The 57,671-nt window shown below is 57.6% G+C and carries 51 protein-coding genes and 5 tRNA genes; 40 read left to right on the top strand and 16 right to left on the bottom strand.

Going from position 1 to position 57,671, the window contains the following annotated elements; translation table 11 throughout:
- Positions 1-126 precede the first annotated feature (126 nt).
- A tRNA-Trp gene (locus QLG03_RS16110) sits at positions 127-202 on the top strand.
- A gap of 108 nt (positions 203-310) precedes the next feature.
- Here the strand turns inward: QLG03_RS16110 and hdfR are convergent.
- Positions 311-1,132 (bottom strand): HTH-type transcriptional regulator HdfR, encoded by an 822-nt coding sequence (gene hdfR, locus QLG03_RS16115; protein ID WP_023291542.1) that lies wholly within the window; start codon positions 1,130-1,132, stop codon positions 311-313.
- A 118-nt stretch (positions 1,133-1,250) separates the two neighbouring features.
- Between hdfR and QLG03_RS16120 the strand changes: the two genes are divergently transcribed.
- On the top strand, positions 1,251-1,589 hold the full coding sequence (locus tag QLG03_RS16120; RefSeq protein WP_004886877.1) for a DUF413 domain-containing protein: 339 nt from the start codon (positions 1,251-1,253) through the stop codon (positions 1,587-1,589).
- A 24-nt stretch (positions 1,590-1,613) separates the two neighbouring features.
- Here the strand turns inward: QLG03_RS16120 and QLG03_RS16125 are convergent, their stop codons facing one another.
- Complete coding sequence (locus tag QLG03_RS16125) at positions 1,614-3,134, bottom strand: YifB family Mg chelatase-like AAA ATPase (protein ID WP_032454493.1); 1,521 nt, start codon at positions 3,132-3,134, stop codon at positions 1,614-1,616.
- 354 nt (positions 3,135-3,488) lie between these two features.
- Between QLG03_RS16125 and ilvL the strand changes: the two genes are divergently transcribed.
- From ilvL to ilvA, 6 genes are all read left to right on the top strand, one after another.
- Entirely contained in the window at positions 3,489-3,587 is a 99-nt protein-coding gene (gene ilvL, locus QLG03_RS16130; RefSeq protein ID WP_001311244.1) for an ilv operon leader peptide, read from the top strand.
- Positions 3,588-3,727: 140 nt separating this feature from the next.
- Entirely contained in the window at positions 3,728-5,374 is a 1,647-nt protein-coding gene (ilvG, locus tag QLG03_RS16135) for an acetolactate synthase 2 catalytic subunit (RefSeq protein WP_255989720.1), read from the top strand.
- Positions 5,371-5,628 carry an acetolactate synthase 2 small subunit gene (gene ilvM, locus QLG03_RS16140; protein ID WP_004886870.1) on the top strand — a complete coding sequence of 86 codons (258 nt, stop codon included), beginning with the start codon at positions 5,371-5,373 and terminating at the stop codon, positions 5,626-5,628. Before ilvG ends, ilvM begins: the two co-directional genes overlap by 4 nt.
- A gap of 16 nt (positions 5,629-5,644) precedes the next feature.
- Entirely contained in the window at positions 5,645-6,574 is a 930-nt protein-coding gene (gene ilvE, locus QLG03_RS16145) for a branched-chain-amino-acid transaminase (protein WP_002883171.1), read from the top strand.
- A gap of 60 nt (positions 6,575-6,634) precedes the next feature.
- Positions 6,635-8,485 carry a dihydroxy-acid dehydratase gene (ilvD, locus tag QLG03_RS16150; RefSeq protein ID WP_023291545.1) on the top strand — a complete coding sequence of 617 codons (1,851 nt, stop codon included), beginning with the start codon at positions 6,635-6,637 and terminating at the stop codon, positions 8,483-8,485.
- Between the two features lie 2 nt (positions 8,486-8,487).
- Complete coding sequence (gene ilvA / locus QLG03_RS16155) at positions 8,488-10,032, top strand: threonine ammonia-lyase, biosynthetic (protein WP_017899412.1); 1,545 nt, start codon at positions 8,488-8,490, stop codon at positions 10,030-10,032.
- On the opposite strand, the gene ilvY is transcribed toward ilvA, so the two are convergent.
- Positions 10,029-10,919: an HTH-type transcriptional activator IlvY gene (gene ilvY, locus QLG03_RS16160; protein ID WP_012543253.1), complete on the bottom strand. Its 891-nt coding sequence runs from the start codon at positions 10,917-10,919 to the stop codon at positions 10,029-10,031. The two genes, ilvA and ilvY, sit on opposite strands and share 4 nt — an antisense overlap.
- A gap of 152 nt (positions 10,920-11,071) precedes the next feature.
- Here ilvY and ilvC point away from each other — a divergent pair, with 152 nt between their 5' ends.
- Entirely contained in the window at positions 11,072-12,547 is a 1,476-nt protein-coding gene (gene ilvC / locus QLG03_RS16165; RefSeq protein ID WP_023291546.1) for a ketol-acid reductoisomerase, read from the top strand.
- Between the two features lie 203 nt (positions 12,548-12,750).
- Here ilvC and ppiC (QLG03_RS16170) read toward each other — a convergent pair whose 3' ends face one another.
- Together ppiC (QLG03_RS16170) and ppiC (QLG03_RS16175) are read right to left on the bottom strand one after the other, a co-directional pair.
- Positions 12,751-13,032 (bottom strand): peptidylprolyl isomerase PpiC, encoded by a 282-nt coding sequence (ppiC, locus tag QLG03_RS16170; protein ID WP_004886861.1) that lies wholly within the window; start codon positions 13,030-13,032, stop codon positions 12,751-12,753.
- 50 nt (positions 13,033-13,082) lie between these two features.
- On the bottom strand, positions 13,083-13,364 hold the full coding sequence (gene ppiC, locus QLG03_RS16175; RefSeq protein WP_032454495.1) for a peptidylprolyl isomerase PpiC: 282 nt from the start codon (positions 13,362-13,364) through the stop codon (positions 13,083-13,085).
- 112 nt (positions 13,365-13,476) lie between these two features.
- Between ppiC (QLG03_RS16175) and rep the strand changes: the two genes are divergently transcribed.
- Positions 13,477-15,501: a DNA helicase Rep gene (gene rep, locus QLG03_RS16180; RefSeq protein ID WP_004886858.1), complete on the top strand. Its 2,025-nt coding sequence runs from the start codon at positions 13,477-13,479 to the stop codon at positions 15,499-15,501.
- 51 nt (positions 15,502-15,552) lie between these two features.
- Here the strand turns inward: rep and gppA are convergent, their stop codons facing one another.
- Both gppA and rhlB read right to left on the bottom strand, forming a co-directional pair.
- Positions 15,553-17,043, bottom strand: a complete 1,491-nt coding sequence (gene gppA / locus QLG03_RS16185; RefSeq protein ID WP_023291549.1) for a guanosine-5'-triphosphate,3'-diphosphate diphosphatase — start codon at positions 17,041-17,043, stop codon at positions 15,553-15,555.
- A 117-nt stretch (positions 17,044-17,160) separates the two neighbouring features.
- A complete protein-coding gene (gene rhlB / locus QLG03_RS16190; protein WP_023291550.1) occupies positions 17,161-18,426 on the bottom strand; it encodes an ATP-dependent RNA helicase RhlB in 1,266 nt (421 codons plus the stop codon).
- Between the two features lie 342 nt (positions 18,427-18,768).
- Here rhlB and trxA point away from each other — a divergent pair, with 342 nt between their 5' ends.
- From trxA to QLG03_RS16285, 19 genes are all read left to right on the top strand, one after another.
- On the top strand, positions 18,769-19,098 hold the full coding sequence (trxA, locus tag QLG03_RS16195; protein WP_002883224.1) for a thioredoxin TrxA: 330 nt from the start codon (positions 18,769-18,771) through the stop codon (positions 19,096-19,098).
- A gap of 331 nt (positions 19,099-19,429) precedes the next feature.
- Entirely contained in the window at positions 19,430-20,689 is a 1,260-nt protein-coding gene (rho, locus tag QLG03_RS16200; protein ID WP_002883293.1) for a transcription termination factor Rho, read from the top strand.
- Positions 20,690-20,929: 240 nt separating this feature from the next.
- Positions 20,930-22,033 (top strand): UDP-N-acetylglucosamine--undecaprenyl-phosphate N-acetylglucosaminephosphotransferase, encoded by a 1,104-nt coding sequence (wecA, locus tag QLG03_RS16205; RefSeq protein WP_004886849.1) that lies wholly within the window; start codon positions 20,930-20,932, stop codon positions 22,031-22,033.
- A gap of 13 nt (positions 22,034-22,046) precedes the next feature.
- Positions 22,047-23,093, top strand: coding sequence for an ECA polysaccharide chain length modulation protein (gene wzzE / locus QLG03_RS16210; protein ID WP_032429045.1), 1,047 nt, complete (start codon positions 22,047-22,049; stop codon positions 23,091-23,093).
- A 56-nt stretch (positions 23,094-23,149) separates the two neighbouring features.
- Positions 23,150-24,280 (top strand): UDP-N-acetylglucosamine 2-epimerase (non-hydrolyzing), encoded by a 1,131-nt coding sequence (gene wecB, locus QLG03_RS16215; protein WP_072414132.1) that lies wholly within the window; start codon positions 23,150-23,152, stop codon positions 24,278-24,280.
- The gene (wecC, locus tag QLG03_RS16220; protein ID WP_255989719.1) at positions 24,277-25,539 is read left to right on the top strand and encodes a UDP-N-acetyl-D-mannosamine dehydrogenase; all 1,263 of its coding nucleotides are present in this window, start codon (positions 24,277-24,279) and stop codon (positions 25,537-25,539) included. The genes wecB and wecC overlap by 4 nt, the downstream gene beginning before the upstream one ends.
- A complete protein-coding gene (gene rffG, locus QLG03_RS16225; RefSeq protein WP_044521750.1) occupies positions 25,536-26,603 on the top strand; it encodes a dTDP-glucose 4,6-dehydratase in 1,068 nt (355 codons plus the stop codon). The genes wecC and rffG overlap by 4 nt, the downstream gene beginning before the upstream one ends.
- An 18-nt stretch (positions 26,604-26,621) precedes the next feature.
- The gene (rfbA, locus tag QLG03_RS16230) at positions 26,622-27,503 is read left to right on the top strand and encodes a glucose-1-phosphate thymidylyltransferase RfbA (RefSeq protein WP_023291555.1); all 882 of its coding nucleotides are present in this window, start codon (positions 26,622-26,624) and stop codon (positions 27,501-27,503) included.
- On the top strand, positions 27,481-28,155 hold the full coding sequence (gene rffC / locus QLG03_RS16235) for a dTDP-4-amino-4,6-dideoxy-D-galactose acyltransferase (protein WP_023291556.1): 675 nt from the start codon (positions 27,481-27,483) through the stop codon (positions 28,153-28,155). Before rfbA ends, rffC begins: the two co-directional genes overlap by 23 nt.
- 4 nt (positions 28,156-28,159) lie before the next feature.
- Complete coding sequence (gene rffA, locus QLG03_RS16240; RefSeq protein WP_044521751.1) at positions 28,160-29,290, top strand: dTDP-4-amino-4,6-dideoxygalactose transaminase; 1,131 nt, start codon at positions 28,160-28,162, stop codon at positions 29,288-29,290.
- Between the two features lies 1 nt (position 29,291).
- The gene (wzxE, locus tag QLG03_RS16245; RefSeq protein WP_032454508.1) at positions 29,292-30,542 is read left to right on the top strand and encodes a lipid III flippase WzxE; all 1,251 of its coding nucleotides are present in this window, start codon (positions 29,292-29,294) and stop codon (positions 30,540-30,542) included.
- Positions 30,539-31,615, top strand: a complete 1,077-nt coding sequence (locus tag QLG03_RS16250; protein WP_255989718.1) for a TDP-N-acetylfucosamine:lipid II N-acetylfucosaminyltransferase — start codon at positions 30,539-30,541, stop codon at positions 31,613-31,615. The genes wzxE and QLG03_RS16250 overlap by 4 nt, the downstream gene beginning before the upstream one ends.
- Positions 31,612-32,958, top strand: coding sequence for an ECA oligosaccharide polymerase (gene wzyE, locus QLG03_RS16255; RefSeq protein ID WP_032454510.1), 1,347 nt, complete (start codon positions 31,612-31,614; stop codon positions 32,956-32,958). The genes QLG03_RS16250 and wzyE overlap by 4 nt, the downstream gene beginning before the upstream one ends.
- A gap of 11 nt (positions 32,959-32,969) precedes the next feature.
- Positions 32,970-33,710 (top strand): lipopolysaccharide N-acetylmannosaminouronosyltransferase, encoded by a 741-nt coding sequence (gene wecG / locus QLG03_RS16260; protein ID WP_023291561.1) that lies wholly within the window; start codon positions 32,970-32,972, stop codon positions 33,708-33,710.
- 206 nt (positions 33,711-33,916) lie between these two features.
- Positions 33,917-35,302, top strand: a complete 1,386-nt coding sequence (locus QLG03_RS16265) for an amino acid permease (RefSeq protein WP_117136957.1) — start codon at positions 33,917-33,919, stop codon at positions 35,300-35,302.
- A 102-nt stretch (positions 35,303-35,404) separates the two neighbouring features.
- Positions 35,405-35,481 (top strand) — tRNA-Arg (locus QLG03_RS16270).
- Between the two features lie 55 nt (positions 35,482-35,536).
- A tRNA-His gene (locus QLG03_RS16275) sits at positions 35,537-35,612 on the top strand.
- 23 nt (positions 35,613-35,635) lie between these two features.
- A tRNA-Leu gene (locus QLG03_RS16280) sits at positions 35,636-35,722 on the top strand.
- A gap of 42 nt (positions 35,723-35,764) precedes the next feature.
- Positions 35,765-35,841 (top strand) — tRNA-Pro (locus QLG03_RS16285).
- A 462-nt stretch (positions 35,842-36,303) separates the two neighbouring features.
- Here the strand turns inward: QLG03_RS16285 and hemY are convergent.
- Genes hemY through hemC form a run of 4 tightly spaced genes read right to left on the bottom strand, consistent with a single transcriptional unit; the run spans position 36,304 to position 40,385 of the window.
- Positions 36,304-37,500 (bottom strand): protoheme IX biogenesis protein HemY, encoded by a 1,197-nt coding sequence (gene hemY, locus QLG03_RS16290; protein ID WP_255989717.1) that lies wholly within the window; start codon positions 37,498-37,500, stop codon positions 36,304-36,306.
- 3 nt (positions 37,501-37,503) lie between these two features.
- Positions 37,504-38,685, bottom strand: coding sequence for a uroporphyrinogen-III C-methyltransferase (hemX, locus tag QLG03_RS16295; RefSeq protein WP_032454512.1), 1,182 nt, complete (start codon positions 38,683-38,685; stop codon positions 37,504-37,506).
- Positions 38,686-38,706: 21 nt separating this feature from the next.
- Positions 38,707-39,447, bottom strand: a complete 741-nt coding sequence (hemD, locus tag QLG03_RS16300) for a uroporphyrinogen-III synthase (protein ID WP_023291564.1) — start codon at positions 39,445-39,447, stop codon at positions 38,707-38,709.
- The gene (gene hemC, locus QLG03_RS16305) at positions 39,444-40,385 is read right to left on the bottom strand and encodes a hydroxymethylbilane synthase (RefSeq protein WP_032454513.1); all 942 of its coding nucleotides are present in this window, start codon (positions 40,383-40,385) and stop codon (positions 39,444-39,446) included. The genes hemD and hemC overlap by 4 nt, the downstream gene beginning before the upstream one ends.
- A gap of 358 nt (positions 40,386-40,743) precedes the next feature.
- On the opposite strand from hemC, the gene cyaA reads away from it, so the two are divergent.
- Positions 40,744-43,296, top strand: a complete 2,553-nt coding sequence (gene cyaA, locus QLG03_RS16310) for a class I adenylate cyclase (RefSeq protein ID WP_002883383.1) — start codon at positions 40,744-40,746, stop codon at positions 43,294-43,296.
- A gap of 133 nt (positions 43,297-43,429) precedes the next feature.
- Here cyaA and cyaY read toward each other — a convergent pair whose 3' ends face one another.
- Positions 43,430-43,750 carry an iron donor protein CyaY gene (gene cyaY / locus QLG03_RS16315; RefSeq protein WP_023291566.1) on the bottom strand — a complete coding sequence of 107 codons (321 nt, stop codon included), beginning with the start codon at positions 43,748-43,750 and terminating at the stop codon, positions 43,430-43,432.
- Positions 43,751-43,888: 138 nt separating this feature from the next.
- On the opposite strand from cyaY, the gene QLG03_RS16320 reads away from it, so the two are divergent.
- From QLG03_RS16320 to corA, 7 genes are all read left to right on the top strand, one after another.
- The gene (locus tag QLG03_RS16320) at positions 43,889-44,092 is read left to right on the top strand and encodes a lipoprotein (RefSeq protein ID WP_004886794.1); all 204 of its coding nucleotides are present in this window, start codon (positions 43,889-43,891) and stop codon (positions 44,090-44,092) included.
- A gap of 35 nt (positions 44,093-44,127) precedes the next feature.
- Positions 44,128-44,952 (top strand): diaminopimelate epimerase, encoded by an 825-nt coding sequence (gene dapF / locus QLG03_RS16325; protein WP_002883394.1) that lies wholly within the window; start codon positions 44,128-44,130, stop codon positions 44,950-44,952.
- Positions 44,949-45,656: a DUF484 domain-containing protein gene (locus QLG03_RS16330; RefSeq protein WP_044521756.1), complete on the top strand. Its 708-nt coding sequence runs from the start codon at positions 44,949-44,951 to the stop codon at positions 45,654-45,656. The genes dapF and QLG03_RS16330 overlap by 4 nt, the downstream gene beginning before the upstream one ends.
- A complete protein-coding gene (xerC, locus tag QLG03_RS16335; protein WP_044521758.1) occupies positions 45,653-46,555 on the top strand; it encodes a tyrosine recombinase XerC in 903 nt (300 codons plus the stop codon). Before QLG03_RS16330 ends, xerC begins: the two co-directional genes overlap by 4 nt.
- On the top strand, positions 46,555-47,271 hold the full coding sequence (gene yigB, locus QLG03_RS16340) for a 5-amino-6-(5-phospho-D-ribitylamino)uracil phosphatase YigB (protein ID WP_023291569.1): 717 nt from the start codon (positions 46,555-46,557) through the stop codon (positions 47,269-47,271). The genes xerC and yigB overlap by 1 nt, the downstream gene beginning before the upstream one ends.
- Positions 47,272-47,334: 63 nt before the next feature.
- Complete coding sequence (gene uvrD, locus QLG03_RS16345) at positions 47,335-49,497, top strand: DNA helicase II (RefSeq protein ID WP_004886784.1); 2,163 nt, start codon at positions 47,335-47,337, stop codon at positions 49,495-49,497.
- A 355-nt stretch (positions 49,498-49,852) separates the two neighbouring features.
- On the top strand, positions 49,853-50,803 hold the full coding sequence (gene corA, locus QLG03_RS16350; RefSeq protein WP_002883400.1) for a magnesium/cobalt transporter CorA: 951 nt from the start codon (positions 49,853-49,855) through the stop codon (positions 50,801-50,803).
- A gap of 84 nt (positions 50,804-50,887) precedes the next feature.
- On the opposite strand, the gene rarD is transcribed toward corA, so the two are convergent.
- Positions 50,888-51,784 (bottom strand): EamA family transporter RarD, encoded by an 897-nt coding sequence (gene rarD, locus QLG03_RS16355; RefSeq protein WP_023291570.1) that lies wholly within the window; start codon positions 51,782-51,784, stop codon positions 50,888-50,890.
- Between the two features lie 48 nt (positions 51,785-51,832).
- Positions 51,833-52,297 carry an acyl-CoA thioesterase YigI gene (gene yigI / locus QLG03_RS16360; protein ID WP_002883404.1) on the bottom strand — a complete coding sequence of 155 codons (465 nt, stop codon included), beginning with the start codon at positions 52,295-52,297 and terminating at the stop codon, positions 51,833-51,835.
- A 152-nt stretch (positions 52,298-52,449) separates the two neighbouring features.
- Here yigI and pldA point away from each other — a divergent pair, with 152 nt between their 5' ends.
- From pldA to rhtC, 3 genes are all read left to right on the top strand, one after another.
- Positions 52,450-53,310 (top strand): phospholipase A, encoded by an 861-nt coding sequence (gene pldA / locus QLG03_RS16365; RefSeq protein WP_004886777.1) that lies wholly within the window; start codon positions 52,450-52,452, stop codon positions 53,308-53,310.
- 67 nt (positions 53,311-53,377) lie between these two features.
- Positions 53,378-55,204 (top strand): ATP-dependent DNA helicase RecQ, encoded by a 1,827-nt coding sequence (recQ, locus tag QLG03_RS16370; protein ID WP_255989710.1) that lies wholly within the window; start codon positions 53,378-53,380, stop codon positions 55,202-55,204.
- 61 nt (positions 55,205-55,265) lie between these two features.
- Complete coding sequence (rhtC, locus tag QLG03_RS16375) at positions 55,266-55,886, top strand: threonine export protein RhtC (protein WP_048336567.1); 621 nt, start codon at positions 55,266-55,268, stop codon at positions 55,884-55,886.
- A 44-nt stretch (positions 55,887-55,930) separates the two neighbouring features.
- Here rhtC and QLG03_RS16380 read toward each other — a convergent pair whose 3' ends face one another.
- Both QLG03_RS16380 and rhtB read right to left on the bottom strand, forming a co-directional pair.
- Positions 55,931-56,863 carry an Rpn family recombination-promoting nuclease/putative transposase gene (locus tag QLG03_RS16380; protein ID WP_023291573.1) on the bottom strand — a complete coding sequence of 311 codons (933 nt, stop codon included), beginning with the start codon at positions 56,861-56,863 and terminating at the stop codon, positions 55,931-55,933.
- Positions 56,864-57,025: 162 nt separating this feature from the next.
- Complete coding sequence (gene rhtB / locus QLG03_RS16385) at positions 57,026-57,646, bottom strand: homoserine/homoserine lactone efflux protein (protein ID WP_002883411.1); 621 nt, start codon at positions 57,644-57,646, stop codon at positions 57,026-57,028.
- Between the last annotated feature and the right edge of the window lie 25 nt (positions 57,647-57,671).

Here is a 57,671-nt window from a genome sequence, read left to right on the forward strand (position 1 = left end):
CGGTAGTTCAGTCGGTTAGAATACCTGCCTGTCACGCAGGGGGTCGCGGGTTCGAGTCCCGTCCGTTCCGCCACTTATTTAACATTAAGCCTGCTCAGATAGCAGGCTTAGTGGTAAGAAAGCTTTAGGGGCGTAGTTCAATTGGTAGAGCACCGGTCTCCAAAACCGGGTGTTGGGAGTTCGAGTCTCTCCGCCCCTGCCATTTATAAGAATCCTTTGCTCAGGCAAAGGATTTTTTTTATCTCTACTCTCCATCTGCAATATCCCTGTTCAAAATACCTTGCTTCTCTCCGTCCATGGAGAGTACCGCTTATTCCAGGATAGGACTTTTCAGGATCTCGTGGATCTGCGCCTGCTTATCGCTATTTTGTAACCAGATCGCATAGAGTGGGCGGGAAAGCGTAGCGCTGTCCATGACCGTATGTAACCCATGTTTCTCTTTCGCCCAGCGAACAGGTAGCCAACAGCAGCCGTTCAGGCGTGATAATTGCTGGTAGATCAATTCAGCTGAAGAGGTAGTGAGCAGCGGAACATCATCGCTTCCTATCAGACCCACTTCGTTTTGCTGAAAATCAGGCCCCCATTCAAGGCGCAAGTAATTCAATTCATTTCTGTTTTTTGCAGGCGATGCGCAATACAAGGCAAGGGTAAAATTACCCAACAGCTGGCTGCTTAATTCATCCATCTTCGGCGATTCGGTGGTGATCAGCAGATCCAACTGGCGTTCGTGAAGCTGTTTAACCAGCGACTGCCGCTGTGCGATACGCGCTTCAAACTGGAGATTGTAAGGTGCGCTGTAGAGGGTGCCGAGCCAGCCGTTAAGCATGCATTCCCACAGCGAGGCGCTGGCCCCGATGGAGAATTCATTATGTCGCGAAGAGTGTGCGACCTCCTTGCGCGCAGCCTGCCAGGTATTCATTAACGTTTCGGCGTAAGGCAGGAGCTTTTCTCCGGCCGTCGTCAGGCGAATGTTATTACGATGTCGGGTGAACAGGTTCACACCAAGTTGATTTTCCAGCTGACGAATACGAAAGCTGACCGCTGACTGCGTCAGGTAAAGCGCCTCTGCTGCTCGCCCAAAGTGACGAGTTCTGCTCACTTCCAGGAAAGTCTTGAGCAATTCCGTATCCACACCGTTCTCCACAAAATTATTTGTCGTGATGATTTAAATGTTTTGTTTGACGCTCTGTCAAGCGTAACTAATACTCCGCGCCATAAATAGCTCGGCCAAAGAATCAGGAGCGTGTAGGATGGCGGAAAGCTTTACGACGACTAATCGTTTTTTCGACAATAAAAATTATCCACGCGGGTTCTCCCGTCACGGTGATTTCACCATCAAAGAGGCGCAACTGCTGGAACGTCATGGTTATGCCTTTAACGAACTGGAACTGGGTAAACGCGAACCTGTTACCGATGATGAAAAACAGTTTGTCTCGGTGTGCCGTGGTGAGCGTGAGCCGGTAACGGAAGCAGAACGCGTATGGATTAAGTATATGGCGCGCATCAAGCGGCCGAAGCGTTTCCATACCCTTTCCGGCGGCAAACCGCAGATGGAAGGCGCTGACGATTACACCGAAAGCGATGACTAAGAAAAAAGGGCGTAAGCCCTTTTTTTACGCCATCATTTTCTGCAGATGGTTTAGCATCCGGTCTATCGCCCGATAGCTGAGCGCCTCCTGCAAATGACGGCGTTCAATCTCTTCAGCCTCTGCCAGATCGGCAATGGTTCTCGCCACCTTTAACAGACGCTGCCAGGCTCGAATAGAGAGCCCCAACTGCGTTAGCGTCTGTTCCAGCCAGACAGCGTCCTCCCGCCGTAAGTGGCAGCAGCTCTTCATTTCACGATTCTCAAGATGAGCATTGAGCTTATTTTGCCTGAGCATTTGCCGTTCGCGCGCCGCCAGCACCCGCTGCCGGACCGTTGCGCTAGACTCTTCGCCCTGCGTGCCCTGGCTCAGTATCCCTGGCGGCGGCAGCGGGATCTCTAAGGAGAGATCGAAGCGGTCAAGGAAGGGGCCTGACAGACGTCCCAGATAACGTAATGTCTGCTCAGGCGATGTACGATTATGTTTGCCCTGATAATGCCCTGTCGGGCTTGGGTTCATCGCCGCGATAAGCTGAAAGCGCGCCGGATAGTCAATTTTGGCGCGCGAGCGTGATATGTGGATCTTGCCTGACTCAATGGGTTCGCGCAGCGCATCCAGTACACGCCGCTCAAACTCAGGCAGTTCATCAAGAAACAGCACGCCATTATGGGCCAGGGAAATCTCACCGGGGACCGGTATTGAGCCGCCGCCCACCATCGCTGCCAGCGAGGCGCTATGGTGAGGCGCGCGAAACGGCCTCTGACGCCACCGGGTCTTCGCGGTATGCAGATTGACCAGGCTCTGAATGGCGGTGCTCTCCAGTGCTTCCTGATTGCTTAATGGCGGCAGGAGACCGGGTAACCGGCTGGCAAGCATGGTTTTCCCGGTGCCGGGCGGGCCTATCAGGAGCAGGTTGTGACCCCCGGCGGCCACAATCTCCAGCGCTCGTTTTCCCTGCTGCTGGCCGATAACATCGCGCAAATCTTCGCCGCGTTCATCAACAATGGGTGCCTCGGCAAGAGGCGGTGAAAGCGATGTCTGCCCCGCGAGAAAAGCGCACACCTCCTGCAGATGGTCGGCGACCAGGCAATCGCTGCCGCCGATCAGGCCGACCTCAGCCGCATTATCAGCGGAGACGACGATACGCCGGCCGGCTTTGATGGCCTCCATTGCGCTGGGGATCGCCCCTGGAACGCCACGTAACCCACCTGTGAGGGCGAGTTCGCCCACAAACTCATAGTGATTCAGTCGCGTCGTATTGAGCTGCTCTGAGGCGACGAGAAGCGCGAGAGCGATAGGCAGATCGTATCGTCCGCCCTCTTTAGGTAGATCCGCTGGCGCCAGGTTAATGGTTATTTTCTTGGCAGGGAAAGCGTAGCCGCTGTTGATCAGGGCGCTACGGACCCGGTCACGGGCCTCTTTCACGGTAGTCTCCGGCAGTCCGACCATAGTCAGGCCGGGCAGACCGTTGCTGAGATGAACCTCGACAGTAATCAATGGCGCTTCGATACCGAGCGCCGCGCGAGTATAGACGATGGCGAGCGACATAAAACCTCCTGGACCAGGCAGGATTATGGCTGACCTGTGGTAAAACGGGAGCGGTAATAGTCAGAAGTTAGGACCATACATCCATACTTTTCGCGCTATATCGTTACATTTAGCCGAAAATGGAATTTCGCTCGCAAAAGAGAGTGGCGTGGGAAAGGCACGCGCAAAAGCGCGCGGCAGGCGAGAGAAAACTGAATTTTTTTCATTTCTGATTTTTTTCATATAAAACAATTATTTTTGCTGAAACTGTTAGGCTGCTCAGCAACGGAGATATAAAAAAATCTTGTGTTTTATGTGATATCTGTGGTACCTCTTTAGGTATTCCTTCGAACAAGAAGCCAGAAAGTACAGAAAATGACAGCCCTTCTACGAGTGATTAGCTTGGTCGTGATTAGCGTGGTGGTGATTATTATCCCACCGTGCGGGGCTGCACTTGGACGAGGAAAGGCTTAATAATCAAGCCTTAACGAACTAAGACCCCCGCACCGAAAGGTCCGGGGGTTTTTTTATAACTGAAATAACCTAAGCGAGGAGCAGATGATGACTTTTAGCATAAAATTCTGTTTCTCCCGATTTATGACGGGGAACTAACTATGAATGGCGCGCAGTGGGTGGTACATGCTTTGCGGACACAGGGGGTCGACACCGTTTTTGGCTATCCGGGTGGCGCAATTATGCCGGTTTACGATGCACTGTATGACGGCGGCGTGGAGCACCTGCTGTGCCGGCATGAGCAAGGGGCAGCCATGGCGGCCATTGGTTATGCGCGAGCAACCGGTAAAACCGGAGTGTGTATCGCGACCTCCGGCCCGGGCGCGACCAATCTGATCACCGGCCTGGCGGACGCTTTGCTTGACTCCATCCCCATTGTCGCCATCACCGGCCAGGTGGCCGCACCCTTCATTGGCACGGATGCGTTTCAGGAAGTAGACGTTCTCGGTTTGTCACTGGCCTGTACTAAGCACAGTTTCCTCGTGCAGTCTCTGGACGAGCTGCCGCGGGTCATTGCTGAAGCTTTCCAGGTGGCAAACTCAGGCCGTCCAGGCCCGGTGCTGGTTGATATCCCTAAGGATATTCAGATGGCGCAGGGCGATCTCGATCCCCATTTCTCTACGGTCGCCGATGAGATGGCATTTCCGCAGGCGGAAGTGGCTCAGGCTCTGCAGATGCTGGCTCAATCGCAGCAACCGATGCTGTATGTTGGCGGCGGGGTCGGCATGGCGCAGGCGGTACCGGCGCTGCGTGAATTTCTCGCCGTAACCCGGATGCCGGCGACCTGCACTCTGAAAGGGCTGGGCGTGGTGGACGCCGATTACCCGTATTATCTCGGCATGCTGGGAATGCACGGCACCAAGGCGGCCAACCTGGCGGTACAGGAGTGCGATCTGCTGATTGCCGTCGGCGCGCGCTTTGACGATCGCGTGACCGGCAAGCTCAACACCTTCGCGCCGCATGCCAAAGTGATCCATATGGACATCGATCCGGCGGAGCTGAACAAGCTGCGCCAGGCGCACATCGGTCTGACCGGCGACCTGAACCGCTTGCTGCCGGCGCTGCAGCAGCCGTTAGCTATCGATGGCTGGCGCGAGCGGAGTGCCGCGCTGCGTGCCGATCACGCCTGGCGTTACGATCATCCCGGTGAGGCAATCTACGCGCCGCTGTTGCTGAAACAGCTTTCCGACCGCAAGCCGGCGGACAGCGTGGTGACAACCGACGTTGGTCAGCATCAGATGTGGTCGGCTCAGCATATGACCTATACCCGCCCGGAAAACTTCATCACCTCCAGCGGCTTAGGCACCATGGGCTTTGGCCTGCCGGCCGCCGTTGGCGCCCAGGTGGCGCGCCCTAACGATACAGTGATCTGTATCTCCGGTGACGGCTCCTTCATGATGAATGTGCAGGAGCTGGGCACCGTTAAACGCAAGCAGTTACCGCTTAAGATCGTATTACTCGACAACCAGCGGTTAGGGATGGTTCGACAATGGCAGCAGCTGTTTTTCCAGGAACGTTATAGCGAAACCACTCTGACTGATAACCCTGATTTCCTCACGCTGGCCAGCGCCTTCGGTATTGCTGGCCAACACATCACCCGTAAAGACCAGGTTGAAGCGGCACTCGACACCATGCTTTCGAGCCAGGGGCCATACCTGCTTCATGTCTCAATCGACGAACTTGAGAATGTCTGGCCGTTGGTGCCGCCCGGCGCCAGTAACTCTGAAATGCTGGAGAAATTATCATGATGCAACATCAGGTCGCTTTACAGGCACGTTTCAACCCGGAAACCTTAGAGCGCGTGCTGCGCGTTGTCCGCCACCGTGGTTTCCAAATCTGCGCAATGAACATGGAAACCGCGGCGGACGCACAGAACATAAATATCGAATTGACCGTTGCCAGCCCGCGGCCCGTCGAATTACTGTTTAGTCAATTAAGCAAACTGGTCGACGTTGCCTGCGTCGAGATCCAGCAACCCACATCACAACAAATCCGCGCCTGAGCGCAAAGGAAGAAAAATGACGACGAAAAAAGCTGATTACATCTGGTTCAATGGCGAGATGGTTCCGTGGGGCGAAGCGAAAGTTCATGTGATGTCCCATGCGCTGCACTATGGCACCTCGGTATTCGAGGGCATCCGTTGCTATGACTCGCACAAAGGCCCGGTGGTGTTCCGTCATCGCGAACATATGCAGCGTCTGCATGATTCAGCCAAAATTTATCGTTTTCCGGTCTCCCAGAGCGTCGACGAACTGATGGAAGCCTGCCGCGAAGTCATTCGCACCAATAATCTGACCAGCGCTTATATCCGCCCGCTGGTGTTTGTTGGCGATGTCGGCATGGGGGTAAACCCGCCTCCGGGTTACAACACTGACGTGATCATCGCGGCGTTCCCGTGGGGAGCCTACCTCGGCGCAGAAGCGCTGGAGCAGGGGATCGATGCAATGGTCTCTTCCTGGAACCGCGCGGCGCCGAACACCATCCCGACGGCGGCGAAAGCCGGCGGCAACTATCTCTCCTCGCTGCTGGTTGGCAGCGAAGCGCGTCGCCATGGCTACCAGGAGGGTATCGCCCTCGATGTTAACGGCTATATCTCGGAAGGCGCAGGCGAAAACCTGTTTGAAGTGAAGGACGGCGTGCTGTTCACCCCGCCGTTTACCTCTTCCGCGCTGCCGGGCATTACCCGCGACGCCATCATCAAGCTGGCGAAAGATCTCGGTATTGAAGTCCGCGAGCAGGTATTGTCCCGTGAATCCCTGTACCTGGCGGATGAAGTCTTCATGTCCGGCACCGCGGCGGAAATCACCCCGGTACGCAGCGTGGATGGCATCCAGGTCGGCGCAGGCCGTCGCGGTCCGGTCACCAAACGCATTCAGGAAGCCTTCTTTGGCCTCTTCACCGGTGAAACAGAAGACAAATGGGGCTGGTTGGATCCGGTAAGTAAGTAATTAAAAATGGGACGGCACGCACCGTCCCATTTAATAAACACAGATGGGAGTAAAAAGAGCATGCCTAAGTACCGTTCCGCCACCACCACACATGGCCGCAATATGGCGGGCGCCCGCGCGTTGTGGCGCGCAACCGGGATGACCGATGCCGATTTCGGCAAACCGATTATCGCCGTCGTTAACTCCTTTACCCAGTTTGTTCCCGGGCACGTGCACCTGCGCGACCTCGGCAAACTGGTTGCCGAGCAGATTGAAGCCGCCGGTGGCGTGGCCAAAGAATTCAACACCATCGCAGTGGATGATGGGATCGCCATGGGCCACGGGGGTATGCTCTATTCACTGCCATCCCGCGAGCTGATCGCCGACTCGGTGGAGTACATGGTTAACGCCCACTGTGCGGATGCGATGGTCTGTATCTCCAACTGCGACAAAATCACCCCGGGGATGTTGATGGCTTCCCTGCGCCTGAACATTCCGGTGATCTTTGTGTCCGGCGGCCCAATGGAAGCCGGGAAAACCAAGCTGTCAGATAAAATCATCAAGCTCGACCTGGTGGATGCGATGATCCAGGGGGCGGATCCGAAAGTGTCCGACGAGCAGAGTAATCAGGTGGAACGCTCCGCCTGTCCGACCTGCGGCTCCTGTTCCGGGATGTTTACCGCCAACTCCATGAACTGCCTGACCGAAGCGCTGGGCCTGTCGCAGCCGGGTAACGGCTCTCTGCTGGCGACCCATGCCGATCGTAAGGAGCTGTTCCTTAACGCCGGGAAACGTATCGTTGAGCTGACCAAACGCTATTACGAGCAGGATGACGCTTCCGCGCTGCCGCGCAATATCGCCAGCAAGGCGGCCTTTGAGAACGCCATGACGCTGGATATCGCCATGGGCGGTTCCACCAACACCGTTCTGCACCTGCTGGCGGCGGCGCAGGAAGCTGAAATCGATTTCACCATGAGCGATATCGATAAGCTCTCCCGCAAAGTGCCGCAGCTGTGTAAGGTGGCGCCGAGCACGCAGAAATACCATATGGAAGATGTGCATCGCGCCGGCGGCGTGCTGGGCATTCTGGGCGAGCTGGACCGCGCCGGGCTGCTGAATCGCGAGGTTAAAAACGTCCTCGGCCTGACGCTGCCGCAGACCCTGGAACAGTACGATGTGATGGTGACTCAGGACGATGCGGTGAAAAAGATGTTCCGCGCCGGCCCGGCGGGCATCCGTACCACCCAGGCGTTCTCGCAAGACTGCCGCTGGGATACGCTGGATGACGATCGCGCCGAAGGCTGTATCCGTTCTCTGGAACACGCTTACAGCAAGGACGGCGGCCTGGCGGTGCTGTACGGCAATTTCGCGGAAAACGGTTGTATCGTGAAAACCGCCGGCGTGGACGACAGCATCCTGAAATTTACCGGTCCGGCGAAAGTATATGAGAGCCAGGACGATGCGGTTGAGGCCATCCTCGGCGGCAAAGTCGTTGAAGGCGACGTCGTGGTGATCCGCTACGAAGGGCCGAAAGGCGGGCCGGGGATGCAGGAGATGCTTTACCCCACCAGCTTCCTGAAGTCGATGGGGCTGGGCAAAGCCTGCGCGCTGATCACCGATGGCCGTTTCTCCGGCGGCACCTCAGGGCTCTCTATCGGTCACGTCTCACCGGAAGCGGCGAGCGGCGGCAACATTGCGCTCATTGAAGATGGCGACATGATCGCGATTGATATTCCAAACCGCAGTATCCAGCTGCAGCTGAGCGATGCGGAAATTGCGGCGCGTCGTGAAGCCCAGGAAGCGCGTGGCGACCAGGCGTGGACGCCGAAGCATCGCCAGCGTCAGGTCTCCTTTGCCCTTCGCGCCTACGCCAGCCTGGCGACCAGCGCTGACAAAGGCGCGGTTCGCGATAAATCGAAACTGGGTGGCTAATCATGGCGGATTCACAACCCCTCTCCGGCGCCCCCGAGGGCGCCGAATACCTGAGAGCAGTGCTGCGCGCGCCGGTTTATGAAGCGGTGCAGAAAACGCCGCTGCAAAAAATGGACAAACTCTCTTCTCGCCTGGATAACGTTATTCTGGTGAAGCGCGAAGATCGCCAACCGGTACACAGCTTTAAGCTGCGCGGCGCCTACGCGATGATGTCCAGCCTGACCGCGGAACAGAAATCCCACGGGGTGATCACCGCCTCGGCGGGCAATCATGCCCAGGGCGTGGCGTTCTCCGCATCGCGGCTGGGCGTTAAGGCGCTGATCGTGATGCCGGTAGCGACCGCCGACATCAAAGTGGATGCCGTTCGCGGCTTTGGCGGCGAAGTGCTGCTGCATGGCGCCAATTTTGACGAAGCGAAGGCGAGAGCGATCGAGCTGGCGCAGCAGCAGGGTTTTACCTGGGTGCCGCCGTTCGATCACCCGATGGTCATCGCCGGTCAGGGAACCCTGGCGCTGGAGCTGCTGCAGCAGGATGCCCACATTGACCGCGTGTTCGTCCCGGTGGGCGGCGGCGGCCTGGCGGCAGGCGTGGCGGTGTTGATCAAGCAACTGATGCCGCAGATTAAAGTGATAGCGGTGGAAGCGGAAGATTCGGCCTGCCTGAAGGCGGCGCTGGATGCCGGTCATCCGGTGGATCTGCCGCGCGTCGGCTTGTTTGCCGAAGGCGTGGCGGTCAAACGCATCGGCGATGAAACCTTCCGTCTGTGCCAGGAGTATCTGGACGACATCATCACCGTCGACAGCGACGCTATTTGCGCGGCGATGAAGGATTTGTTCGAAGATGTGCGGGCGGTGGCAGAGCCTTCCGGCGCCCTGGCGCTGGCGGGGATGAAGAAATATGTCGCCCAGCACAATATTCGCGGCGAGCGACTGGCTCACATTCTGTCCGGGGCCAACGTCAACTTCCACGGTCTGCGCTACGTGTCTGAACGCTGCGAGCTCGGGGAACAGCGCGAAGCGCTGCTGGCGGTGACGATCCCGGAAGAGAAAGGCAGCTTTCTGAAGTTTTGCCAGCTGCTGGGGGGGCGTTCGGTGACCGAGTTCAACTACCGCTTTGCCGATGCCAAAGACGCCTGCATCTTTGTGGGGGTGCGTCTGAGTCGTGGGCTGGAGGAGCGGAAAGAGATCCTCCAGTTACTGAATGATGGCGGCTACAGCGTCGTTGACCTTTCCGATGACGAAATGGCCAAGCTCCATGTGCGCTATATGGTTGGCGGCCGACCGTCCAAAGCGCTGCAGGAGCGGCTGTTCAGCTTCGAATTTCCAGAGTCCCCGGGGGCGCTGCTGAAGTTCCTGCACACCCTTGGCACCCACTGGAATATTTCGCTGTTTCACTACCGTAGCCACGGTACCGACTATGGTCGGGTTTTGGCGGCCTTCGAGCTGGGCGAGCACGAGCCGGACTTTGAAACTCGTCTCAATGAGCTGGGCTATGAATGTCACGATGAGACCCATAACCCGGCATTCCGCTTTTTCCTCGCGGGCTAGTGGTTCGGCAGGATTTTCCAGAAAGCATCAATAAGCGGCTCATGCAGCCGCTTTTTTTGTGCGCAAACGCCGAGCTCGAATGGGGTTTGCTCATCGCTGCGCTCCAGAATCATCACCCTGTTGCGTACCGGCTCCGGACTGTTCTCCAGCACCACCTCCGGCAGCAGCGCCACGCCGCATCCCAGGGCGACCATCGACACCATCGCTTCGTGGCCCCCGACGGTGGCGTAGATCGACGGATTGCTGATTTTATGCCGTCGAAACCACAGCTCGATACGCCGACGTACCGGCCCCTGATCAGCCATGATAAACGGCACTGTCGACCAGTCCGGACGCTCGACGGTCACCTGGTTGCGCACCGGGCAGGGAAGGGCCGGGGCAATTAACACCACGGCGAGGTTCTCCAGCATCGAAAACGCCACCGACCCTGGCAGGGTCTCCGGCTTACCGGCAATCGCCAGGTCGGCTTCGCCGGTGACCACCTTTTCCATGGCGTCGGCGGCGTCGCCGGTCGACAGCTTGATCTCTACCGAGGGATGCGCGGCGCGAAAGCGGTCGAGGATCGGCGGCAGATGGCTATAGGCGGCGGTGACAGAGCAGAAGATGTGAAGCTCGCCGGAGAGCGAAGGGCCCTGCTGATCGATGGCGTGGCGAAGCTGCTGATACTGCAGTAAAGTCTGCTGGGCAAAGGTGCGTAACTCTTCCCCGGCTTCGGTCAGGGTCACCGTGCGATTATCTCGCACGAACAGCGGCTGGCCGAGGTCCTCTTCCAGGCGCTGGATCTGGCGCGAAAGCGTCGACGGGCTGACGTGCATGGCCCGCGCGCTGCGGCCAAAATGGCGGCTTTCCGCCAGATGCAGAAAGGTTTTCAGATCGCGTAAATCCACGGCGCGTACTCCCCGGTTTTGTATTTCATAAAATGCAACGTGACGTTGTGAATATATCAATTTCCGCAATAAAATTCCTGTCATATAGTAAGTTCATTCTCGCAAAAGCGAACCGAACAATAAGCACGACACAACATCACGGAGTTACAGACATGGCTAACTACTTTAATACACTGAACCTGCGCCAGCAGCTGGCACAGCTGGGCAAATGCCGCTTTATGGCGCGCGACGAATTCGCCGATGGCGCAAGCTACCTTCAGGGTAAAAAAGTGGTCATCGTCGGCTGCGGCGCGCAGGGTCTGAACCAGGGTCTGAACATGCGTGACTCCGGCCTGGATATCTCCTATGCGCTGCGCAAAGAAGCGATCGCCGAGAAGCGCGCCTCCTGGCGTAAAGCGACCGAAAACGGTTTTAAAGTCGGCACTTATGAAGAGCTGATCCCACAGGCGGACCTGGTGGTTAACCTGACCCCGGACAAGCAGCACTCTGACGTTGTGCGCTCCGTACAGCCGCTGATGAAAGACGGCGCGGCGCTGGGCTACTCCCACGGCTTCAACATCGTGGAAGTGGGCGAGCAGATCCGTAAAGACATCACCGTGGTGATGGTGGCGCCGAAGTGCCCGGGTACCGAAGTGCGTGAAGAGTACAAACGCGGTTTCGGCGTACCGACGCTTATCGCGGTACACCCGGAAAATGACCCGAAAGGCGAAGGCATGGCCATTGCGAAAGCATGGGCAGCGGCGACCGGCGGCCACCGTGCGGGCGTCCTGGAGTCTTCCTTCGTGGCAGAAGTGAAATCTGACCTGATGGGCGAGCAGACCATCCTCTGCGGCATGCTGCAGGCGGGTTCTCTGCTGTGCTTCGACAAGCTGGTGGCGGAAGGTACCGATCCGGCGTATGCAGAAAAACTGATTCAGTTCGGCTGGGAAACCATCACCGAAGCGCTGAAGCAGGGCGGCATCACCCTGATGATGGATCGCCTTTCTAACCCGGCGAAACTGCGCGCTTATGCGCTCTCCGAGCAGCTGAAAGAGATTATGGCGCCGCTGTTCCAGAAACACATGGACGACATCATTTCCGGCGAATTCTCCTCCGGTATGATGGCGGACTGGGCGAACGACGATAAGAAACTGCTGACCTGGCGTGAAGAGACGGGTAAAACCGCGTTCGAAACCGCGCCGCAGTATGAAGGTAAAATCGGCGAGCAGGAGTACTTCGATAAAGGCGTTCTGATGATTGCGATGGTGAAAGCAGGCGTTGAGCTGGCGTTCGAAACCATGGTCGATTCCGGCATCATCGAAGAGTCCGCTTACTACGAATCACTGCACGAGCTGCCGCTGATCGCCAACACCATCGCCCGTAAGCGTCTGTACGAGATGAACGTGGTTATCTCCGATACCGCTGAATATGGTAACTACCTGTTCTCTTACGCTTGCGTACCGCTGCTGAAAGAGTTCATGACCACCCTGCAGACTGGCGACCTGGGTACGGCGATTGCCGAAGGCGCGGTAGACAACGCCCAGCTGCGTGATGTCAACGAAGCCATCCGCAGCCACCAGATCGAGAAAGTGGGTCACAAACTGCGTGGCTATATGACCGATATGAAGCGTATTGCGGTTGCCGGCTAATTCCTCGCCGTCTTTCGACTGGCCGATGCGTTGGCTACGGTACGTACACCCCAGTCACATAGTTATCTATGTTCCTGGGGATGTACTTCCTGGCCGCCTTCCGGCAAGCCGAAATCCATAGAAGAATGAATTTGTTTAGTAGGCCTGATAAGCGAAGCGCCATCAGGCAAAAACCCGGAGATTAAGATCCCCGGGTTTTTTTATTATTTCCGGTACAGGACTTTGATGATGTGGTAGCCGAACTGGGTATGCAGCGGTCCGGTTGGTTCCAGCACTGGACAGGAGAAGACCACTTTATCGAACGCCGGGACCATCTGGCCCTGGCGGAATTCACCTAAATCACCGCCGCGTTTGCCTGATGGGCAAATAGAGTGTTTCTTTGCCAGCTTACCGAAGTCGGCGCCGTTTTTAATCTGCTCCAGAAGATCCAGAGCCAGTTTCTCTTCTTTAACAAGAATATGCAGTGCTGCTGCTGTTTTTGCCATGATCGTGCCTTGAATAGGTTGAGATAAATCGGGGCGCAATATACCACGCGTCAGCGGCGATAAAGCACCTTAATGATATGGTAGCCAAACTTGGTTTTTACCGGACCGTAGGGCTTGAGAAGCGGGCAGCTAAAGACCGCCTGATCGAATGGGCCAACCATCGCGCCTTGCTGAAACTCGCCCAGGTCGCCGCCGTTGCGCCCCGACGGACATTGGGAATAGCGCTTCGCCAGATGATCGAAGCTGACGCCCCGCTCCAGTTTGGCGAGGATCTCCTGGGCCAGTTTTTCTTCTTTGACCAGGATATGCAGGGCTGCTGCGGTCTTTTTCATGGTTCTGCTCTATGGGTTAATCGCGATTTCTTCACTTTACCATCAGTCGGTAAATCTCGGCTCCGCTTTCTGCTACAATCCCCACCCCGTTCGAAGATTGAGCAAGACTCCCATGCGTTTAAACCCTGGCCAACAACAAGCCGTCGAATTTGTAACCGGACCGTGCCTGGTGCTGGCGGGCGCCGGCTCCGGTAAGACCCGCGTGATCACCAATAAAATCGCCCACCTGATCCGCGGCTGCGGCTATCAGGCGCGCCATATCGCGGCCGTGACCTTTACCAACAAAGCCGCGCGCGAGATGAAAGAGCGCGTTGGGCAAACGCTGGGGCGCAAAGAGGCGCGCGGGCTGATGATTTCCACCTTCCACACCCTGGGGCTGGATATCATCAAGCGGGAATACGCCGCGCTGGGCATGAAGTCTAACTTCTCCTTATTCGACGATACCGACCAGGTGGCGTTGCTCAAAGAGCTGACCGAAGGGTTGATCGAAGATGACAAAGTGGTGCTCCAGCAGTTGATCTCGACGATCTCCAACTGGAAAAACGATCTGAAAACCCCGGCCCAGGCCGCCGCGGGTGCGAAAGGCGAACGGGACCGCATCTTCGCCCACTGCTATGGGCTGTATGATGCGCATATGAAGGCCTGCAATGTCCTCGATTTTGACGATCTGATCCTGCTGCCAACGCTGCTGCTGCAGCGCAACGAGGAGGTGCGCGAACGCTGGCAGAATAAGATCCGCTACCTGCTGGTGGATGAGTATCAGGATACCAACACCAGCCAGTATGAGCTGGTGAAGCTGCTGGTGGGCCAGCGGGCGCGTTTTACCGTGGTAGGCGACGATGACCAGTCGATCTACTCGTGGCGCGGCGCGCGGCCACAGAACCTGGTGCTGCTCAGCCAGGACTTCCCGGCGCTGCAGGTTATCAAGCTTGAGCAGAACTATCGCTCCTCCGGGCGTATTCTGAAAGCCGCTAACATTCTGATCGCCAACAACCCGCACGTTTTTGAAAAGCGTCTGTTCTCCGAACTGGGATACGGCGCTGAGCTGAAAGTGCTCTCCGCCAACAATGAAGATCATGAAGCGGAGCGCGTGGCCGGGGAACTGATCGCCCACCACTTTATCAATAAAACCAATTACAAAGACTACGCGATCCTTTATCGCGGCAATCACCAGTCGCGGGTCTTTGAAAAGATGCTGATGCAGAACCGCATCCCGTACAAAATCTCCGGCGGCACGTCGTTCTTCTCGCGCCCGGAAATTAAAGATCTGCTGGCCTATCTGCGCGTGCTGACCAACCCGGACGACGACAGCGCCTTCCTGCGTATCGTCAACACGCCGAAGCGCGAGATCGGCCCCGCGACGCTGCAAAAGCTCGGTGAGTGGGCGATGGGCCGCAACAAAGGATTGTTCACCGCCAGCTTTGATATGGGTCTTAGCCAGACGCTGACCGGGCGCGGCTATGAATCACTCACCCGCTTCACCCACTGGCTGCGCGAGATCCAGCAACTGGCCGAACGCGAGCCGGTCAACGCCGTGCGCGACTTGATCCGCGGGATTGATTACGAATCCTGGTTGTATGAAACCTCGCCCAGCCCGAAAGCCGCGGAAATGCGCATGAAAAACGTCAACCAGCTGTTCACCTGGATGACCGAGATGCTGGAAGGCAGCGAAATCGATGAGCCAATGACCCTGACGCAGGTGGTCACCCGCTTTACGCTGCGCGACATGATGGAGCGCGGCGAATCGGATGAAGAGCTGGATCAGGTGCAGCTGATGACCCTCCATGCCTCAAAAGGGCTGGAGTTCCCGTATGTTTACCTGGTGGGCATGGAGGAGGGATTGCTCCCGCACCAGAGCAGCATTGATGAAGATAACGTCGATGAAGAGCGCCGGTTAGCCTACGTGGGCATCACCCGTGCGCAGAAAGAGCTGACCTTTACGCTCTGTAAGGAGCGCCGGCAGTATGGTGAGGTGGTGCGCCCGGAACCGAGCCGTTTCCTGCTCGAGCTACCCCAGGACGATCTGATTTGGGAGCAGGCGCGCAAAGTGATTACCGCTGAAGAGCGAATGCATAAAGGACAGGCTAACGTGGCGAACATTCGCGCCATGCTGGCAAAAGCTAAAGAGAAAGGATAGCGATAAGCAGGCCGGGTAAGGCGAAGCCGCCGCCCGGCAATGTTCAGCGTATTACTTCACCTCAAGCATCCAGTGCACATAGCTTTGCCACTGGCATTCCTGTTCGATCAGCTCAGCCCCAAGCGGGTGATTATCCAGCCAGTTTTCCGGCAGCGTCAGGGACAGTTTTTCATCATCGGCCACCAGATTGATGGCGGGCAGCAAATCGTCACGCCGCCGGCTGGCAAAGAGGATCGCCAGTCGCAGCAGGCGACAAAGATGTTCGGCAACCCGCGGCGGGACGGCGTTCTGCTGATGAAGCGATGAGAGGTCGATGGCGTTAGTCTGGTTAAGCAGCAGCGTCGCAATCAGCTTCTTCTGCGCTGGGGTAAAGCCGGGCAGGTCGAGATTATTGACCAGATAGGCCGCGTGCTGCGGCGCGCGCTTAAAATCCACACTCAGGCCAATCTCATGCAACGCACAGGCGCTGAGGAGCAAATCGCGGCTCAGCGGATCCAGTTCCCAGCAGCCGTCCAGCTGGCTGAGCAGGTGGCTGGCGAGACCAGCGACGCGCTGGGCCTGTTCGGTGTCGATCATAAAACGACGCTGAATATTACGCAGAGTGCGGCTGCGGATGTCCTGTTCAACGGAGAGATGCAGCATGCCATACACCAGCCCTTCCCGTAATGCGCCGCCCGCGAGGGTCATACACTGAATATTCAGTTCGCTGAAGATAGCGATAAGGATCGCCAGCCCGCTCGGAAACACCAGCGCTCGCTCAAGGGTTAAGCCTTCGATCTCCAGCTCTTCCAGACGTCCGCACTGGATGGCGCGCTGTTTAAGCTGCTGGAGTTTGGTCAGGGTGATCCGCTCATCCATCCCCTGCGCCATCATAATTTCCTGCAGAGCCTGAACGGTGCCGGAGGCGCCAACGCACACTTTCCATCCGTGATAGCGCAGCACATCGGCGATGGGCAGTAGCACCTCACGCGCGGCCGCCTCGGCAAGATCGAAATTCTCTTTCGTCAGGCTGCGGTCGGCGAAATAGCGTTCAAGCCAGGTCACACAGCCCATCGACAGGCTAAATAGCGAGGTCGTTTGCGCGCCGGTGCCGGTCACCAGTTCGGTGCTGGCGCCGCCGATATCGACCACCAGACGCTGATCGGCGCCGCCGGTGGTGTGGGCGACACCCTGATAAATCAGGCGCGCTTCTTCTTCACCGCTAATGACCTGTACCGGACTGCCGAGGATCTCCTGCGCTTTCGCCAGAAATTCGCCGGCATTAACGGCAAGACGCAGCGTGGCGGTGGCCACGACGCGGATTTGCGCCGGCGGAATATCCTGCAGGCGTTCGGCAAACAGGCGTAAGCACTGCCAGCCGCGCTCCATCGCTTCTGCGGAGAGCGTGTTGTCGCTATTCAGGCCGGCGGCCAGACGAACTTTGCGCTTAATGCGGCTCAGCGTCTGGATACTGCCAGCCACCTCGCGCACCACCAACATATGGAAACTGTTGGAGCCCAAATCAATGGCGGCATACAGCGAGGTGGAGCTCATGCTCTTCATCGTTCAGAAGGCTCCCTCGTCGACGGGGCGCTTGTGCCCAATCCGTGTAACTGAGCGGGTTGCCGGGGAAACGCGCCCTGGCAGATTCTGAATGATTGAGCGTATAGCATAGAGTTCTTAACCTGAACGACGACGATTGCGCGGTGGACCGCTGCGGCGCGGGCCGTTGCCTGGACGCGCACGGGTCAGTCGCAGCGGCTTAGGCAGGTCGGTCATCAGCGCGTCCGGGTTGTACTTGCTGACCGGAATTGAGTGACCAATATAGGTTTCGATAGCCGGCAGGTTCAGCGCATACTCTTCGCAGGCGAGGCTGATGGAGTGACCGCTGGCGCCAGCGCGACCGGTACGGCCAATGCGGTGAACGTAATCTTCGCAGTCGTCCGGCAGATCGTAGTTAAAGACGTGGGTCACGGCCGGAATGTGCAAGCCACGAGCGGCAACGTCAGTCGCGACCAGAATATCAAGGTCGCCGCGGGTAAATTCTTCGAGAATCCGCAGACGTTTTTTCTGCGCCACGTCGCCGGTCAGCAGACCTACGCGATGGCCGTCGGCGGCGAGATGGCCCCAGATATCTTCACAACGATGCTTGGTATTGGCGAAGACGATGGCGCGATCGGGCCACTCTTCTTCCAGCAGCGTCTGCAGCAGGCGCATTTTTTCTTCGTTGGACGGGTAGAAGAGCTCTTCTTTAATACGGTGGCCCGTTTTCTGTTCCGGCTCGACTTCAACGTACTCGGCGTTGTTCATTTGTTCGAACGCCAGTTCGCGTACGCGATAAGAAAGCGTCGCGGAGAACAGCATGTTCAGACGCTGAGTGGCCGGCGGCATGCGGCGGAACAGCCAGCGGATATCTTTAATAAAGCCGAGATCGTACATGCGATCGGCTTCGTCCAGCACGACGACCTGAATGGCGCCGAGGTTAATGTGGTTTTGCTTCGCGTAATCGATCAGACGACCGGTGGTACCGATCAGAATATCGACGCCGCTTTCCAGCACTTTCAGCTGCTTATCGTAGCCGTCGCCGCCGTAAGCCAGACCCAGCTTCAGACCGGTGGCCTGCGCCAGCGGTTCAGCGTCCGCGTGGATCTGTACCGCCAGTTCACGCGTCGGCGCCATAATCAGCGCGCGCGGCTGGTTAACCTGGCGATCGGCGATAGCCGGGTGAGAGAGAAGATAATGAAACGTCGACGTCAGGAACGCCATCGTTTTACCGGTACCGGTTTGCGCCTGCCCGGCGACATCGCGGCCTTCCAGCGTCAGCGGAAGAGCGAGGGCCTGAATAGGTGTGCAATTATGAAACCCTTTCTTTTCAAGGGCTTCAATGACTGCCGGGTGCAGGGCGAAGTCGGAAAACTTCTGTTCTGTTAAATGTGTTTTGCTCATAGTGTGGTAGAATATCAGCTAACTATTGCATTAAGAAAGCGTATCCGGTGAAATAACGTCAACCTTTCGTTGGCGGTGTACGAAATTATTCAAGGTACGTCTACGGTAACTGAACGAATCCAGGATAGCTTAGACCACTAAGCGAGCCGGGAGCGATAAATCTGCAATATGCAGTGCGCGTTCAGGTGACCCTGGCGTCAAAGGGTGGGTCCATGAGGGATCGCGCCAGTTGGCAGACCAGAGAATTGAGGTATCCTGAAGAATAGCGTGCATAACGTAGCCGCAGCGCGTCGTTGATGGCTACGACACCAACACACCAGGCTTATTCCTGTGGAGTTAAATATGAGCGATAAAATTATTCACCTGACTGACGACAGTTTTGACACGGACGTACTCAAGGCTGACGGGCTGACCCTCGTCGATTTCTGGGCAGAGTGGTGTGGTCCGTGCAAAATGATCGCCCCGATTCTGGATGAGATCGCTGAAGAGTATCAGGGCAAACTGACCGTAGCTAAGCTGAACATCGACCAGAACCCGGGCACCGCGCCGAAGTACGGCATTCGCGGCATCCCAACCCTGCTGCTGTTCAAAAACGGCGAAGTGGCGGCCACCAAAGTCGGCGCACTGTCCAAGGGTCAGCTGAAAGAGTTCCTCGACGCCAACCTGGCGTAAGCGAATTGCTGTTCCGGCGTCCAGATTCCTATTTTTTGCGGAACTCTGGACGCCCGGCTGGAGTCGTGCTAAGTTAATCCACAGACTTCGTTTTAAACATACCTTGTTTGAATCTTGTTTTACCCGAAGCATCCCGCAAAAAATGCGCGTGAAGCTATTAATTCCGGGCTTTTCACTCATTCCGTCTAGTCGTTTCAGTTCTGCGTTCTTTCCTGTGACCAGGCGACGTACAGACACGAGATGAAGGCCGTTAACAGGCATGGAAGTTCCTGCCATACCATTCACAACATTAAGTTCGAGATTTACCCCGAGTTTAAGAACCCACACCACTATGAATCTTACCGAATTAAAGAATACGCCGGTTTCTGAGCTGATTACTCTCGGCGAAAATATGGGGCTGGAAAACCTGGCTCGTATGCGTAAGCAGGATATTATTTTTGCCATCCTCAAGCAGCATTCGAAGAGTGGCGAAGATATCTTTGGCGACGGCGTACTGGAGATACTGCAGGATGGATTTGGATTCCTCCGCTCCGCAGACAGCTCCTACCTCGCCGGCCCTGACGACATCTACGTATCCCCCAGCCAAATCCGCCGTTTCAACCTCCGCACTGGTGACACCATTTCCGGTAAGATTCGTCCTCCGAAAGAGGGTGAGCGTTACTTTGCGCTGCTGAAAGTTAACGAAGTTAACTACGACAAGCCGGAAAACGCCCGTAACAAGATCCTGTTCGAGAACTTAACGCCGCTGCACGCGAATTCTCGTCTGCGTATGGAGCGTGGTAACGGTTCTACCGAAGACTTAACCGCTCGCGTACTGGATCTGGCTTCCCCGATTGGCCGCGGCCAGCGTGGTCTGATCGTCGCGCCGCCGAAAGCCGGTAAAACCATGCTGCTGCAGAACATCGCGCAGAGCATCGCTTACAACCATCCGGACTGCGTGCTGATGGTGCTGCTGATCGACGAACGTCCGGAAGAAGTGACCGAGATGCAGCGTCTGGTGAAAGGTGAAGTGGTTGCTTCCACCTTCGACGAACCGGCATCCCGTCACGTTCAGGTTGCTGAGATGGTTATCGAGAAAGCGAAACGTCTGGTTGAACACAAGAAAGACGTTATCATCCTGCTTGACTCCATTACCCGTCTGGCGCGCGCCTACAACACCGTGGTCCCGGCTTCCGGTAAAGTGCTGACCGGTGGTGTGGACGCCAACGCCCTGCACCGTCCGAAGCGTTTCTTCGGTGCGGCGCGTAACGTCGAAGAGGGCGGCAGCCTGACCATCATCGCCACGGCGCTGATCGACACCGGCTCCAAAATGGATGAAGTTATCTACGAAGAGTTTAAAGGCACCGGTAACATGGAGCTGCACCTCTCTCGTAAGATTGCTGAAAAACGCGTCTTCCCGGCTATCGATTACAACCGTTCCGGTACGCGTAAAGAAGAGCTGCTCACCACTCAGGAAGAGCTGCAGAAAATGTGGATCCTGCGCAAAATTATCCATCCGATGGGTGAGATCGACGCGATGGAATTCCTCATTAATAAACTGGCAATGACTAAGACGAATGATGACTTCTTCGATATGATGAAGCGCTCGTAAGGTAAAAAAAGCCAAAAACGCCACGCCTTTGCGTGGCGTTTTCATTTTGGGATTTGTATGATCCAGAGACAGAGAAAGCGGGACGAAAGTTGTCGTATAATGGCGCCGGACAGCAGGCGGAGACAGCTTTAACAGACTAAAATCTATACAATAAATTTGTAATGTTCTGCTTTTCCCCTTCTGGAGTTGGGGCATCATCGCTATACTTCCCGGATTAACTATGCTGAGAGCACATGCGTTGTGAATTTACTCACTGCTATTACTGAATTAATCAGTATTTTCTTATTCACGACCCTCTTTATTTTTGTCGCGCGGAAAGTGGCAAAAAAGATTGGGTTAGTGGATAAACCAAACTATCGCAAACGGCATCAGGGGTTGATTCCGTTGGTCGGTGGTATCTCAGTTTATGCAGGCATCTGTTTCACCTTCGCCATCGCCGATTATTATATTCCTCACGCCTCGCTGTATCTGGCCTGTGCGGGGGTATTGGTGCTGGTTGGCGCGCTGGACGATCGCTTCGACATCAGCGTGAAAATTCGCGCGGTCATTCAGGCCGCGATCGCCGTGATTATGATGATGGCAGGGAATCTGCATCTGAGTAGTCTGGGCTTTATTTTTGGCTCGTGGGAGCTGGTGCTGGGGCCTTTCGGCTTCTTCCTCACTCTGTTTGCCGTCTGGGCCGCCATCAACGCGTTTAATATGGTCGATGGGATTGACGGCCTGCTCGGCGGCCTGTCATCCGTCTCCTTTGCGGCGACCGGGATCATCCTCTGGTTTGACGGTCAGTACAGCCTGGCGATGTGGTGTTTTGCGATGATCGCCGCCATTCTACCCTATATTCTTCTTAATCTTGGCGCCCTCGGCCGCCGCTATAAAGTTTTTATGGGTGACGCCGGCAGCACCATGATTGGCTTCACCATCATCTGGATCCTGCTGGAAACCACACAAGGTAAAACGCATCCCATCAGCCCGGTCACCGCGCTGTGGATTATCGCTATCCCGTTGATGGATATGGTGGCGATTATGTATCGCCGCCTGCGTAAAGGCATGAGTCCTTTCTCACCGGACCGGCAGCATATTCATCATTTGATCATGCGCGCCGGGTTTACTTCCCGCCAGGCGTTCGTCCTGATCACCCTGGCCGCTGCCCTGCTGGCGCTGGTTGGCGTCGCGGCGGAATATACCCGCATTGTGCCGGAATGGGTGATGTTAATTCTCTTTTTGGTGGCCTTCTTCCTTTATGGCTACTGTATTAAGCGCGCCTGGAAAGTGGCGCGTCTGGTTAAGCGCATCAGACGCAGAATTCGGCGACACAGCGGCAATAATCCGAAACTAACCAAGTAAAGCTGGGGATGTGATGACTCAACCATTACCGGGAGCACAATCAGTGAACGTTGAGAACGAGCTGGATATTCGCGGGCTGTTTCGCGCTTTATGGGCAGGAAAAGGCTGGATAGTCGGCGGTGCTGTACTCTTCGCCGCTATCGTGTTGGTGTACACCTTCTTTGCTCGCCAGGAGTGGAGCGCCACGGCGATCACCGATCGGCCTACTGTCAACATGTTGGGGGGGTACTATTCCCAGCAGCAGTTCTTACGCAATCTGGATATCAAAGCCGACCTGGCCTCGGTGGATCAGCCTTCCGCCATGGATGAAGCGTATAAAGAGTTCATCATGCAGTTGGCCTCCTGGGATACCCGGCGTGATTTCTGGCTGCAAACGGACTACTACAAGCAGCGACAGTCGGGTAATGCTCGCGCCGATGCGGCGATGCTGGATGATTTAATTAACAATATCCAGTTTATGCCAGGCGATGCGGCCAAGAGCGTCAACGACAGCGTCAAACTGACCGCCGAGACCGGGCAGGATGCCAATAATTTGCTGCGCCAGTATGTGGCTTTCGCCAGCCAGCGGGCGGCCGGCCATCTTAACGACGAGCTCAAAGGCGCCTGGGCGGCGCGGACGGTACAAATGAAGGCGCAGGTGAAGCGCCAGGAAGAAGTGGCCGAGGCTATTTTCAACCGCCGGACCCACAGCGTGGAGCAAGCGCTGAAGGTCGCTCAGCAGCATAATATCTCGCGCAGCGAAACGGATGTTCCTGCCGATCAGTTGCCGGATTCAGAGCTATTTTTATTGGGCAGGCCGATGCTGCAGGCCAGACTGGAAAACCTGCAGGCCGTCGGACCGGAATATGACCTCGATTACGACCAGAATCGCGCCATGCTAAGCACGTTGAACGTCGGTCCAACGTTGGATCCGCGTTTTCAGACTTACCGGTATTTGCGAACGCCGGAAGAACCTGTAAAACGCGATAGCCCGCGCCGTGTATTTCTGATGGTGATGTGGGGGATTGTGGGTGCGCTCATCGGCGCAGGCGTGGCGTTATCGCGTCGTCGTGTCCTGTGATTGCGGCCTGTGGTGAAGGGCAAATGACCTTCATCGCCTAATCGAAGAGAATCGATGTGAAAGTACTAACTGTATTTGGCACGAGGCCGGAAGCCATCAAAATGGCTCCTCTGGTCCATGCGCTGGCAAAGGATCCTCATTTTGAGGCGAAAGTATGCGTGACTGCGCAGCATCGGGAGATGCTCGATCAGGTGTTGAAACTATTCTCCATCAACCCGGACTACGATCTTAACATCATGAAGCCGGGGCAGGGGCTCACCGAGATCACCTGCCGTATTCTTGAGGGGCTGAAGCCGGTTCTGGAGTCGTTTAAACCCGACGTGGTGCTGGTGCATGGCGATACCACCACCACGATGGCGGCGAGCCTGGCGGCGTTTTACCAGCGTATACCGGTGGGCCATGTAGAGGCGGGTCTGCGGACCGGCGATTTAAGTTCGCCGTGGCCGGAAGAGGGCAACCGTACGCTGACCGGGCATCTGGCGACGTACCATTTCGCCCCTACGGAAACCTCGCGGCAGAATCTGCTGCGGGAAAACATTGCCGACAGTCGCATCACGGTGACCGGGAATACGGTCATCGATGCCCTATTCTGGGTGCGCGATCGCGTTCTGGGCGATGAAGCGCTACGGGAGACCCTGCTGCAGCGCTATCCTTTCATTAGCCACGGTAAAAAAATGATTCTGGTTACCGGCCATCGGCGGGAAAGCTTTGGGCTCGGCTTTGAGCAGATCTGCCAGGCGCTGGCGGAGATAGCCCATACCCACCCTGAGGTGCAGATTGTCTATCCGGTTCACCTGAATCCTAACGTCAGCGAACCGGTGAACCGTATTCTCGGCCATATCGACAACGTGATGTTGATTGAACCGCAGGACTACCTGCCGTTCGTCTGGTTGATGGATCGGGCCTGGCTCATCCTGACCGATTCCGGTGGTATTCAGGAAGAGGCGCCTTCCCTGGGGAAACCGGTGCTGGTCATGCGCGATATGACCGAACGTCCGGAAGCGGTGGCCGCCGGTACCGTCTGTCTGGTGGGCACCGACAGCCAGCGCATCGTGGCGGAAGTCACGCGACTGCTGGAGGATGATGCCGCATACCAGGCGATGAGCCGCGCGCATAATCCTTATGGCGATGGCGAAGCATGTCGTCGAATTTTGTCTGCACTTAAAAATAATCAGGTAACGCTATGAGTTTTTCTACCATTTCAGTGATTGGCCTTGGCTATATCGGGCTGCCAACCGCTGCCGCGTTCGCCTCCCGGCAGAAGCGGGTGGTCGGCGTTGATGTCAATCAACATGCCGTGGAGACCATTAACCGTGGAGAGATTCATATCGTGGAGCCGGACCTGGCGAGCGTGGTGAAGACCGCGGTCGAGCAGGGATATTTAAGCGCCACCACCACCCCGGTGGCAGCGGATGCCTACCTGATTGCCGTGCCGACGCCGTTTAAAGATCGCCACGAGCCGGATATGGTGTTTGTCGAGTCGGCGGCGAAATCTATCGCACCGACGCTGAAGAAAGGGTCGCTGGTTATCCTCGAGTCCACCTCGCCGGTGGGTTCAACCGAGCAGATGGCGGGCTGGCTGGCGGAAATGCGCCCCGATCTGAGCTTCCCGCAGCAGGTTGGCGAAGCGGCGGACGTCAATATCGCCTACTGTCCGGAGCGCGTGTTGCCGGGGCAGGTGATGGTTGAGCTGATTAAAAACGATCGCGTGATTGGCGGCATGTCGCCGGTTTGCTCAGCCCGCGCCAGCGAGCTGTATAAAATTTTCCTCGAAGGCGAATGCGTGGTGACCAACTCGCGTACCGCCGAGATGTGCAAGCTGACGGAAAACAGCTTCCGCGACGTCAACATCGCTTTTGCCAACGAGCTGTCGCTGATTTGCGCCGATCAGGCCATTAACGTCTGGGAACTGATCCGCCTGGCGAACCGCCATCCGCGAGTGAATATCCTGCAGCCGGGACCGGGCGTCGGCGGCCACTGTATCGCCGTCGACCCGTGGTTTATCGTGGCGCAAAACCCGCAGCAGGCGCGTCTGATCCGCACGGCCCGTGAGGTCAACGACCACAAGCCGGAATGGGTTATCGAACAGGTGAAGGCGCAGGTAGCTGACTGCCTGAATGCCACCAACAAACGGGCCAGCGAACTGACCATTGCCTGTTTTGGCCTCGCCTTTAAGCCGAATATTGACGACCTGCGCGAAAGCCCGGCAATGGAAATTGCCGCGCAGATTGCCCGCTGGCACAGCGGCACGACGCAGGTAGTTGAGCCCAACATTCACGCGCTGCCGCAGAAACTCGACGGTCTGTGTACGCTGGCGACCCTCGATGCGGCGCTGGCCAGCGCCGACGTGCTGGTGATGCTGGTCGATCACCATGAATTTAAAGCCGTTAGCGGCGACAGCGTCACCCAGGCGTATATCATCGACACCAAAGGAGTGTGGCGGTGAGAACCATTCTGGTCACCGGCGGCGCGGGCTTCATTGGTTCGGCGGTAGTGCGGGAGATTATCCAGCACACCGCCGATCGCGTGGTGGTGGTGGATAAACTGACCTACGCCGGCAATTTAATGTCGCTGGCGCCGGTGGCGCAGGATGCGCGTTTCGCCTTTGAACAGGTGGATATCTGCGACCGCGGCGAGCTGGACCGTATTTTCGTGCAGTATCAACCTGATACAGTGATGCACCTGGCGGCGGAAAGCCATGTCGATCGGTCGATTGACGGCCCGGCGGCATTTATTGAAACCAATATCGTGGGCACCTATACGCTGCTGGAGGCGGCCCGTAGCTGGTGGAATACGCTGGCTACGGCGCAAAAATCGGCGTTTCGCTTCCATCACATCTCCACCGATGAAGTGTATGGCGATCTGCACGGCAGCGATGATTTCTTTACCGAGACCACGCCCTATGCGCCAAGCAGCCCCTATTCGGCCTCGAAAGCCAGCAGCGACCACCTGGTGCGTGCCTGGCTGCGGACCTATGGCCTGCCGACGCTTATCACCAACTGCTCGAATAACTACGGCCCATATCACTTCCCCGAGAAGCTGATCCCGCTGACCATCCTCAACGCGCTGGCAGGCAAGCCGCTGCCGGTGTATGGCAATGGACAGCAGATCCGCGACTGGCTGTACGTGGAAGATCACGCCAGAGCGCTGTATCTGGTGGCGACCCGCGGCGAACCGGGCGAGACTTACAATATCGGCGGTCATAACGAGCGTAAAAACATCGAGGTGGTGGAAACCATTTGCGAATTGCTCGAAGCGCTGGCGCCGCATAAGCCGCAGGGCGTGGCGCACTATCGCGACCTGATCGCCTTTGTTGCCGATCGCCCGGGCCACGATCTGCGCTATGCCATTGATGCTTCGAAGATTGCCCGTGAGCTGGGCTGGACGCCGGCTGAGACCTTCACTTCCGGTATGCGTAAGACCGTGGCGTGGTATCTGGCGAACGAGACATGGTGGCGCCAGGTTCAGGACGGAAGCTATCAGGGCGAGCGTCTTGGACTGCAAGGCTAATCATCTCTGGGGGGAATGATGAAAGGTATTATTCTGGCGGGGGGTTCCGGAACGCGACTGCATCCCATCACCCGCGGCGTGTCGAAGCAGCTGTTGCCGATCTACGATAAGCCGATGATCTACTACCCGCTGTCGGTATTAATGCTGGCCGGGATCCGTGAGATCCTGATCATCACCACGCCGGACGATCTGCGCGATTTTCAGCGCCTGCTCGGCGATGGCTCAGAGTTTGGCATTGCGCTGCACTATGCCGTACAGCCGACGCCGGATGGTTTAGCCCAGGCGTTTATCATCGGCGAAGCCTTTCTTAACGGCGAACCGGCGTGCCTGGTGTTAGGCGACAACATCTTCTTCGGCCAGAGCTTCAGCCCCAAGCTGCGCAGCGTGGCTGCCCGCACGGAAGGGGCGACGATTTTTGGCTATCAGGTGATGGATCCTGAGCGCTTTGGCGTGGTGGAGTTTGATGACAACTTTCGCGCGCTGTCGCTGGAAGAGAAGCCGAAGCAGCCGAAGTCGAACTGGGCGGTCACCGGTCTCTATTTCTACGATGGCAAGGTGGCGGAGTACGCCAAACGGGTCAAGCCATCCGAGCGCGGCGAACTGGAAATCACCTCCATCAACCAGATGTACCTTGAAGATGGCGCACTGACCGTCGAACTGCTTGGACGCGGCTTTGCGTGGCTGGATACCGGCACCCACGATAGCCTGATCGAGGCCAGCATGTTCGTGCAGACCGTCGAGAAGCGTCAGGGCTTCAAAATCGCCTGTCTGGAAGAGATCGGCTGGCGCAACGGCTGGCTGGACGACGACGGCGTCAAACACGCGGCGAAGCGGTTGGAAAAAACCGGCTACGGCCAATATCTGCTGGATCTGCTCCGTGCCCGTCCGCGCCAGTATTGATCCCCTGGAGTGGGAGAACCGCTTCTTTGCCGTTAACAGCGCCGTCGTTCACTTTGACGAGCATGCGCCGCGGCTGACGCCTGAGGCGCTGGCGGGGTGGTCGCGAGTGCAGGCGAAGGTAGCCGCCAGCGACACCGTCCGGCTCGACGCGCTGCAGCAGCTGGGTTTTCAGCTGGTGGAAGGCGAGGTCGATCTGGCGCTACCGGTGGGCAACCCTGCGGATGCGGGCGCCGACGTCGCCGTGGAGGCGGATATTGCGCCACTGCGCGAGCAGGCGGCGCAGGCCTTTGCGATGAGCCGCTTTCGCGCGCCCTGGTATGCTGCCGACGCCAGCGGCCGCTTCTATGCCCAGTGGATTGAAAATGCGGTGCGCGGCACCTTCGATCATCAGTGCCTGATTTACCGCCATCCAGAGGGCGATATTCGCGCCTTTGTCTCTCTGCGCCAGCTCAATGCCACCGAGGCGCGTATCGGCCTGCTGGCCGGACGCGGCGCCGGGGCGCAGCTGATGCAGGCGGCGCGGTACTGGGCCGCTTCGCGCGGACTTTCTACACTGCGGGTGGCGACCCAGATGGGCAACACCGCCGCGCTTAAACGTTATATTCTCAGCGGTGCGAATGTGGAAAGCACCGCCTACTGGCTATACAGGTGACCCCATGATCCCATTTAACGCGCCGCCGGTGGTTGGAACCGAGCTTGATTACATGCAGTCTGCGATGAACAGCGGCAAGCTGTGCGGCGACGGCGGCTTTACGCGCCGCTGCCAGCAGTGGATGGAGCAGCGTTTTGGCACGGCAAAAGCCCTGCTAACCCCTTCCTGCACGGCTTCGCTGGAGATGGCCGCGCTGCTGCTGGATATCCAGCCGGGCGACGAAGTGATTATGCCCAGCTATACCTTTGTCTCCACCGCCAATGCCTTTGTGCTGCGCGGGGCGAAAATCGTCTTCGTCGATATCCGTCGCGATACGATGAATATCGATGAAACGTTAATCGAAGCCGCTATCACCGATAAAACCCGGGCGATCGTCCCGGTGCACTATGCCGGCGTAGCCTGCGAGATGGATACCATCATGGCCATCGCCGACAAGTACAACCTGTTCGTGGTGGAAGACGCCGCGCAGGGGGTGATGTCCACCTACAAGGGGCGCGCGCTGGGCACTATCGGCCATATCGGCTGCTTCAGCTTCCATGAAACCAAAAACTACACCGCCGGCGGTGAGGGCGGGGCGACGCTGATCAACGATCGCACGTTGGTGGAACGTGCGGAGATCATTCGCGAAAAAGGCACCAACCGCAGCCAGTTCTTTCGTGGCCTAGTGGATAAATATACCTGGCGGGACATTGGCTCCAGCTATCTGATGTCCGACCTGCAGGCCGCCTATCTGTGGGCGCAGCTGGAAGCGGCGGAGCGCATCAACCAGCAGCGTCTGGCGCTGTGGCAGAATTACTATGACGCGCTGCTGCCGCTGGCCCGCGCGGGACGTATTGAACTGCCGACGGTCCCGGCTGACTGCGGGCAAAACGCGCACATGTTCTACATTAAGCTGCGCGATATCGAGGATCGCAGCAGGCTTATCGCCTGGCTGAAAGAGGCGGAGATCCTCGCGGTATTCCATTACATTCCCCTGCACAGCTGTCCGGCAGGCGAACACTTCGGCGAATTCCACGGTGAAGACCGCTATACCACCCAGGAGAGCGAGCGCCTGGTGCGCCTGCCGCTGTTTTACAATCTGTCTGTGGTGAACCAGCGGACGGTGATTAACTCGCTGCTGAGCTACTTCTCCTGATATGTCGTTAGCAAAAGCCTCATTGTGGACGGCGGCCTCGACGCTGGTCAAAATCGGCGCCGGGCTGTTGGTCGTCAAGCTGCTGGCCGTCTCGTTTGGGCCCGCGGGCGTTGGTCAGGCCGGTAACTTCCGGCAACTGGTCACCGTGCTCGGCGTGCTGGCCGGGGCCGGGATATTTAACGGCGTCACGAAGCTGGTGGCTCAGCATCACGACGATCCCCCGCGCCTGAAGCAGGTGGTGGGCACCTCGTCGGCGATGGTGCTTGGCTTTTCCACGCTGCTGGCGCTGGTGTTTTTACTGGCGGCGGCGCCGATAAGCCAGGGGCTGTTTGGTCATACTCATTATCAGAATCTGGTACGGCTGGTGGCGCTGGTGCAGATGGGGATCGCCTGGGCGAACTTCCTGCTGGCGCTGATGAAAGGCTTTCGCGATGCGGCGGGAAACGCCTTCTCGCTGATTGCCGGCAGCCTGATTGGCGTGGCGGCCTATTATGCCTGTTACTACTTCGGTGGTTACCAGGGGGCGCTGCTGGGGCTGGCGTTAGTGCCGGCGCTGGTGGTGATCCCGGCGGGCATCATGCTCTGGCGGCGGGGTAATATTCCGCTGAGCGCCCTGCGTCCGCGCTGGGATAACGGTCTGGCGGGACAGCTATCGAAATTTACCCTGATGGCGCTGATAACCTCAGTGACCCTGCCGGTGGCTTATGTGATGATGCGTAATCTGCTGGCGGCGCATTATGGCTGGGAGGCGGTCGGTATCTGGCAGGGGGTGAGCAGTATCTCCGATGCCTATCTGCAGTTTATTACCGCCTCGTTCAGCGTCTATCTCCTGCCGACGCTGTCGCGGCTGAGTGCCAAAACGGATATCACCCGCGAGATAGTCAAGTCGCTGAAATTCGTCCTGCCGGCAGTGGCGGCGGCGAGCCTGACGGTCTGGCTGCTGCGCGATTTTGCCATCTGGCTGCTGTTTTCCGATCGCTTTACCGCGATGCGTGACCTGTTCGCCTGGCAGCTGGTGGGCGACGTTTTAAAAGTAGGCGCCTACGTCTATGGCTATCTGGTGATCGCTAAAGCGTCGCTGCGTTTTTATATTCTGACGGAAATCAGCCAGTTCACGCTGCTGACCGCATTCTCACACTGGCTTATACCGGCGCACGGCGCGGTTGGCGCGGCGCAGGCGTATATGGCCACTTATATTGTTTATTTCGCCCTTTGTAGTGGCGTGTTTTTACTCTGGCGTAAACGGGCATGACAGCACTGATACATGTACTGGGATCGGATATCCCGCATCATAACCAGACCGTACTGCGGTTCTTTAACGACGAACTGGCCGCCGATCCGCAGGCCAGGAGATTTATGGTCGTCGGTGATGAGGCCAGCGTGCGTGATGGGTATCCGGCGCTGGACATCACCTGCTATCCGGGGAAGAAGTCGCTGGCGCAGGCGGTGATTGCGCAAGCCAAAGCCAACCGTCAGCAGCGCTTTTTCTTCCACGGCCAGTTCAATACCGGCCTGTGGCTGGCGCTGTTGAACGGCGGTATTCGCCCATCGCAGTTTAACTGGCATATCTGGGGGGCGGATCTGTATGAAAACGCGACCAGCCTGAAGTTCCGCCTGTTCTATCCGCTGCGCCGCCTGGCGCAGGGGCGGGTAGGGCGCGTTTTCGCCACCCGCGGCGATCTTAGCTGGTTCGCTAACCGCCATCCGCGCGTTCCGGGCGAACTGCTCTACTTCCCGACCCGTATGGATCCGGCGCTGAATACCCTGGCCGAAAACGCGCCGCGCGGCGACACGCTGACCATTCTGGTGGGCAACTCCGGGGATCGCAGCAATGAACATATTGCCGCGCTGAAGGCTATCCATCAGCAGTTTGGCGATACGGTAAACGTCATCGTGCCGATGGGCTATCCGGCGAATAACGAGGCCTATATCAATGAGGTTCGTGAGGCGGGGGCGGCGCTGTTTAGTCGCGAGCATCTGCAGATCCTCAGCGAGAAGCTTGAGTTTCATGATTATCTGGCGCTGCTGCGCCGCTGCGATCTGGGCTATTTCCTGTTTGCGCGTCAGCAGGGGATCGGCACCCTGTGCCTGTTGATTCAGGCGGGCATTCCCTGCGTGCTCAACCGCGAAAACCCGTTCTGGCAGGATATGACCGAGCAGCATGTGCCGGTGCTGTTCACCAGCGATGCGCTGGACGTCAGCGTGGTGCGCGAAGCGCAGCGCCAGCTGGCGAGCGTGGATAAGTCGGGTATCGCTTTCTTCCGGCCGAACTATCTGACGGGCTGGCAGCGGGCGCTACGGTTAGCGGCGGAGGGGCAGGCATGACGTTAATGCAATTTAGCGGGCTGCTGGTGGTCTGGCTGCTGTCGACGCTGTTTATCGCCACCGCCACCTGGTTTGAGTTCCGTCGGGTACGCTTCAACTTCAACGTCTTTTTCTCGTTGCTGTTTTTGCTGACCTTTTTCTTCGGTTTCCCGCTGACCAGTATTCTGGTGTTCCGCTTTGACGTCAGCGTGGCGCCGCCGGAGATTTTGCTGCAGACGCTGCTGATCGCGGTGTGCTTCTACGCGATCTACTACGTGACCTATAAAACGCGGCTGCGTCCGGCATCGCGTGAGGTTACGCGTCGGCCGCTGTTTACCATGAACCGGGTGGAAACCCATCTGGCGTGGGGCATACTGATGGGGCTGGCGCTGCTGTGCGTCGGCATCTTCTTCGCCCACAATGGTTTCCTGCTGTTTAAGCTCAACTCCTACAGCCAGATTTTCTCTGCTGAAGTCTCCGGCGTGGCGTTGAAGCGCTTCTTCTACTTCTTTATCCCGGCGATGCTGGTGGTCTATTTCCTGCGCCAGGATTATAAGGCGTGGATTTTCTTCCTCGTCAGCACCGTGGCCTTTGGTCTGCTGACCTACGCTATCGTCGGCGGGACTCGCGCCAATATCATCATCGCCTTCGCCATCTTCCTGTTTATCGGCATTATTCGCGGCTGGATCAGCTTGTGGATGCTGGCTGCGGCGGGCGTGCTGGGCATCGTCGGCATGTTCTGGCTGGCGCTGAAGCGCTACGGGATGAACGTCAGCGGCGACGAAGCGTTTTATACCTTCCTCTATCTCACACGCGATACCTTCTCGCCGTGGGAGAACCTGGCGCTGCTGCTGCAAAACTATGACAAGATCGATTTCCAGGGGCTGGCGCCGATGATCCGCGACTTCTACGTCTTTATCCCCAGCTGGATGTGGCACGGTCGTCCGACGATGGTGCTCAATACCGCCAACTACTTCACCTGGGAAGTGTTAAACAACCATTCGGGGCTGGCGATTTCGCCGACGCTGATTGGCTCGCTGGTGGTGATGGGCGGCGTCTGGTTTGTGCCGCTGGGCGCTGTGGCGGTCGGGTTGATTATTAAATGGTTCGACTGGCTGTATGAGCTCGGCAACCGGGAGAGCAATCGCTATAAAGCGGCAATCCTGCATAGTTTCTGTTTCGGCGCTATCTTCAACATGATAGTGCTGGCGCGCGAGGGGCTGGATTCGTTTGGCTCCCGCGTGGTGTTTTTCCTCGTGATCTTTGGTATCTGCTTGCTGGCGGCGAAACTGCTGTACTGGTTCCTGGATAGCGTGGGACTGATTCATAAGCGCGTAAAACCGCTTTCGCAACCGCAAGTCTGAGAAGGATGGACATGACTGGGACCATTTCCGCGCCGTTGTACCTGTTAAGAGGGCTGCAGCTCATAGGCTGGCGCGATATGCAGCACGCTCTGGATTATTTGTATGCCGACGGCGTTCTCCGGGAGGGGACGCTGGTGGCGATTAATGCCGAGAAAATGCTGGCCGTAGAGGATAACCCCGAGGTGCGGGCGCTGATTGAGGCGGCGGAGTTTAAATATGCGGATGGCATCAGCGTGGTACGTTCGCTGCGTAAAAAATATCCGCAGGCCCAGGTGTCCCGCGTGGCGGGAGCCGATCTCTGGGAAGCGTTAATGCAGCGCGCCGGCGCTGAAGGCACTCCGGTGTTTTTGGTCGGCGGTAAACCTGAAGTCCTGGCGCAGACGGCGTCCAGCCTGCGCCAGCGCTGGCAGGTGAATATCGTCGGCAGCCAGGACGGCTATTTTGCGCCTGAGCAACGGCAGGCATTGTTCGAACGCATTCGCGACAGCGGGGCGAAAATCGTCACCGTCGCCATGGGATCCCCGCGTCAGGAGATCTTTATGCGCGACTGTCGGCGCCTGTACCCGCACGCGCTGTATATGGGCGTCGGCGGCACTTACGATGTTTTCACCGGGCACGTTCATCGGGCGCCGAAGTTCTGGCAGGATCTGGGGCTGGAGTGGTTTTACCGCCTGGTTTCCCAGCCGAGCCGGATTAAAAGGCAGGCCCGGCTGCTACGATATTTACGTTGGCATTACACCAATAAACTCTAATATTCCTCTGCATTCTGGCGAGTTTGTGTCCATTTTCTGTTTAATGTCTTTACTCGCCTGATACTTTATTTGCCATTTCCATAAAATTCATTAACCATTCGCAGGCTTCATACGCGCGGGGGGAGACCTGCGCGTCGGCAAGGCTATGAGTTCAGTTAATAACAATAACCGGGAGTACCCGGAATACGGCAAACACAAGAGGATATATGACTGAGAAAAAAGCGGAGCTCCAGCGTGGACTGGAGGCCCGACATATTGAACTGATCGCCCTTGGGGGGACGATTGGCGTGGGGTTGTTTATGGGGGCGGCCAGTACCCTGAAGTGGGCTGGGCCTTCCGTGCTGCTGGCGTACATTATCGCTGGCCTGTTCGTCTTTTTCATTATGCGCTCAATGGGCGAAATGCTGTTCCTTGAGCCCGTCACCGGCTCCTTCGCGGTGTATGCGCATCGCTATATGAGCCCCTTCTTCGGCTACCTGACCGCCTGGTCGTACTGGTTTATGTGGATGGCGGTGGGCATCTCTGAGATTACCGCCATCGGCGTCTATGTGCAGTTCTGGTTCCCGGAGATGGCGCAGTGGATCCCGGCGTTAATTGCCGTGGGGCTGGTGGCGCTGGCTAACCTCGCGGCGGTCCGGCTGTACGGTGAAATCGAGTTCTGGTTCGCCATGATTAAAGTGACCACCATTATCGTGATGATCGTCGTGGGCCTGGGCGTCATTTTCTTCGGCTTTGGCAACGGCGGCCACTCCATCGGTTTTGGCAACCTGACCGAACATGGCGGCTTCTTTGCCGGCGGCTGGAAGGGCTTCCTGACGGCGCTGTGTATCGTGGTCGCGTCCTATCAGGGCGTGGAGCTCATCGGCATTACCGCTGGTGAAGCGAAAAATCCGCAGGTCACACTGCGCAGCGCGGTGGGCAAAGTGCTGTGGCGGATCCTGATTTTCTACGTCGGCGCGATTTTCGTTATCGTCACCATCTTCCCATGGGATCAAATCGGCTCCAACGGCAGCCCGTTCGTACTGACGTTTGCCAAAATCGGTATTACCGCCGCGGCGGGGATTATCAACTTTGTGGTGCTGACGGCGGCGCTTTCCGGCTGCAACAGCGGGATGTACAGCTGCGGACGTATGCTGTACGCCCTGGCGAAGAACCGTCAGCTGCCGGCGGCGATCGGTAAGGTATCGCGCAACGGCGTTCCGGCCGTCGGCGTGGCGCTGTCTATTCTGATCCTGCTGGTAGGCTCCTGCCTGAATTACATCATTCCTAATCCGCAACGGGTGTTTGTCTATGTCTATAGCGCCAGCGTCCTGCCGGGGATGGTGCCCTGGTTTGTGATCCTGATTAGTCAGCTGCGTTTCCGTCGCGTACATCGGGCAGCGATAGCCAGCCATCCGTTCCGTTCGCTGCTGTTTCCGTGGGCCAACTATTTCACCATGGCTTTCCTGATCTGCGTGCTGATCGGGATGGGGCTGAATGATGAAACCCGGATGTCGCTCTTTGTCGGCATTATTTTCCTTGCTGTCGTTACCCTGATTTATAAGGTGTTTGGCCTTGGAAGGCAGGGGCAAGTCAATAATACGGCTGAATAAGCGCCAAAACGAACAAAGCATGAGCAAACGATAATTTTCTTTTAAAAGGCACTAGACAGCGGGGGAGGAAGTCCGTATTATCCGACCCCGCAACGGCGCTAAGCGCCCGTAGCTCAGCTGGATAGAGCGCTGCCCTCCGGAGGCAGAGGTCTCAGGTTCGAATCCTGTCGGGCGCACCATTAACCCGGTGCTGGAGCTGCGGTGGTTTTAATACCGCGTAAAAGGTTTGCAGTGGTGGCTATAGCTCAGTTGGTAGAGCCCTGGATTGTGATTCCAGTTGTCGTGGGTTCGAATCCCATTAGCCACCCCATTATTTGATAGAGTTGTGAATTTGCGAAGGTGGCGGAATTGGTAGACGCGCTAGCTTCAGGTGTTAGTGTTCTTACGGACGTGGGGGTTCAAGTCCCCCCCCTCGCACCACGACTTTAACGAATTGAACTAAAAATTCAAAAAGCAGTATTTCGGCGAGTAGCGCAGCTTGGTAGCGCAACTGGTTTGGGACCAGTGGGTCGGAGGTTCGAATCCTCTCTCGCCGACCAATTTTGAACCCCGCTTCGGCGGGGTTTTTTGTTTTCTGTGACTTCCTGCCATGACTTATTCCCCTGATCTTGCTGATAAAAAATCTTCTCTTTGCTTAAGAATACGCGTCAGGAAAACTCTCAATTCATCACTGTGGTAGATGCAATTTCCCTGGATCCTGTGCGATAATAATCGGGTAGATGCTCATTCCATCTCTTATGTTCGCCTTTGTGCCTCATAAACTCCGGAATGATGCAGAGCCGTTCTTACGGTGCTTATCGTCCACTGACAGATGTCGCATTTATGCCTCATCAAACACCATGGACATTACGTTGAGTGAAGCACCCAATTTGTTGTCAAACAGACCTGTTTTAACGCCTGCCCTGATTTCAGCGCAGGCGTTTTTTTCTTTCAGGGGGATCGTCAACGGGAAGGCGGGGGAGAAGGGCTATCGCCCCGCAGGAGGCGACAGCCAGGTGAGGTTATTGCTGAGGGTTATTCTGCAACGTCAGCAGCAGACCATCGCGGCGCATGGTGGCCGCTTCCTCCGGTTGATGGAGGCGATCCAGAGCATCCGCCAGCCAGGCGTAATCAAAGGCATCCGGACGCTGCTTAAGCGCGGCGCGGAAGGCGATGCTGGCCTCCTGCCATTCGCCGTGCCGCATCAGCGACTGGCCCAGGGTGCTCCACAGCAGCGGACGGTCGCCAACGGCTTTGATCTGCTGGCGCAGTACTTTCTCCAGCTGTTTCGGGTTATTGGTCTTCAGGCGCGGGATCGGCATCACCAGACGGTCGTCATACTGTTTCTTCAGACCATCAATAATAATTTGCTGCGCGGTATCGTGATCGTCGCTCTCGATGAGGCGCTCGGCCATCGCCACCTGCAGCGGTACCAGCGCCCGCGTTTTACGGCTCTGGTTGCGCCACCATTCGCGCAGCCCCTCGCTGCCGCCGTCGGCCAGCGCTTTGTCCATCAGGCCAACCCATGCCAGCTGTTCCAGCGCGGCGCGGTGCTCTTCATCGCCGACGTTAGCTTTCGCCATCGACGGAATGATATCCAGCAGCGACTGCCAGGCGCCGGTACGGGTATAAGCCTGTTCGGCGAGGCGCAGCACTTCCGGATGACGCGGGGTGATTTCCAGTAGCTTATCGATGCCATGGCGCGCGGCGTGATTTTCATTGCGCGCCAGCTGCAGGCGAACGCGGGTGATTTCCACCGGGATCAGGTCATCGCCCGCCAGGTCGGTGGCGCGCTCCAGATGCTGGTTAGCCCGCGCTTCATCGCCGCGCTGCTGGGCCGCTTCCGCCGCCAGCAGATAGTTCACCACCGGCTGTTCGGCGTGATCGGCGTTTTTCGCCATCAGCTTCTCAACCTGCTGGTAATCACCTTCCGCCAGCTTAAGCAGCGCCTGCTCGGTTTGCTTACGCGCGCGACGGCGTTTACGGCCGACAAACCAGCCGCGCGTATGCGCCCCGGTGCGGAAAATGCGGCGCAGCAGCCATTCAATGGCGAACAGCACCACCATGGCGAGGATCAGGATGATCACCAGCCCGGTCACGCTGGTCTCGATATTGTAATTATCGGTCTGGATCAGGACGTAGCCCTGATGCCCGGCGATCATCGGGCCAAGCACGATCCCGGCGATCAACAGTGCGAAGAGTAAAAGAATTTTCAGCATGCGTTACTCTCCTTGCGGCGCAGCGGGGGCGGCCGGTGCTGCAGGTGCAGGCGAGGGCGCGCCGCCTGCAGAAACGGCAGGCTGCGCCATCAGATTACGCACCCGGGTCTGCATCAGTTTTTCCAGCAACGCCTGGCTCTGCAGCGTTTCCGGCACCGTCATGGTAATGCTTTGCTGACTGAGCTTATCCACCTCTTCAAGGAAGGCTTTAGTGGTGGCGTCATCGGTATCGTAATAGGCGCGTACCCAGGTCGAGACGTTATCCAGCGACTGTTTCCAGGTCTCTTCCTGATGGCGCGGCACTGCCTGCGCGGCGACCAGCAGGCGAGAGCGAATATTTTCCCGCAGATAGATATCCTGATTCGGCGCCAGCAGCGGGACCGCCGTTTCATCGCGGCGGCGCACGGTGATAAAACTGTCCATAAAATTCTGCCAGCTTTTCTGCAGATTGACGCGCCATTCGCTGATGGAGCTGGAGAGCTCATCGCTATCAGAATCCATCGGCGAATCGTCATCGTTATTATCCGCCAGCCGCAGGTTATCGATTTGGTTCGCCAGCTGATTAACCTTGAGGATCATGCCGTCGTAGTCGACCTGGTTCACCGCGGAGAGGGTGGCGATATCGTCGGTGATCGCCCGGCGGGCGCCGATCAGGCTTGGGTCATTCATGTCGGCGAGGCTGGCGTCGGCGCTTTTCAGCAGCGCGGCGGCGGTGGTGACATCCTGATCGCTCCACAGCTTACGTCCCGCCAGCTTGACGAGGAAGTCGGCCTGGGCCAGCAGCCAGGTTTTGGCGTCGCTACCGGAAATGATCGCCACTTTTTGCTGGACTTCGTCCAGCTGTTTGGCCAGCGTCTCCTGCTGATGTTTGGCTTCGTTTAGCTGCTCGGCCTGCTGTTTGATAATGCCTTCCAGTTCGCTTTTTTGGCTCTCCTGCGCTTTTTGCAGCGCCGCGACCTGGCTTGATAATTCAGAGGTGGTTTCGTTTTGACGCGAGGCCTGCTGTTTGTTCAGGCCATACAGGCCGATACCGGCGGCTATCGCAATGGCGATAGCGATCGCGCTGAGCGCCAGGCTGGTTTTGTTGCCAGCCTTCTTCTTATCAGTGTTCTCTGGCTGTGGTGTGGTCTCCACGGCCTCCCTGGTCTCTTCAACCACGGCGGATTGATTTTGTTGTTCCGTCATTATGGCTTCCAATGTTGAGAGTTATTGTAATGCGCGTAGCAGCGCATCGTTGTCGGCGCTATCGGCAACCTGAATCTCCTGCCAGCCCAGCTCCCGGGCCTGAAGGGCCAGACGTTCGCTGACAACGACAACGCGGCAGTGCAGGAGCCACCGTTCGCGATACCATTGCGGTATTAACGACCATAGCTGCTGCAGCATCTCGCCGCTGGTGACCACCAGCGTGGTGACCCCGCGAGATTGCCAGCGCATCGCTTCTTCTGCGCCATCGTAATGCTTTGCACTACGTTGATAACATTCACAAAATGTGACCCTGGCGCCGCGCTCGGTCAGCGTCGCGCCTAAGAGTTCCCGCCCACCATTGCCGCGTAAGATCAGCGCATTCTTCCCGGCAATGTTTTGTAATTCAGGTAATTGTAGCAAGACTTCGCTAATTTCCCGATCTAACGGGTAATGGATGTGCTGCCCGCTGACCGTATGCAGGGCCAGCGCCGTCGTGCGGCCAATGGCAAAATAACGCGGGGAAGTGGGCCAGGGCATACCCTGTTGCTGCAGACGGGCATGGGCGAACTCCACCGCATGCTGGGACAGCGCGAACAGCAGATCGTCAGGCCCCAGGCGGGCAAGCGCGTCGCCCAGCGCGGGAAGCTCCCGACCGGGCGTAAATTCTATCAGCGGAAAGCTCCAGGCCACGCGTCCCATGGCCCGCAGACGGCTGACCAGCGCTTCTCCTTGCGGTAGTGGACGAGTGACCAGGATGCTCATCGTGGGGCTTCTCCATCATAAACTGCCGCGAGAATATCGCGGGCGCCGTTATCCAGGAGCTCTTCCGCCAGCGAGATGCCAAGCGCTTCGGCCTGCTCTGCTGGCCCGCGCCGTTCGCCGCGTACCATCTGCGAACCATCCGGGGCGCCAACCAGCGCCCGCAGCCACAATTCACCGTCTTTCAGTTCCGCATAGCTACCAATCGGCACCTGGCAGCCGCCTTCGAGACGCGTGTTCATCGCCCGCTCGGCGCGCACGCGCACTGCCGTTTCCGTATGGTTGAGAGGCGCTAACAGCCCCTGGGTCCATGCATCGTCGAGACGGCATTCGATGCCCACCGCGCCCTGGCCGACCGCCGGCAGAGATTGCTCAGGCGACAGCGGCTGGCGAATTCGCGCCTCGAGCTGCAGGCGCTTCAGGCCGGCGGCGGCGAGGATGATGGCGTCATACTCGCCGTTATCCAGCTTACTCAGTCGGGTACCGACATTACCGCGCAGAGAGCGGATCACCAGATCCGGACGGGTGGCGGCCAGCTGGCACTGACGGCGTAAACTTGACGTGCCAACGACGCTGCCGGCCGGGAGTTCATCAATCGAGGCATAGCGATTGGAGACAAACGCGTCGCGCGGATCGTCGCGCTCGCAGATAGTCACCAGCCCCAGCCCCTCCGGGAATTCCACCGGCACATCTTTCATCGAATGAACGGCGATATCGGCGCGCCCTTCGAGCATGGCAAGCTCTAACTCTTTCACAAATAAGCCCTTGCCACCCACCTTTGCCAGGGGAGTATCAAGAATGACATCCCCGCGAGTGACCATCGGCACCAGCTCGACCTTCAGTCCGGGATGCGCTTGTTCCAGGCGCGCTTTAACATATTGCGCCTGCCATAGCGCAAGCGGGCTTTGCCGTGTGGCAATTTTCAAAACTTTGTCTAACATGCTTGTTACCGTCATTGTCGACCACTAACCATCCTAACATTGTTGTCTTACGGATGTTAGTTTTCACGGTTTATGTGGGAGATAGCTCCGGCCCACTCTTTTTTAACCTTTCATGCGCGTGGGCGGTTGCCGGAGGCGTAGTGAGGAATTTACAGGTAATAAACGGTGCTACACTTGTATGTAGCGCATCTTTCTTTACGGTCAATGAGCAAGGTGTTAAATTGATCACGTTTTAAACCATTTGTCTGTCCGCTGCTCTTCACAACCACACCGACGACGAATGGTGACGGTTTTTGTTGAAATACTGAAATCCTCCGTACTATTGTACCTCGGGTTTTTGAACATCAGGCGATATGTCTTGTACCTCTATATTGAGACACTGAAACAGAGACTGGATGCCATCAACCAACTGCGCGTGGATCGCGCGCTTGCTGCCATGGGACCCGCTTTCCAGCAGGTTTACAGTCTACTGCCAACGTTATTACATTATCATCACCCGCTGATGCCGGGTTACCTTGACGGTAACGTTCCCCGTGGCATTTGCCTCTACACGCCTGATGAAACCCAACGCCACTATCTTGAAGAACTGGAACTGCATCGCGGCATGCAGACCCAGGAGCCGCCGAAAGGCGAGCTGCCGATCACCGGCGTCTACTCGATGGGCAGTACCTCCTCCGTCGGCCAGAGCTGTTCTTCCGATCTGGATATCTGGGTATGTCACCAGGCCTGGCTGGATAGCGAAGAGCGCCAGCTGCTGCAGCGAAAATGCAGCCTGCTTGAGAGCTGGGCGGCCTCGCTCGGTGTGGAAGTCAGCTTCTTCCTGATCGACGAAAACCGTTTCCGCCATAACGAAAGCGGCAGCCTCGGCGGCGAAGACTGCGGTTCGACCCAGCATATTTTACTGCTCGATGAGTTCTACCGCACCGCGGTCCGTCTCGCCGGCAAGCGTATTCTGTGGAATATGGTGCCGTGCGATGAAGAAGAGCATTACGACGATTACGTCATGGGGCTGTATGCCCAGGGCGTGCTGACGCCAAACGAGTGGCTCGATCTCGGCGGCCTCAGTTCGCTGTCGGCGGAAGAGTACTTCGGCGCCAGCCTGTGGCAGCTGTATAAGAGTATCGACTCCCCCTATAAAGCGGTGCTGAAAACGCTGCTGCTGGAAGCCTATTCCTGGGAATACCCCAATAACCGCCTGCTGGCGAAAGATATCAAACAGCGCCTGCACGATGGCGAGATCGTCTCCTTCGGCCTCGACCCGTACTGCATGATGCTGGAGCGCGTCACCACCTACCTGCAGGCCATCGAAGATGAAACCCGTCTCGACCTGGTGCGCCGCTGCTTCTATCTGAAAGTGTGTGAAAAACTCAGCCGCGAACGCGCCTGCGTTGGCTGGCGTCGCGAAGTCGTCAGCCAGCTGGTCAACGCGTGGGGCTGGGATGAAAAGCGTCTGATGATGCTCGACAACCGCGCGAACTGGAAAATTGATGAAGTGCGCAAGGCGCACAACGAACTGCTCGATGCGATGATGCAGAGCTATCGTAATCTGATCCGCTTCGCGCGGCGCAATAACCTCAGCGTCTCCGCCAGTCCGCAGGATATTGGCGTGCTGACGCGTAAGCTGTATGCGGCTTTTGAAGCGCTGCCGGGCAAAGTGACGCTGGTGAACCCGCAAATTTCGCCGGACCTGTCGGAACCGAATCTGACCTTTATCCACGTGCCGCCGGGTCGCGCCAACCGTACCGGTTGGTATCTGTACAACCGCGCGCCGGATATGGAATCGATCATCAGCCATCAGCCGCTGGAATATAACCGTTATCTTAATAAGCTGGTGGCCTGGGCCTGGTTTAACGGCCTGCTGACCTCACGCACCCGCCTGTTTATTAAGGGCAACGGCATCGTCGATCTGGCGAAGCTGCAGGAGATGGTGGCCGACGTGTCGCACCACTTCCCGCTGCGCCTGCCGGCGCCGACGCCAAAAGCGCTATACAGCCCGTGCGAAATTCGCCACCTGGCGATTATCGTCAACCTCGAATATGACCCGACGGCGGCCTTCCGCAATCAGGTGGTGCACTTTGATTTCCGTAAGCTTGATGTTTTCAGCTTCGGCGAAGAGCAAAAATGCCTGATCGGCAGCGTCGACCTGCTGTATCGCAACTCGTGGAACGAAGTGCGTACCCTGCATTTCAACGGCGAGCAGGCGATGATCGAAGCGCTGAAAACGATCCTCGGTAAAATGCATCAGGACGCCGCGCCGCCGGACAGCGTGGAGGTGTTCTGCTATAGCCAACATCTGCGCGGCCTGATCCGTACCCGCGTACAGCAGATGATCTCCGAGTGCATCGAACTGCGTCTCTCCAGTACCCGCCAGGATACCGGGCGCTTTAAAGCGCTGCGCGTCTCCGGCCAGACCTGGGGGCTGTTCTTCGAGCGTCTCAATGTTTCGGTGCAGAAGCTGGAAAACGCCATTGAATTCTACGGCGCTATCTCGCACAACAAGCTTCACGGCCTGTCGGTGCAGGTGGAAACCAATCACGTTAAGCTGCCGGCGGTTGTGGACGGCTTCGCCAGCGAAGGGATTATTCAGTTCTTCTTTGAAGACGCGGATAACAACGACAGCGGCTTTAACATCTATATTCTCGATGAGAGCAACCGCGCTGAGGTGTATCACCACTGCGAGGGCAGCAAAGAGGAGCTGGTGCGCGACGTCAGCCGCTTCTATTCGTCATCGCACGATCGTTTTACCTACGGCTCCAGCTTTATCAACTTCAACCTGCCGCAGTTCTATCAGATTGTCGAGGTGGACGGGCGCACCCAGGTGATCCCTTTCCGCACTCAGGCGATTGCCGCCGCGATACCCACCAGCCAGGACGTTACCGCCTCGCCGGTGCTGCAGCAGCGCTACTCGTAGATTTGGCCCGGATAAGTCGTGAGCCGCTATCCGGAGATATTCCCTGCTTGCGCTGCGCTTAGCAGGGCTACGGTTCTAAGACGTCGGGTAGCCCGGATAAGGCGCGATGCGCCGCCATCCGGGAAACACGTCATTAACGGAATCTCACCGTCTCACCGGCCTGCTGACTTGCCGCCTGCTCCAGCAGATCCCAGAAGGTCTCGCCGCTGCGATCGCAGATCCACTCGTCGCCTTTGAGATCGAAATGGTAGCCGCCCTGTTTGGCGGCCAGCCATACCTGGTGCAGCGGCTCCTGACGGTTAATAATGATTTTGCTGCCGTTTTCAAAGCTGATGGTCAGCACGCCGCCGTTGATTTCGCAGTCGATGTCGCTATCGCCGTCCCAGTCGTCCAGGCGTTCTTCGATGGTCATCCACAGGCTGTCGGCAAGGCGATGAAATTCACTGTCATTCATGATTCTGTCCCGCATTTTTGAGATTGGCGGCAGTATAGCGCGAAACAAAAGCGCGCGCAGTCAGATGCTAAAGGCTTGCTTTTACGCCTTCTCCTGCGATGATAGAAAGCAGAAAGAATGAATCACGGGCAACTATCAATGAAAAACGTTTTTCCTACGCTTGCCGTTTTGTTTGCGATCTTCAGCCTGACCGGCTGCGGTCTGAAAGGGCCTCTCTATTTCCCGCCGGCTGACAAAACTGCGCCGCCGCCGACCAAACCGGTTAACCCGGGCATTCAGAGCTCAACGCCGGATCGTAACGATCGTGGCGATACCGGTGGTCCGAGCCAGGTCAATTACTAACGATAACGTTCTGTTCCGCGCAACTGGAGTAGATGATGCAGTTCTCTAAAATGCATGGCCTTGGCAACGATTTTATGGTCGTTGACGCGGTAACGCAGAATGTTTTTTTCTCGCCGGAGCTGATTCGCCGCCTGGCGGATCGCCACCTTGGCGTCGGGTTCGATCAGCTGTTAGTGGTGGAGCCGCCCTACGATCCGGATCTGGATTTCCATTACCGGATCTTTAATGCCGACGGCAGCGAAGTGTCGCAGTGCGGCAACGGCGCGCGCTGTTTCGCACGCTTCGTCCGGCTGAAAGGCCTGACCAATAAACGTGACATTCGCGTGAGTACGGCCAACGGCCGTATGGTATTAAGCGTAACGGAAGACGATCTGGTGCGGGTGAACATGGGCGAGCCCAACTTCGAGCCCTCCCAGGTGCCGTTCCGCGCCAACAAAGCGGAAAAGACCTATATCATGCGTGCCGCCGAGCAGACAGTATTGTGCGGCGTGGTATCCATGGGGAACCCGCACTGCGTTATCCAGGTGGATGATGTGGATACGGCGGCGGTGGAAACCCTCGGCCCGGTAATGGAAAGCCATGAGCGTTTTCCGGAGCGCGCCAATATCGGCTTTATGCAGGTGGTCGGCCGGTCCCATATCCGTCTGCGCGTCTACGAACGCGGCGCAGGGGAAACTCAGGCCTGCGGCAGCGGCGCCTGCGCCGCGGTGGCGGTGGGGATCCAGCAGGGGCTGCTCGCTGAAACGGTACGTGTGGAATTACCCGGCGGTCGTCTTGATATCGCCTGGAAAGGCCCGGGCCAGCCGCTGTTTATGACCGGCCCGGCGGCCCATGTCTATGATGGATTTATTCATTTATGAAACCAATCGGGGAAGAACAACAGGAGGTCGCCAGCGCATTGAACGATCGCGCCGTGGTGGACTATCTGTTGCAACATCCTGAATTTTTTATTCGTAATGCCGCCCAGGTCGAACACCTCCGCGTCCCGCATCCGGTACGCGGTACGATTTCGCTGGTGGAGTGGCATATGATGCGGGCGCGTAACCATATTCATGTGCTGGAAGAGAATATGTCGCTGCTGATGGAGCAGGCGGTCGCCAATGAAAGCCTGTTCCAGCGCCTGCTGCAGCTGCAAACGCGGCTGGCGGCGGCGGAGAGCCTCGACGATATGCTCAACCGCCTTCACCGCTGGGCGCGCGAGCTGGGGCTGGCGGGCGCCACGGTGCGCCTGTTCCCTGACAGCTGGCGCCTCGGCGCGCCTTCGAAGTTTACCCATCTGGCGTTAAGCCGGCAGGCGTTTGAGCCGATCCGTATTCAACGTCTGGGCCAGGCGCGCCACTACCTTGGGCCGCTCAACGGTCCGGAGCTGCTGGTGGTGCTGCCGGAGGCGAAAGCCATTGGGTCAGTGGCGATGTCGCTGCTGGGCGGCGATAATGCCCCCGGCGTGATGCTCTTTAGCAGCCGCGATGCGCAGCATTATCAGCCAGGACAGGGGACGCAGCTGCTGCAGGAGATTGCCCAGATGCTGCCCGGCCTGCTGGAGCGCTGGATTGAACGCGCATGACCGATTCTCCTCTCTTCTCCGCCGTCTCCCGCTTTCTGCGCCACCTGGGCGTTGAACGCCAGCTCAGCCCGATCACGTTACTGAATTACCAGCGACAGCTGGACGCGCTGATCGCCCTGGCGGATGAGGCGGGTCTGAAAAGCTGGTCGCAGTGCGATGCCGCTCAGGTGCGAAGCTTTGCGGTGCGCAGTCGCCGCGCGGGGTTAGGCCCGGCGAGCCTGGCGCTTCGCCTGTCGGCGCTGCGCAGTTTCTTCGACTGGCTGGTCGGCCAGGGCGAGCTCAGCGCCAACCCGGCGAAAGGGATCGCCGCGCCGAAAATTCCCCGTCACCTGCCGAAAAATATCGATGTCGATGACGTCAATCGGCTGCTGGATATCGATCTCAACGATCCGCTGGCGGTGCGCGACCGGGCGATGCTGGAGGTGATGTACGGCGCGGGGCTGCGTTTGTCCGAGCTGGTCAACCTTGATATCAAACATCTCGATCTCGAAAGCGGCGAGGTCTGGGTGATGGGCAAAGGCAGCAAAGAGCGCCGTTTGCCGATCGGTCGCAACGCCGTGATGTGGATTGAGCACTGGCTGGATTTACGCGGCCTGTTCGGTACCGACGACGACGCGCTGTTTTTGTCGAAACTGGGCAAGCGCATTTCGGCGCGCAACGTACAGAAGCGGTTCGCCGAGTGGGGCATTAAGCAGGGGCTGAACAGCCATGTGCATCCGCACAAGCTTCGCCACTCCTTTGCCACTCATATGCTGGAGTCCAGCGGCGATCTGCGCGGTGTGCAGGAGCTGTTGGGTCATGCTAACCTCTCCACCACCCAAATTTATACCCATCTCGACTTTCAACACCTTGCCTCGGTGTACGATGCCGCGCATCCGCGCGCAAAACGGGGGAAATAATGCGTTTTTACCGACCTCTGGGCCAGATTTCCGCGCTGACGTTTGACCTGGACGATACCCTTTATGATAACCGCCCGGTAATTGACCGGACGATGCACGAGTCGCTGGCTTTTGTGCGCAGCTACCATCCGTCGCTCAGCCAGTTCGACGCCCATGAGCTTAATCAGCTGCGCCAGACGCTGCTGGCATCCGAGCCTGAGATCTATCACGACGTGACCGTCTGGCGCCACCGTGCGCTGGAGTTAGGCATGCGTAACGCCGGCCTCTCCGCCGACGCGGCGAAAGCGGGGGCCGATGCGGCGATGGAACACTTCGCCCACTGGCGTAGCCGCGTCGATGTCCCGCAGGAGACCCACGATACGCTGGCGAAGCTGGCGGAGAAGTGGCCGCTGGTGGCGATTACCAACGGCAACGCCCGACCAGAGCTGTTCGGCCTGAGCGACTATTTCCGCTTTGTGCTGCGCGCCGGGCCGGATGGCCGCTCCAAGCCGTTTGCCGACATGTACCATCTGGCGGCGGAGCGCCTGAACTTACCACTCGGGCATATTCTGCACGTCGGCGATGACCTGACCACTGACGTCGCCGGATCGCTGCGCTGTGGCATGCAGGCCTGCTGGATCAAACCGCAAGGCGCGGACCTGATGCACACCGCGGACAGCCGCCTGCTGCCGCATATTGAAATTTCACGGTTGGCATCTCTGACCTCGCTGATATAATCACCAGTCACTCTGTATATATTAACAGGGGTTCGTGGAACCCCTTCTCTTCCGGCGGTGCCAATGGACGTTTCTTACCTGCTCGACAGCCTTAATGACAAACAGCGTGAAGCCGTAGCGGCCTCGCGCACCAACATGCTGGTGCTGGCAGGGGCGGGCAGTGGTAAGACGCGCGTTCTGGTGCACCGTATCGCCTGGCTGCTGAGCGTAGAGAACTGCTCGCCGTATTCTATTATGGCGGTGACCTTTACCAACAAAGCGGCGGCAGAGATGCGCCATCGTATCGGCCAGCTGATGGGCACCACCCAGGGCGGCATGTGGGTGGGCACCTTCCACGGCCTGGCCCACCGCCTGCTGCGCGCGCACCATCTGGACGCCAACCTGCCGCAGGATTTCCAAATCCTTGATAGCGAAGACCAGTTGCGCCTGCTGAAGCGTCTGATTAAGGCGATGAACCTCGATGAGAAGCAGTGGCCGCCGCGTCAGGCGATGTGGTACATCAACAGCCAGAAAGATGAAGGGCTGCGTCCGCATCATATTCAGAGCTACGGCAATCCGGTCGAGCAGACCTGGCAGAAGGTCTATCAGGCCTATCAGGAAGCCTGCGATCGCGCCGGGCTGGTGGACTTCGCCGAACTGCTGCTGCGCGCCCACGAGCTGTGGCTGAATAAGCCGCATATCCTCCAGCACTACCGCGAGCGTTTCACCAACATCCTCGTCGACGAATTCCAGGATACCAACAACATTCAATACGCCTGGATCCGCCTGCTGGCGGGCGATACCGGCAAGGTGATGATCGTCGGCGATGACGATCAGTCGATTTACGGCTGGCGCGGCGCGCAGGTCGAGAACATTCAGCGCTTCCTTAACGATTTTCCCGGTGCGGAAACCATCCGCCTTGAGCAGAACTATCGCTCGACCAGCAACATCCTCAGCGCCGCCAACGCCCTGATTGAAAACAACAACGGTCGCCTGGGCAAGAAGCTTTGGACCGACGGCGCCGACGGCGAGCCGATCTCGCTGTACTGCGCTTTCAACGATCTCGACGAAGCACGCTTCGTGGTGAACCGGATAAAAACCTGGCAGGAGAACGGCGGGGCGCTGGAGCAGTGCGCCATCCTCTATCGCAGCAACGCCCAGTCGCGCGTGCTGGAAGAGGCGCTTCTGCAGGCCAGCATGCCGTACCGCATCTATGGCGGCATGCGCTTCTTCGAGCGCCAGGAAATCAAAGATGCGCTCTCGTACCTGCGTCTGATCGCCAACCGTAACGACGATGCGGCGTTTGAGCGCGTAGTCAATACGCCGACCCGCGGCATCGGCGACCGCACGCTGGATGTGGTGCGCCAGACGTCGCGCGATCGTCAGCTGACGCTGTGGCAGGCCAGCCGCGAGCTGCTGAAAGATAAAGCGCTGGCCGGTCGCGCCGCCAGCGCCTTGCAGCGCTTTATGGAGCTGATTGACGCGCTGGCGCAGGAGACCACCGATATGCCGCTGCACGTCCAGACCGATCGGGTGATTAAAGACTCCGGGCTGCGCGCGATGTACGAGCAGGAGAAAGGCGAGAAGGGCCAGACCCGTATTGAAAACTTAGAGGAGCTGGTGACGGCGACGCGCCAGTTCAGCTACAACGAAGAAGATGAAGATCTGATGCCGCTGCAGGCGTTCCTCTCCCACGCCGCGCTGGAAGCGGGCGAAGGGCAGGCGGACACCTGGCAGGATGCGGTTCAACTGATGACCCTGCACTCGGCGAAAGGGCTGGAGTTCCCGCAGGTGTTCATCGTCGGCGTCGAAGAGGGGATGTTCCCGAGCCAGATGGCCCTTGATGAAGGCGGCCGCCTGGAAGAAGAGCGTCGTCTGGCCTACGTTGGCGTGACGCGCGCCATGCAGAAGCTGACGCTGACCTACGCGGAAACCCGCCGTCTGTACGGCAAAGAGGTTTACCATCGCCCGTCGCGCTTTATTGGAGAACTGCCGCAGGAGTGCGTAGAAGAGGTGCGTCTGCGGGCCACGGTAAGCCGCCCGGTAAACCATCAGCGACTGGGCGCGCCGATTGCCGAGAGCGATACCGGCTACAAATTAGGCCAGCGCGTACGACATCCGAAGTTTGGCGAAGGCACCATCGTCAACCTCGAAGGCAGCGGCGAGCACAGCCGGCTACAGGTGGCTTTTCAGGGTCAGGGGATCAAATGGCTGGTAGCGGCTTACGCCCGGCTCGAGGAAGTGTAACTTTAAGAAAAATATCATTATTTTGTAATATTCTGCTACCTTTATACGTTAAGGCGCCTGATTTGCGCTTTCGCGTTCCGTTGCGTGTTGACGCCGATTTTGCGCTGGCGTAACATGCGCGCACGATTACGCTAAGAGGACATTCGCCTTGGACACACCCAGTAGATGCTGGCTCAACTTCCTGTCATTCAGGAACAACTCCTAAGGCTATCCTCTTATGCTGATAGCCTTAGCGGTTGTCAGCGACCTGCCCCATTCCCGTCGCGCTGAGTCAGGCTTAATGGTCTGAAACCCAATTTGTTTCTGTGTGCCCACCGAACTGTCCGATAATTTTTTTGCATTGGGAGTCCCGGTCATGCTGAGCGCATTTCAACTGGAAAACAATCGTTTAACGCGCCTGGAAGCCGATGAGATCAAGCACCTCGCCAGCTCGGTGTGGGTCGATCTGGTCGAGCCTGACGATGACGAGCGAAGCCGCGTGCAGACGGAACTGGGTCAGAACCTGGCGACGCGCCCGGAACTGGAAGATATCGAAGCCTCCGCACGTTTCTTTGAAGATGAAGACGGGTTACATATCCACTCCTTCTTCTTTTTCGAAGATGCCGACGATCACGCGGGTAACTCTACCGTGGCGTTTACTATCCGCGAAGGGCGCCTGTTTACGCTGCGCGAGCGTGAACTGCCGGCTTTTCGCCTCTACCGCATGCGCGTGCGTAACCAGACGCTGGTGGACGGCAACGCTTACGAGCTGTTGTTAGATCTGTTCGAGACCAAAATCGAACAGCTGGCGGATGAGATAGAAAACATCTACAGCGACCTGGAAAAGCTGAGCCGCGTGATTATGGAAGGCCACCAGGGCGATGAGTACGACGAAGCGCTGTCGACGCTGGCGGAACTGGAAGATATCGGCTGGAAGGTCCGCCTCTGTTTGATGGATACCCAGCGCGCGCTGAACTTCCTCGTGCGTAAGGCGCGCCTGCCGGCGGGCCAGCTGGAGCAGGCGCGGGAGATCCTGCGCGATATCGAATCCCTGCTGCCGCACAACGAATCGCTGTTCCAGAAGGTGAACTTCCTGATGCAGGCGGCGATGGGCTTTATCAATATCGAACAGAACCGCATCATTAAGATCTTCTCGGTGGTGTCGGTGGTGTTCCTGCCGCCAACTCTGGTGGCCTCCAGCTACGGAATGAACTTTGAATTTATGCCGGAGCTGCACTGGAGCTTCGGCTACCCGGGGGCGATCGTCTTTATGATGCTGGCCGGCCTGGCGCCGTATCTCTACTTCAAGCGTAAAAACTGGCTGTAGTTGTTGTGCTGGATGCGCTTCGCTTATCCGGCCTGGGTGCTGGACTTTTGTAAGCCGGATAGGGCATAGACGCTATCCGGCAATCTACTGGCTCCGACGCCCCCGTCTTTGCGTATACACCGCATCCATCACGAATATCGCCAGCGCCACCCAGATAAAGCCAAAGGTGACCATTTTATCCTTGCCCGGTACTTCGCCGTAGAACGTCACCGCCAGCAGGAACATCAGCGTTGGGCCGATGTACTGGAAAAAGCCCAGCGTGGAGAGCCGCAGACGCGTTGCCGCCCCGGTGAAGCACAGCAGAGGGATGGTGGTCACCACGCCCGCCGCCATCAGCAGCAGATTGAGCGACCAGGGGTTCTGCCCCATATGGCTGGTGGGGCTGTCGGTGATGCCGAACAGCCAAATCGCCGCCACCGGCAACAGCCACAGCGTTTCCACCAGCATGCCGGTCTGCGCATCGACAGCGATTTTCTTGCGCACCAGACCATAAAAGGCAAAGCTGAAGGCCAGCCCCAGGCCGATAATCGGCAGCGAACCAAAGGTCCAGAGCTGCACCAGCACGCCGCAAAAGGCGAGGATCATCGCCAGCCACTGCAGGCGACGGAAACGTTCGCCAAGGAAAATCATCCCTAACAGAATATTCACCAGCGGGTTGATAAAGTAGCCGAGACTGGCTTCCAGCATATGGTGGTTATTCACCGCCCAGATGAACAGCAGCCAGTTGCCGCCGACCAGCACCGCAGAGAGCGCCAGCAGGAAGATCTTGCGCGGCGTCTTCAGCAGCTTTTTCACCTGCGGCCACTGGCGGCTGACGCTGATGAGCGCCACCATGAAGAAGAAAGACCAGATCACGCGATGGGTCAGAATTTCATCGGCGGGAACATAGTAGATAAGTTTGAAGTACGCCGGCGCGATACCCCAGATAAAGTAGGCGGCGAGGGCCAGAATAATCCCCAACCGCGTCTGTTTCGCATCCATCGGTAAAATCCATTGCCAAAGAGAGTGATGTTACTCGATTTTGGCCAATCAACCCACCATATAGGTCGCTGTTGCGCTGGCAATATATACCTGCGCTTCGTTATGCAGTTCCACACGGGCTACCGCCACTTTATTGCCGGCGCGCAGCAGGGTGCTGGTCGCGGTAAAACGTTCGCCGCGGCCCGGACGCAGGTAGTCCACGCGCAGGTCGATGGTTCCCATGCGGGAAAGCCGCTGGCGCAGCTCTTCTTCGTTGATAGTGTCATGGCGGGTAAGGGTGCTGCCAACGCAGACCAGCCCTGCGGCGACGTCCAGCGCGGAGGCGATCACTCCGCCATGCAGAATGCTTTGCGCCCAGTTGCCGACCATCATCGGCTGATTATTAAAGCTGAGCTGGGCAAACGCTTTTTCATAGCGCTCCAGTTCGAGGCCGAGGGCGCGGTTAAACGGCATGTGATAGACGAAAATCTCCCCCACCAGTTTCAGAGCTGCTTCGGCAGTAAGTTCGGACATAACACCGGTTCCATTCGTTAATAAAATGTTGATTTTATGCTTCTAAAATATTGATTTCCACTTTCGGAGTGGATTAGGGGGCAGGGGATTAATAAACAGGTAGAATGTCTTCAGGTTAAACAAAAATAAAAACTATTTATCAGGAGACCAGCATGCGTATCTCTTTGGCCTGCCTGGCGGCGCTGTGCGCGCTACCGGCTGGTGTTATGGCGCAGGATGCGTCGGTACACGACAAACCAGCAGTGCGCGGCAGTATTATCGCCAACCTGCTACAGGATCATGATAATCCTTTTCTGCTCTACCCTTATGAAAGCAACTATCTGCTCTACACGTGGACCAGCGATCTCAATAAAGAGGCGATTCGCAGCTATGACTGGGCCGAAAATGCCCGTAAAGATGAAGTGAAGTTTCAGCTGAGCCTCGCCTTCCCGCTGTGGCGCGGCATCCTGGGGGATAATTCGCTGCTCGGCGCGTCCTATACCCAGAAATCCTGGTGGCAGCTCTCCAACAGCAAAGAGTCGGCGCCGTTTCGCGAAACCAACTACGAACCCCAGCTGTTTCTTGGCTTTGCGACCGACTATCAGTTTGCCGGCTGGACGTTGCGCGATATCGAAATGGGATATAACCACGACTCGAATGGCCGTTCCGATCCCACCTCGCGCAGCTGGAACCGGCTTTATGCCCGCCTGATGGCGCAAAATGGCAACTGGCTGGTGGAAGTGAAACCCTGGTATGTGGTGGGCAGCACCGATGATAACCCGGACATCACCAAATATATGGGTTATTACCGCCTGAAGGTGGGCTACCAGCTGGGCGAGGCGATCCTTAGCGCGCAGGGGCAATACAACTGGAATACTGGCTACGGCGGGGCGGAACTTGGGGTGAGCTATCCCATCACCAAACATGTTCGCGCTTACACCCAGATCTACAGCGGCTACGGCGAATCGCTTATCGACTACAACTTTAATCAAACGCGCGTCGGCGTCGGGCTAATGCTTAACGATCTGTTTTAATCGTTGCACTCTGGCTCGCAGGCGCTGAAAATAGCGCCTGTTTTCTTTTCAGGCAAATGGGGTCAACGTGGCACAGGCGGAAGTATTAAATCAGGAATCGCTGGCTAAGCAGGTTTTACAAGAGACCTTCGGCTACCAGCAGTTCCGTCCTGGCCAGGAGACGATTATCGAGACGGTGCTCGAGGGCCGTGACTGCCTGGTGGTTATGCCGACCGGTGGCGGCAAGTCGCTGTGTTATCAGGTACCGGCGCTGGTCATGGGCGGCCTGACGGTCGTGGTCTCGCCGCTGATCTCGCTGATGAAAGATCAGGTCGATCAACTGCTGGCCAACGGCGTGGCGGCGGCCTGTCTGAACTCGACGCAAAGCCGCGAACAGCAGCAGGACGTGATGGCCGGCTGCCGCAGCGGGCAGGTTCGTCTGCTGTATATCGCCCCGGAACGGTTGATGCTCGACAACTTCCTTGAGCATCTGGCGAACTGGAATCTGGCGATGCTGGCGGTGGACGAAGCGCACTGCATCTCTCAGTGGGGCCATGACTTCCGCCCGGAATATGCCGCGCTGGGCCAGCTGCGTCAGCGGATGCCGCAGATCCCGTTTATGGCGTTGACCGCCACCGCCGATGACACCACCCGCCGCGATATCGTCCGTCTGCTGGGACTTAACGATCCGCTGATTCAGGTCAGCAGCTTCGACCGGCCGAACATCCGCTATATGCTGATGGAGAAATTCAAGCCGCTCGACCAGCTGATGCGCTACGTCCAGGATCAGCGAGGCAAATCGGGCATTATCTACTGCAACAGCCGTTCGAAAGTGGAAGATACCGCCGCGCGTCTGCAGAGCCGCGGCATCAGCGCGGCGGCTTACCATGCCGGCCTGGAAAACGACGTGCGCGCCGACGTGCAGGAGAAATTCCAGCGCGACGATCTGCAGATTGTGGTGGCGACAGTGGCCTTTGGGATGGGCATCAACAAGCCGAACGTCCGCTTTGTGGTGCATTTTGATATCCCGCGCAATATTGAATCCTACTATCAGGAGACCGGCCGCGCCGGGCGTGACGGCCTGCCGGCGGAAGCGATGCTGTTTTACGATCCGGCGGACATGGCGTGGCTGCGCCGCTGTCTGGAAGAGAAGCCCGCCGGACCGCTGCAGGATATCGAACGGCATAAGCTGAACGCGATGGGGGCGTTTGCTGAAGCCCAGACCTGTCGTCGTCTGGTGCTGCTGAACTACTTTGGCGAAGGACGCCAGGAGCCGTGCGGTAACTGCGATATCTGTCTTGATCCGCCGAAGCAGTATGATGGCTTAATGGACGCCCGCAAGGCGCTCTCCACTATTTATCGGGTTAACCAGCGCTTCGGGATGGGTTACGTGGTGGAAGTCCTGCGTGGCGCCAACAATCAGCGCATCCGCGAGATGGGCCACGATAAGCTCCCGGTATACGGCATCGGCCGGGAACAGAGTCACGAGCACTGGGTGAGCGTGATCCGCCAACTGATTCACCTTGGGCTGGTGACGCAGAATATCGCCCAGCACTCCGCGCTGCAGCTGACCGAAGCCGCACGCCCGGTGCTGCGCGGCGACCTTCCGCTGCAGCTTGCCGTACCGCGTATCGTGGCGCTGAAGCCGAAGGCGATGCAGAAATCCTTCGGCGGTAATTACGATCGTAAGCTGTTTGCCAAGCTGCGCAAGTTACGTAAAGCGATTGCCGATGAAGAAAACATTCCCCCGTACGTGGTCTTCAACGACGCGACGCTGATTGAGATGGCGGAGCAGTCGCCGCTAACCGCTGGCGAAATGCTCAGCGTCAACGGCGTAGGGACACGTAAACTCGAGCGTTTCGGCAAGCCGTTTATGGCGCTGATCCGGTCGCATGTCGATGGCGACGATGAGTAGTCAGCTGGCTATAAAAGTGCCAGAATAGTTATCCTCTTCATTATTTTCCTGCGAGTTAACTATGCTGATGCTTTTCCTCACCGTGGCGCTGGTGCATATCATTGCGCTAATGAGCCCGGGGCCGGATTTTTTCTTTGTCTCACAAACGGCCATCAGCCGCTCGCGCAGAGAGGCGATGATGGGCGTACTGGGGATCACCTGCGGCGTGATGATCTGGGCGGGGGTTGCGCTGCTCGGCCTGAACCTGATCCTCGCCAGAATGGCATGGCTGCACAACATCATTATGATCGGCGGTGGCTTGTACCTGTGCTGGATGGGCTATCAGATGTTGCGCGGCGCGTTGAAAAAAGAGGCGGTGTCCCCGGCAGAACCGCAGGTTGAACTGGCCCGCAGCGGACGCAGCTTCCTGAAGGGATTGCTGACCAATCTGGCGAACCCGAAAGCGATTATCTACTTCGGCTCGGTGTTTTCGCTGTTCGTCGGTGACAGCGTTGGCGCCGGCGCGCGCTGGGGCATTTTTCTGCTGATTATCATGGAGACGCTGGCCTGGTTTTTGGTGGTTGCCAGCCTGTTCGCCCTGCCGGGGATGCGCCGCGGCTATCAGCGGATGGCGAAGTGGATCGACGGTATCGCCGGCACGCTGTTTGCGGGCTTCGGCATCCATCTGATTATCTCGCGTTAACCTGGCGCGATGCTCCACCCGGCTATATCCGGGTGGAGAAAGTGTCAATAGCGAAGCCGCTGCAGCTCGTCTTCAGACAGACCGGTCATTTCCATAATCGCTTCGTCATCGATCCCGCGTTTGCGCATCGCTTCGGCAACCTGCAGCAAGGCCTGATGTTTGCCTTCCTTTATACCTTCCTTTATGCCTTGCTGTACGCCTTTCCTGATGCCTTTTTCCATACCTTCTGCGAGCCATGTTTCCGCCAGCGTCATCAGTAATCCTCCATGCTGCGGCACGCGCTGTGCCAGCCCGTATAAGAGTGCCCGAGTATCCTCGGCATCCCCTGCCTGAGCCATATAGTTTACCAATACGGTGATTTGTTGTCCGCTCATCTGCTCCAGCATTAAGAGTTGGGTCAACTTATCCAGCAATTGCGCCATATCGCGCTGGCGGATGTGTTTTTGCACCAGCGTCAGGGCCGCCATGCTGCGGTGCTGCATAATGTCGTCGTCGGGGATCACCGTGATATCGACCAGCGGAAACGCCCCGCTATAGAGCTGGCGGGCGGTCTCGGGATCGGCGAAATTATCCAGCCAGCTCATAGACCAAGGATAGGGGCTGCGTCGTCCCTGATAGAAGAGGACCGGAATAACCAGAGGCAGCGTTTTATGGCCGCTCTCCAGATGGCGCTGCATGGCGGCGACGGCATAGCGCATTAAGCGAAAGGCCATCAGTTTATCGGGGGCGCTCTGGTGCTCGATCAGAACATGGACATACCCTTTACCGCGGGTGGTTTCCAGCGAATAGAGAATATCGCTGTAGTAGGGCCTGAGATCGTCTTCAAGAAAGCTGCCGGATTCCAGACGCAGGGTATCCAGTTTGCAGATCGCTGTTAACGACGGTGGCAGGTGGATCTCGATAAAATCGCGCGCTGTCTCAGCCCGCGACAGAAAAGTTTTAAATACCGCATCATGTGGGGTCGCCGTTTCTGCCATCGCCGTTCATCCGTGAATCACGTCTCTGGCGGCATCCTGGCACGGCGGGCTCAGCGTCGACAGCGGGCAAAAAGATTAATTTCCCGCTTTGCGCGCCGGCTCGCGCAGAGAGATGGCTTCGCCAGCCAGGCGAACCTCTCTTTGCGAGCGAGATTCCATCATTCAGGCGTGACGGGCGGAGGCGAGCAGCGCCCCAACCAGCATAAACAGTGAACCAAAGACTTTGTTCAGCGCCTTCATCTGCTTTGGCCCCTTAATCCATGCTGAAATGCGCTGTGCGAGGGTTGCATAGCCAATCATCACAATGATATCGACGACGATGGTGGTGACGCCCAGAACGAGATACTGCATCACCTGGGGCTGGTGGGGCAGGATAAACTGTGGAAACAGGGCGGCCAGAAAAACGATGCTTTTAGGATTGGTGAGATTCACGAACACCGCCCGCTGGAACAGTTTGCCGCGGGTCTGCGCCTTCGCCAGCGTATTCAGGTCGATGGCCCCTGCCGCGCGCCATTGCTGGATACCCAGCCAGATCAGGTAGGCTGCGCCGGCCCATTTCAGCACCTCAAAGGCCAGCACCGAGCGAGAGAAGAGAGTGCCGAGGCCGACGCCGACCAGCACGATATGAATGGCCAGCCCGGTCTGCAAACCGGCAATCGACGCCGCCGCGCCGCGGTAACCGTGGTTAATGGAGGTGGTCATGGTATTAATCGCTCCGGAACCCGGGGACAGGCTGAGAATGATTGATGTCAGCAGGTAGGCGAACCACCACTCAATGGTCATGAGAAACTCCCTGATTGTCTGTTTT

The organism is Klebsiella sp. V115_8, assembly GCF_029967715.1.
In the GTDB taxonomy this organism is placed as follows: domain Bacteria; phylum Pseudomonadota; class Gammaproteobacteria; order Enterobacterales; family Enterobacteriaceae; genus Klebsiella; species Klebsiella quasipneumoniae.

Excerpts from the sequence above, each read along its gene's own strand:
- QLG03_RS16120 (WP_004886877.1), top strand. The coding sequence starts at position 1,251 with ATGGCGGAAAGCTTTACGACGACTAATCGTTTTTTCGACAATAAAAAT.
- QLG03_RS16125 (WP_032454493.1), bottom strand. The coding sequence starts at position 3,134 with ATGTCGCTCGCCATCGTCTATACTCGCGCGGCGCTCGGTATCGAAGCG.
- ilvL (WP_001311244.1), top strand. The coding sequence starts at position 3,489 with ATGACAGCCCTTCTACGAGTGATTAGCTTGGTCGTGATTAGCGTGGTG.
- ilvG (WP_255989720.1), top strand. The coding sequence starts at position 3,728 with ATGAATGGCGCGCAGTGGGTGGTACATGCTTTGCGGACACAGGGGGTC.
- ilvM (WP_004886870.1), top strand. The coding sequence starts at position 5,371 with ATGATGCAACATCAGGTCGCTTTACAGGCACGTTTCAACCCGGAAACC.
- ilvE (WP_002883171.1), top strand. The coding sequence starts at position 5,645 with ATGACGACGAAAAAAGCTGATTACATCTGGTTCAATGGCGAGATGGTT.
- ilvD (WP_023291545.1), top strand. The coding sequence starts at position 6,635 with ATGCCTAAGTACCGTTCCGCCACCACCACACATGGCCGCAATATGGCG.
- ilvA (WP_017899412.1), top strand. The coding sequence starts at position 8,488 with ATGGCGGATTCACAACCCCTCTCCGGCGCCCCCGAGGGCGCCGAATAC.
- ilvC (WP_023291546.1), top strand. The coding sequence starts at position 11,072 with ATGGCTAACTACTTTAATACACTGAACCTGCGCCAGCAGCTGGCACAG.
- ppiC (WP_004886861.1), bottom strand. The coding sequence starts at position 13,032 with ATGGCAAAAACAGCAGCAGCACTGCATATTCTTGTTAAAGAAGAGAAA.
- ppiC (WP_032454495.1), bottom strand. The coding sequence starts at position 13,364 with ATGAAAAAGACCGCAGCAGCCCTGCATATCCTGGTCAAAGAAGAAAAA.
- rep (WP_004886858.1), top strand. The coding sequence starts at position 13,477 with ATGCGTTTAAACCCTGGCCAACAACAAGCCGTCGAATTTGTAACCGGA.
- gppA (WP_023291549.1), bottom strand. The coding sequence starts at position 17,043 with ATGAAGAGCATGAGCTCCACCTCGCTGTATGCCGCCATTGATTTGGGC.
- rhlB (WP_023291550.1), bottom strand. The coding sequence starts at position 18,426 with ATGAGCAAAACACATTTAACAGAACAGAAGTTTTCCGACTTCGCCCTG.
- trxA (WP_002883224.1), top strand. The coding sequence starts at position 18,769 with ATGAGCGATAAAATTATTCACCTGACTGACGACAGTTTTGACACGGAC.
- rho (WP_002883293.1), top strand. The coding sequence starts at position 19,430 with ATGAATCTTACCGAATTAAAGAATACGCCGGTTTCTGAGCTGATTACT.
- wzzE (WP_032429045.1), top strand. The coding sequence starts at position 22,047 with ATGACTCAACCATTACCGGGAGCACAATCAGTGAACGTTGAGAACGAG.
- wecC (WP_255989719.1), top strand. The coding sequence starts at position 24,277 with ATGAGTTTTTCTACCATTTCAGTGATTGGCCTTGGCTATATCGGGCTG.
- rfbA (WP_023291555.1), top strand. The coding sequence starts at position 26,622 with ATGAAAGGTATTATTCTGGCGGGGGGTTCCGGAACGCGACTGCATCCC.
- rffA (WP_044521751.1), top strand. The coding sequence starts at position 28,160 with ATGATCCCATTTAACGCGCCGCCGGTGGTTGGAACCGAGCTTGATTAC.
- wzxE (WP_032454508.1), top strand. The coding sequence starts at position 29,292 with ATGTCGTTAGCAAAAGCCTCATTGTGGACGGCGGCCTCGACGCTGGTC.
- QLG03_RS16250 (WP_255989718.1), top strand. The coding sequence starts at position 30,539 with ATGACAGCACTGATACATGTACTGGGATCGGATATCCCGCATCATAAC.
- wzyE (WP_032454510.1), top strand. The coding sequence starts at position 31,612 with ATGACGTTAATGCAATTTAGCGGGCTGCTGGTGGTCTGGCTGCTGTCG.
- wecG (WP_023291561.1), top strand. The coding sequence starts at position 32,970 with ATGACTGGGACCATTTCCGCGCCGTTGTACCTGTTAAGAGGGCTGCAG.
- QLG03_RS16265 (WP_117136957.1), top strand. The coding sequence starts at position 33,917 with ATGACTGAGAAAAAAGCGGAGCTCCAGCGTGGACTGGAGGCCCGACAT.
- hemY (WP_255989717.1), bottom strand. The coding sequence starts at position 37,500 with ATGCTGAAAATTCTTTTACTCTTCGCACTGTTGATCGCCGGGATCGTG.
- hemX (WP_032454512.1), bottom strand. The coding sequence starts at position 38,685 with ATGACGGAACAACAAAATCAATCCGCCGTGGTTGAAGAGACCAGGGAG.
- hemD (WP_023291564.1), bottom strand. The coding sequence starts at position 39,447 with ATGAGCATCCTGGTCACTCGTCCACTACCGCAAGGAGAAGCGCTGGTC.
- hemC (WP_032454513.1), bottom strand. The coding sequence starts at position 40,385 with ATGTTAGACAAAGTTTTGAAAATTGCCACACGGCAAAGCCCGCTTGCG.
- cyaY (WP_023291566.1), bottom strand. The coding sequence starts at position 43,750 with ATGAATGACAGTGAATTTCATCGCCTTGCCGACAGCCTGTGGATGACC.
- QLG03_RS16320 (WP_004886794.1), top strand. The coding sequence starts at position 43,889 with ATGAAAAACGTTTTTCCTACGCTTGCCGTTTTGTTTGCGATCTTCAGC.
- dapF (WP_002883394.1), top strand. The coding sequence starts at position 44,128 with ATGCAGTTCTCTAAAATGCATGGCCTTGGCAACGATTTTATGGTCGTT.
- QLG03_RS16330 (WP_044521756.1), top strand. The coding sequence starts at position 44,949 with ATGAAACCAATCGGGGAAGAACAACAGGAGGTCGCCAGCGCATTGAAC.
- xerC (WP_044521758.1), top strand. The coding sequence starts at position 45,653 with ATGACCGATTCTCCTCTCTTCTCCGCCGTCTCCCGCTTTCTGCGCCAC.
- yigB (WP_023291569.1), top strand. The coding sequence starts at position 46,555 with ATGCGTTTTTACCGACCTCTGGGCCAGATTTCCGCGCTGACGTTTGAC.
- uvrD (WP_004886784.1), top strand. The coding sequence starts at position 47,335 with ATGGACGTTTCTTACCTGCTCGACAGCCTTAATGACAAACAGCGTGAA.
- corA (WP_002883400.1), top strand. The coding sequence starts at position 49,853 with ATGCTGAGCGCATTTCAACTGGAAAACAATCGTTTAACGCGCCTGGAA.
- rarD (WP_023291570.1), bottom strand. The coding sequence starts at position 51,784 with ATGGATGCGAAACAGACGCGGTTGGGGATTATTCTGGCCCTCGCCGCC.
- yigI (WP_002883404.1), bottom strand. The coding sequence starts at position 52,297 with ATGTCCGAACTTACTGCCGAAGCAGCTCTGAAACTGGTGGGGGAGATT.
- pldA (WP_004886777.1), top strand. The coding sequence starts at position 52,450 with ATGCGTATCTCTTTGGCCTGCCTGGCGGCGCTGTGCGCGCTACCGGCT.
- rhtC (WP_048336567.1), top strand. The coding sequence starts at position 55,266 with ATGCTGATGCTTTTCCTCACCGTGGCGCTGGTGCATATCATTGCGCTA.
- QLG03_RS16380 (WP_023291573.1), bottom strand. The coding sequence starts at position 56,863 with ATGGCAGAAACGGCGACCCCACATGATGCGGTATTTAAAACTTTTCTG.
- rhtB (WP_002883411.1), bottom strand. The coding sequence starts at position 57,646 with ATGACCATTGAGTGGTGGTTCGCCTACCTGCTGACATCAATCATTCTC.